The organism is Serratia microhaemolytica (genome assembly GCF_004011885.1).
Classification (GTDB): Bacteria; Pseudomonadota; Gammaproteobacteria; order Enterobacterales; family Enterobacteriaceae; genus Serratia_G; species Serratia_G microhaemolytica.
The window spans coordinates 1-57,671 of sequence record NZ_SBEF01000016.1; the positions used below are offsets into that span (position 1 = coordinate 1).

A 57,671-nucleotide genomic window follows, 5' to 3' on the forward strand; every position below is an offset into this window, starting at 1 on the left:
AACCGACCAAGCTCAGTATAAAACTGAAACGCAAACGAGCGTGGATGAAAACAGATTTTTTAGAACGCATACTTAATGCAGGATTTGGGCGATAGAGTGAATTTTAATCATTCATGCGGTTGCCCTGCGCTCCCATCATCTTAAGCAAGGCGTTTGAGCATCGACTTAACGACACATTTATGGAATGGCTTAATTATTATGAGATATAATTTACCTACTAATGTATGAGGTTGAACAACGGAGATAATAAACACTCGATCACCCTCAATTTTTCTATTCATGTATACCGACAAAAAGACATCAAAATGAGCATCCTCTAAACTAAGAACTAACTCTGCATCACTGATTTGGTGCACACGAAAGAAATCCACTTCTGAACCAGCTTCTAAGCTATTTTGTCGATAAGTTGTGGCTGAACGGGAAAAACCGTTGGTTGGCGCGATGCCAAATTTACATACAAGAATGTCGCGTAACTTGAGTATTATATTGACCCATTTCGGACTTGACGCAGTTAGGTTGAAATAAGCCTCGCTAGCACATTTTAGGGGGTGCGGTGCAACATACTGCGCGAAACAGTCAGCATAGTAAGCTTGAGCGAATCGCGAAGCAAGCGCACTGCACATAGGTGGAGGGGATGCAGTAGGTATACATATCGTTTTACGGTGTGCCTTCCATTTCCTAAATAGCATTATATGATACCTCTACAATCACTAGTTTTTATTTACTTTCAACTTTATCATCCCTTTAAATTAAAAATGAGGGATGTTATTTTGAGAAGCAATTTCGTTCATTCTGATATACGATCAGGAAATCAATGTAACTTGCATTTCCTCGGCAGCCAATAACAACTTTTCATATACAATACTAGGGGGCTCACATTCGGGTCAAGCATCCAAAGTGTGGATTGTGTTGTAAGACTACTCCTTTGACAGAGTGTATCGAATGGCAAAAGTTGATGTGAAGTGCCCATTTTGTAAACAGACGGAATTCGTTAAAAAACACGGTCTGGGAAAAGCCGGCCATCAGCGTTATCAGTGTCAAATGTGCTGCCGAACTTTCCAACTCGATTACGCTTATCGCGCCTGTCACCCGGGTATGAAAGAGCAAATCGTTGACCTTGGTATGAATAACGCAGGTATCCGTGATACCGCACGGGCGTTGCATATCAGTATCAATGCTGTTGTGCGCACGTTAAAAAACTCTCGCCGCGATGTGTAACTGCGCTGCCACTGGACAACCTGCAAATACAGCTCATCTGCGAAGTGGATGAAATGTGGTCATTTGTAGGCAACAAGAAGCAGCAGCGCGGGTTGTGGTATGCATGGGAACCCCGGCTTAAACGCATTATTGCCCATGCTTTTGGTCGTCGAAGCAAAAAGACTTTCCATAACTTATTGAAGTTATTATCGGGTTTTAATGTTGCCTTCTGGTGCACAGATGACTTCAGCGCTTATGACCTGCTGCCGAATGAAAATCACATCACAGGTAAGCTTTATACACAACGAATTGAGCGTGAAAATCTGAATCTTCGCAACCGATTAAAACGGCTAAATCGCAAGACTCTCGGATACTCAAAATCAGTAGGAATGCATGACAAAATTATCGGTACATTCATTGAGCGTGAGTATTACCTGCAATAACCAAATCTACACATTGAATACGTGACCCCAGTTCGGGTGGTAATTTTGATTTTAATTGAAAGACATAGTGCTCTTCTTGGCGGCCATGACCACTCTCTTTGTGCTCGACGATTATCTTCTCTTTCTGTGCGTCAAAGAGTGCCTGAAATTGTGATTGAACAGCTTGATATAGCTTCGGTTGGTGAACCACCACATGCGCCTTCTTCTCGCTGATTTTCTCCAGCGTTTCACGCTGACAATGCAAGGCATCAAGCGTCACAACCTGGAGCATGGAGACGTGATTAGATCACAGACGATTTGCCCGTTCAAGTTTCATTAACAACGTGTGATCCCGCCCTGGCCACTGGGCGGGGGAGAGCAACGGATCCAACGCTAACTGCCACTGGCGCTATTTTCGGTATAGAATGAGCGCCGTTTGTTGCTAACCGTGAATTTAACTAGGCATTTTTATGGCAAAGAGACCTCATTCTGCTCGTTTGAAGCTCGCCAGCACAGGGGCGGTGGGTCAGATCCGTATTATCGGTGGGCAGTGGCGTGGGCGTAAATTGTCCGTTATCAACAGCCAAGGGCTGCGCCCGACAACAGATCGCATTCGTGAGACGCTGTTTAACTGGCTAGCACCTGTGATAGCGGGTGCTCGTTGCTTGGATTGCTTCGCGGGGAGTGGTTCATTGGCGCTTGAGGCGCTATCTCGTTATGCCGAGTACGCAACGTTGCTTGAAGCTGAGCGCTCGGTGGCAGCACAGCTAGAGAAAAATGTGCAGCAGTTGCAAGCTAACGCACAGGTGATCCACACCAATGCATTGAATTGGTTGGCTCAGCCGGGGCAACCGTTTGATGTGGTGTTTCTTGATCCCCCTTTTCGTCAGGGGTTGTTGGCTGAAAGCGTTGCTCTGCTCGAGCAGCAAGGTTGGCTGGCAAGCTCCGCTTGGATTTATGTTGAAACTGAAGCAGAAGGCGTGACTCCGCACGTTCCTGTAGATTGGCAGTTACATCGCGAAAAGATAGCCGGGCAGGTCGCTTATCGCCTTTACCATCGCGTTCAAAAGGAGCGTATTGATTATGCTGATTAATCTTGGTCGTCTACTGATGCTGGGCGTTTGGGGGTTTATGCTCACTAACCTGCTGTTTCCTTTTCCTAAGCCATTGACCTACTTTGTGAATGTGGCACTGTTTTTTATGTTGCTCATGCATGGATTACAGCTATTGTTACTCACGGCAACACAAGCGAAATCAGCCCCGATCAGTGGTTGGCAGAAGGGGAAAATTTTTGTTTTCGGTGTGTTCGAACTGTTAGCGTGGCAGAAAAAGCAGCCGCCAGTGGTTAAGAAATAGCATGTTATACGCAGTGTGACTGCTGTTTTCTGCGAGAGAGTATTTTGGTCTGGCCTGGTAGTTAGCGCATAGGCCAGATGCTGTTACCAACCGCGCATTGTCGAATTGGGTACCACAACCTACACTGATGAAGTGATTCGTTACTGTCGCTTTTCTCGACTCTCGACAATGAGGAAAACATCATGAGTTGGCCATTCCTTGCGGTATTTTTTTCCGGCTGGTTGTTTGTTGATGCCGCCTATCGAGGCCCACACTGGCAACGTTGGGTATTTAAACCACTGACACTGTTACTGCTACTGTTGCTGGCAAGCCAAGCCCCTCGGCTTGGTGTGACCGGGTATTTGATTGTTTTTGGTTTGCTGGCAACCCTGCTTGGCGATCTGTTGTTGCTACTGACACGAGAACGGATACTGTACGCTATCGTCGCCTTTTTTGCGTCGCACTTGCTTTACAGTATCGGTTTTACCAGCCAGATAGGCTTCAGTTTCTATTGGCCACTGCCGCTAACGCTGGCTATCGTCGGTGGGGTATTGCTGGCAGCAATCTGGAGCAAACTGGGTAAACTGCGCTGGCCAATCACCGCCTGGGTGGTGATGACACTGATCATGGTATGGCGTGCAGGTGCGCACTATCTGCTGATCCGCTCAGAGGTTGGTTTTTCACTGCTGATTGGCAGTCTGTTGTTACTGGTTGCTAACAGTGTCTGGTTACTGCACCGTTATCGCTTCAAATTCCGTGCCGCTGATGCGGTAATGGCATTCTGCTACTTCACTGGCCATTTCCTGGTGGTACGTTCACTCTACTTTTAAGTACACAACCGTTATTGCGCCATAAAACCAGAGCGCCCCTGTAGGGGCGCAGCCTGATGCGACCAGAATGGTTAGCGCCCTTTGCGCACCAGGTAGTGATAGGGCAATTGTTCGGTCTGTTGTGCCAACAGGGTGTGATCCATAAAACGGCAGAACCCGGGGATATCACGTACCGTGGCTGGATCATCAGCCAGGATCAGTAGTGTTTGCCCCTCCTCCATATGGCGTACTGCTTTGCGCACCATCATCACTGGTTCGGGGCAGCGTAACCCTTGCGCATCGAGTGTTTGATCTGCCTGGGAAAAAGTATCGTTCATTTTCTCTTCTCTTAACGTGCAAACAGCAGCGCATCTGTGCGCATGGTGCGTTAGTTTACCTGCCTGATGCTGTGGTGCAACAGTGTCTGTTCAATGACCATTGCATTGGTGACATAAACAGGTATTATGCGCCAGCACAGTTGGCACATGGGTTCCCTCACCCCATCACTCAAAAAAGGTTACATCATGTACTCATTTACCGCACAGCAGCGCGTTAGTGCGCTGGTTTGGCTTTCGCTGTTCCATATAGTGATTATCACCGCCAGTAACTATCTGGTACAGATACCGGTTAGTCTGTTTGGTTTTCATACCACTTGGGGCGCTTTCACCTTTCCGTTTATCTTTGTAGCCACCGATTTAACGGTACGTATCTTTGGCGCTGCATTGGCACGCAGGATTATTTTTCTGGTGATGCTCCCAGCGTTACTGATCTCTTATGTGATTTCGACAGTTACTTTTGAGGGGCAGTGGCAGGGTTTTGCTGCTTTGGCGCAGTTTAATCTGTTTGTGGCACGTATCGCGATTGCCAGCTTTATGGCTTATATGCTCGGGCAACTGCTCGATGTACATGTTTTTAATCGGTTGCGCCAGCGGCGATCTTGGTGGGTAGCACCAGCAGCGGCGATGTTCATCGGCAATATCTGCGATACGCTGGCGTTCTTTTTCATTGCGTTTTACCGCAGTAGTGATCCTTTTATGGCGGCAAACTGGGTGGAAATTGCCTTGGTCGACTACAGCTTCAAGCTGGTGGTCTGCATGTTATTTTTCTTGCCGATGTATGGTGTGTTACTGAATTTACTGCTCAAACGTCTGGCGGCTTACCACCCGGAACGGCGTTTGCAGTTAAATTGATCTGCTCAAGTTGTCAGTTCAGTTATGCTGTAGCGCAATTGCGCGATAGGTTCTAGCCCTGTTCAATCGTGATACGCTAGGTTCAGGCGATAACGGGGCGCAAGTCGCCCCCGTTGGTTAGCAGGTAAAGCGGAAGGTCTTCGATTGGCAAGGAGCCAGTGTGCTGAAATCGCCGGGGCTGCTCTGTTGCTTGGTTAGCGGTTGTTCATCCATACCAGTTTCCTGCCAATTGTTGACCGTCCCCTCCGGTACGCTGAGATGTCCACCTATTGGCTGTTGCTCGGATGGGTTATATACCCGAATGATAAACGCCTCAGCATCCTCAGCTTTCTTTAACACACTCAATACTGGGCCATCTTGCGCCATTGACAGCAGACTGAAACTGAGTGGGGTACCGAAGTTAGCCAAATTCAGCTTCATGGCATCAAATGGGATTTTGTTGTAGCAGCGTACCGGGGTGAGATAAGCGCGAGCTTGTTGCATGACTCCAGCCTGATGCGGATCTCCCGCAAAGCTGAACAGGCTAAAGCGGCAGCGTAATTGACCACGCATTTGTGAATCAGGTGTTGGCAGTTTAATGCCAGAGGGGCGACCGGGGCGCAGCAGTAAATCCTCTTTGCCCAGCACTCCCACCGAGCGGAACAGTGTCAGTGCGAAGGTATCGCGACGTTCGCCGATGATCTCAAATTCACGCAGTCCTTCGGTAAATAGGGCTAGGCCGTGACGTCCATCATGCAGTGCTGCAAAGTTGATTAACTGCCACACCGGAATGGGTGCCTCTTTCCACTTTTCCTGCTGCCAGTGGGCCATTGCCGGATCATCGACTGGGCGGGTAATGGTGCCAAACTGGTTATCGGCCAGTACCGTTTTACTGTTAAATGGCGTTGGGATGAGTACTCGTACACGATGATCATCTGCTTGGTTGTTGAGAACCATACTGATATCGATACGGCGGCTGTTGTGCGCCAGCGTGATCTCGCATTGTACGTCCAGATAGCCTTCCGTTTGGTGTTGCGCACGTTGTTGTAGATTGGCTGGCAGTGCCATACGTAATGTCAGCGTCGCACTACTTTGCCAGGCTTCATGGCAGATCTCGCGGGTAACCGCACTTTGAGTGGAGTAGAGTAGCCACTCTTGGCGTGCGGGTGAATAATCGTATTCATCGCCATCATCTGAACCGTCTTCCAGTTGTAACACCTGTTGGTAGTGGCAACCTGTCAGCTTATCTTCAATATCTAGTGTGCCATTGTTATTGATCACAATCCGATAGTATTGGTTTTCCAATAAGTCTGGTGATTGTGCTGCTGGCGGGCTGAGTAGCCCGGGTTGATTGGCGTGAATATGCAGTGTGCTGTATCCCATCGCGGGCAGGTGCTGCAACAACTGAATGTCATACTCCATAAACGGATCATAATTTCCGTAGTGGACGATTTGACGATCAACCAGCCCTGGATCAATTTCCCGTTTGGAGCGAATAAAATAGGCTACCGGCTGTCCCTGTTGATCAGTTAAGGCAAACTGGCTGGTTCGAGCACGAATGGTGGTGTTGATCACTTCTTCACGTTCATAAGGCAATAAGTTGAACAGAGCCAACTTGTCGGCCGCTTGGTCGCTATTATTGCTGTGTTGTACAGGCATGTTGTCTACGATCTTACGCAGATAGAAGCGTACTAGGTTTTCTGCCATATCTTCAGCCAGTACGAAACGTGCCATCACTTCCCGGTGTACCTTATCACTACAGCAACAACCAATACTGTCATGCGCATGATTTTTTAGGATCTCCTTCCACATTTTTTCCAGTAGACCGTGGTGATATTCAAAACCAAGAGACCACGCGATAGCCGCCAGTGGTTCAAGGATGTTGACGATTTTATTCTCAATCTCTGCGTTGGCGATCTTGATGTCCATGCGTGTGGAGGAGATGGTGCGGTGAACGCGCATATATTTGCCATCGTTAAATTCGCCCATCAGGGTGGCCAACCGTTCACGGTGGGCTTCGATGCGTTCAAATACTTGTTCGAAGCGGCTGATCAGAAATTCGCGTTGTGGGTAAATGTCACGCAGTTTTGCTATTACTTGGAAAATGTTCTGTTGCAGCGGCATCTGGTCATGGCCATTGGGCAGCAGGATATCTTGCGTCAATGAGGCGTTTTCCAACACTTCGAAATAACTGTCGAGCCGTTTGCGCAATCCAGCTTCATCTTCAGGTAAGTACTTACCAATTGCGTAGCCAAGTGGTAACACCTGTACTACCACTTCGCTGCCATCGTTGCTCTGCCAGAGAAATTCTGTTTTATCTGTGCCATGGCGTTCTGAGCAGCCACGCCAAAACAAAGCACGGGTGATCCCAAAACCGTTAAAGATATGCGGTAACTGTGCAGACATGCTAAAAGAGTCCGGTAGGTAACCGATCTTCATCGGTTCACCGAAAGCGAGGCAATCACGTAGACCGTACATTAAGTTACGCACAATCGATTCGCCCGCGACGATCATCGTGTCGGTTTGGGTATACCAAGGGCCAATAATCAGTTTGCCGGCAGCAACCAGTGCTTTCACTCGCTGACGATGTTGTGGTTTGATGGCAAAGTAATCTTCAAGTATCGCCGTTTGACCATCGAGCAGATAAAAAGGGTACGCGGTATCGTTTTCCAGCCGAGTCAGGATCTCTTCCATGTTGTTAATTAGCAGAATACGTGATTCCTCAGTGGTGAAATACCACTCACGATCCCAGTGCATATGCGGTGTGATATGAACTCGTGATACAGCTTTCATTTTTGATTCCTGAATAATAGCCTAGAGAGTAGGCGCGGTAATATGTCGCCAATAACGCACTAACTAGTCAGCATGGTTAAACAATATGGTAGTGCCCCTGTTTCATCGCCCGATGCCGCCATGAGATTAGCACCAGTGTCGAGAGCAGCGTGCCGAACAGTGCTGAGCCAAACCAGATAGTTGCAGAGAGCACTGCTCCAAGACCGTTGTCATGTAGCAGGAACAGCGAGAAAATGCCTGCGCCAGGGGTAGAAAGCCCTATGCTGAAACTTCCCACTATTGCACCCGTTGCCATTGAACCTATCAGGAATGAACCGATCACCCGCACCGGATCTTCAATCGCCATCGGTATTGCCCCTTCTGTTATGCCTGCTAATCCCAGCAACCAGGTAGATTTACCGGTTTCAATTTCAAATGGTTGAAATAGCCGTGGTGCCAGTATCGTGGAGAGTGTGACGGTAAATGCTGAAACCATTTTTACTGAGGCAAAGATGGCATAAGGGCCATAGACACCGTTGGCCATGGCACCAAGACAGAAGGCATAAGCCGCTTTATTGACCGGGCCACCAAGATCAAATGAGCACATGAAACCCAGAATGGCACCTAACACGAGGGCATTGGCGCCTGATAGATCATTAAGCCACTGAGTGAGGCCGTTATTGATCCAGGCAACTGGCTGGCCTATCACAAACAGCATCAAACTACCGGCTACCAAGGTGCCTATGACCGGGTAGAGGTAGAAGGTCATAAAGCCATTGAAATTAGCGCTTAACCGCAGATGCAACTTAACCCAGCGCATCAGGTAGCCAGCAATCAGTCCGCCAACGACACCACCCAAAAAACCGGAGCCGATCATGTTGGCGGCCAACCCCGCAGCGAAGCCGGGGCCTAATGCCGGTTTATCGGCCAATGAGTAGGCGGTATAGGCGGCCAGTACTGGCACCATCAAGGTGCCAAGCATTCCACCACCCAGTTTACGGTACATCCATAGCCAGGAGTTTTGCTGTTCAAACAAATGCTGTAGACCAAAAATCTGTGCTAAAAGTACCGCAACTGCCAACACCGTACCGCCAGCAACAATCAATGGCACAGCAAATGAGATACCACTGAGTAGAGCCTGTTTGAGTTCGGTTTTGATGCTGTGCTTCGGTGCGGTGTGAGCACTGTGCTGGATAGGTATGCTACCGCCACCAGCTTGGCCTGCTGCTAGCGCTTGCTCTAGAAGACGTTCAGCATGTTTGATCGGTTCAGCCACTGAAGTTTCAATACGTGGGATCGCGCCAAATCTTTCCACTTCTTTGATCGCCACATCAGCGGCGAAAATACACGCCGTCGCATCATTGAGCTGCTGCGCGGTCAAGCGCCCTTCAATACCATTTGCACCCTGTTTTTCAACATAAACATTAATGCCCAGTTTACGGCCTGCTTTTTCCAGGTATTCCGCAGCCATGTAAGTGTGCGCAATGCCTGCTGGACAAGCGGTGACGCATACCACGGTAGGTTGGGTGTCATCCGGTGTTACCGCAAGCGGGTTGGCCTCTGTCGCGCCACTGCTGAGTAATGCAATCAATTGTTCCGGTGTGGTCGCTTTCAGCACTGCCGCGCGTGTCTGATCATCAACCAGCGCGGTGGTTAATGCAGTCAGCAACTGCATATGGGTGGATCCAGCCTGATCCGCAGGGATCGCCAACAGAAAGATCATGTTGACGTTTTCCGGACCATCAATGCCTTGCCACTCCAGTGGAGTTTCCAGTGTGGCGACGGCAAATGCGGCCTGCTTGACACTCTCACTTTTACCATGTGGCACTGCTAGCCCTTCCCCCAATGCCGTTGGCGCTTGTGCTTCACGGGTAAACACGGCCTCGAGAAAAGCTTGTTTGTCATGGAGTTTATTTTGTGCCGCCAATTGATTTGCTAAAAAATGAATAGCTTGATCGCGTGTTGCGAAGGTGGTTTGCAGGTTTATCAGGCTGGGGTGGGTCAGGCTGCTTAGGTTCATAGCTATCCTCAATGTAACCAGGCCGGTTGGAAAACGGTTTGTCTTTATCACCAAACAGGCCGGGATAATAGCAACCATAACCACACCATTATGTGATTGGTATCAAATAAATTAATTTTTGTATCTAATTTGTATTAATTCATATTTAGCACCAATAGATTTCCTTGCAATCAACATGATGGATCCACTTGGGTGTATTTACTGCAAATTCAGCCAATAACAGATAGAATGCGCGTATCGTTGCCTGTCTATCTGTGGGGGATAGTAAACCATGAGCAAAAAGCCTATCTATCGCCAGATCGCGGATGTTCTGCGTCAACAGATTGTGAGTGGTCAACTGCAACCGGGGGCTGTGTTACCTACTGAGGCACAATTGCGTGAGCAGTATCATGTCAGCCGTGTCACTGTGCGTCAGGCACTGAAGTTACTCAGTGACGAGTCGGTGATTGAAAGCCTGCAGGGCAGTGGTTGGTATGTGAAAGAAAAACCGGTGAATTACGATATTTATCAACTGACCAGTTTTTATGAAAAACTGGCAGATCGCAATGTGGAAACCCACAGCGATGTGCTGGCATTTCAGATCACCGATGCTTCACCTGAAATTGCTGCCGCGTTACGCTTGACTCCAGCGGAAAAGGTCTATTACGTCAAACGGGTACGTTATATCAACCAGAAACCAGTGACGTTGGAAGAGACGTGGATGCCAGTGGCACTGTTTCCTGATCTCAGTTATCAGGTGATGCAAAAATCAAAGTATCACTATATTGAGCAAGTGAAAAAACGGGTGATAGAGCGTAGTGAACAGGAAATTATCCCCGTGATGCCATCCAGTGATGCAGTAAAAGCATTGGGGATTGATCCACATAAACCGATCCTGGAAAAAGTTTCTACCGGTTTTTTAAACGATGGCACTGTATTTGAATTCAGCCGTAATTTCTTTAAAAGTGACGAGTATAAATTCACGCTGGTGGCAAGGCGTAAGCATTAGCTCAAGCACCTCATCAGCATACACGCAGCTAGCACCGAATGCAGTGCTAGCCGGTGGCTAACAGATTTCTGATTGATGCTTAACTTTCACTCCGGATCTTACGTGATGGCAAAGTCGTGCATAGTTCTTCTGGGGTGATCGAGGCAACGATATTGCCTGGTGGTGGCATTTTGGCAATGTGGTGCTTGATTTTACCCATGACGTGCATCTCACACGGTTTGCAGTTAAAACGTAGTGTCAACACCTCGTTGCCATGTACCAATTGCATCGGTGTTGCTTGCCAGCTTTTGATGTTGCCTTTGGCCTGCTTTGGGCACAAGTTAAAGGCAAAACGTAGGCAGTGTTTGGTGATCATCACGGGGACTTCGTCGCGCTGTTGGTGTGCTTCATATGCAGCATCAATAAGTTGTACACCATAGCGTTGGTAAAACTGCCGCGCTTTATGGTTATAAACGTTAGCCAGAAAGCTGAGGTGTGTTTCTGGGTAAACCGGTGGAGGTGAGCAGACCGGTTTTCGGCTGCCGCGTGGGTAAGCGGCCAGGCGAGCAGCATCAAGCTGCTCAATGGTTTCGCGGCGCAGTTGGTTCAATAGGCTGTTGGGTACAAACAGCATCTCCGGTAGGTTGAGTGTGATATTGTGCGCGTAATAGAGCGTCTGTCCCAGCTTTGCTAAGCCTTGCTGTAGGTTATCCGCTGCTTTGTCTGCGTTGGCTGCTGGTTCAAATGCACCGTTGAGTGAGTGTGTTACGCTGACTCCGTCTTCACTGCGGAGGGTGAGTCGCAGTTGCTGTGCTCCGCCGTTCAGTGTGATATCTACACCAATACGGCGCCTGCTGGAGCTTTTCAGTAATGCCTGTTGCCATTGGTGATCAAGATTGCGGTTGAGAACTTGGTACGGGCGCGCTTTGTGTAGATCTGCCGGCATCTCATTCGGCCAGAGTCGATAGCGGTTTTCACCCATTTTTTCTACCGTATTAACCCGAAAACCCACCACTTCACGTTTAATCATTACATTCAGCCCATCACCATTGTGCAGGGGTTCTGTTGCGGTGACGTCCAGATATTTGCTGTCGACCTTGAGCACTTCACCGACCGGTAGGCCGATAAATTTTGGTGAATCAAACGCGCCGATATCCTCTTTGCGGCCGTTGACAAAGTAATCAGTGTTACCACGGTGGAAGGTTTTGTCGGTGGAGGGGATAAAGAAATGCTCGGTACGTCCGGCGGAAGCTCGGGCTAAATCGCCGCGTTGCTCAATGATGGTGTCAAGCATTTGGCGGTAATGTGCAGTGATGTTTTTGACATAACTCATGTCTTTATAGCGCCCTTCAATTTTGAATGAGCGCACACCGGCGTCGATCAGTGCTGCCAGGTTGGCGGTTTGATCATTATCTTTGATCGAGAGCAGATGTTTTTCATACGCGACAACACGCCCTTGGTCATCCTTCAGGGTATATGGCAGTCGGCAGGCTTGTGAGCAGTCGCCCCGGTTAGCACTGCGCCCAGTTTGTGCGTGTGAGATATAACACTGGCCAGAGTAGGCGACACAGAGTGCGCCGTGGATGAAAAACTCAATCACAGCGTCGGTCGCTGCAGCGATTTGCTGGATTTGATTGAGATTCAGCTCACGCGCCAGCACGATTTGGCTAAAACCAACATCAGCAAGAAATTTTGCTTTCTCGACACTGCGAATATCACATTGTGTGCTGGCGTGTAACTCGATTGGTGGCAGATCCAGTTCAAGGATCCCCATATCCTGGACAATCAGCGCATCAACACCGCTGTGATAGAGCTCAGTAATCAGCTTTTGTGCCGGTTCAAGTTCATCGTCATGCAGAATCGTGTTGAGTGTAATGAATACTTTGGCACCATAGCGATGGGCGAATGGCACTAGTTGTGCGATATCGCGCAAGCTGTTACTGGCATTATGGCGTGCACCAAAGCCTGGGCCACCAATATAGATGGCATCGGCACCATGTAAGATGGCTTCACGGGCAATCTCAGTGTCACGGGCAGGGCTAAGCAGTTCAAGATGTGGCTGTTGTAGAGGCATGGTGTTGTCGTTATCTGTGGTGGTCAGCGGGCAAAATAACTGTATTTGGTATCGTTGATCAAGTGGCGATGTTGGATATGGCCATGGCAGAGATCAGAACACCGGCCTGTGACACAGCAATCGTCTGGACTGGCTCAGGGGAGCGGGTTCACCGTGCAGCAGTAAGCTCGCTAAAGAAACACAGTAAAGAAAATGTTTTTTGTTGACTACTTGGCCTATTGCTAACTTTTTGGTTACAATGATGAGCGTAATCGAGCATTAAAAGTGTTATTTCGAGCAATCCGAGGGCGAAATGGAAACGAAAGATTTAATTGTTATTGGTGGTGGCATCAATGGTGCTGGCATTGCGGCAGATGCTGCCGGGCGTGGGCTTTCCGTGTTGCTGTTGGAGGCGAAAGATTTAGCCTGTTCAACTTCTTCTGCCAGCTCAAAGCTGATCCACGGCGGTTTGCGTTATCTGGAGCACTATGAATTTCGCCTAGTACGTGAGGCGCTAGCCGAGCGCGAAGTACTGTTGAAAATGGCCCCTCACATCGCTTTTCCAATGCGTTTCCGTTTGCCGCATCAACCGCATTTGCGCCCAGCGTGGATGATCCGTGCCGGGCTGTTTCTCTATGATCATTTAGGCCAGCGTTCAACATTGCCAGCCAGCCATGGATTGCGCTTTGGTGCAGATTCGGTGTTGAAACCGGAAATTACGCGCGGTTTCGAATATTCTGACTGCTGGGTCGATGATGCGCGTTTGGTGGTGTTAAACGCTCAGGCGGTAGTGGAGCGTGGTGGCGAAGTGCTAACGCGGACAAGGGTCACGGCAGCGCGGCGAGAAAATGGCCTGTGGATAGTGGAAGCGGTCGACATTGATAGCGGTAACACCTTCACGTGGCGTGCTAAAGGATTGGTGAATGCCAGTGGCCCGTGGGTGAAGCAGTTGTTTGATCAGAATCTGAAGCTGAAATCGCCTTATGGTATCCGTCTGATCAAAGGTAGCCATATTGTGGTGCCGCGCGTTCATCAGCAGCCACAGGCCTATATTTTACAGAACGAAGATAAGCGGATTGTGTTTGTTATCCCTTGGCTGGAGCAGTTTTCGATTATTGGCACCACCGATGTGGAGTATCACGGCGATGCGGGTGCAGCGCATATCGATCAACAGGAGATTGACTACCTGTTGAAAGTCTATAACCACCATTTTAAACAGCCGCTGAGCCGTGATGATATCGTCTGGACTTACTCTGGTGTACGTCCGCTGTGTGATGATGAGTCAGACTCGCCACAGGCGATCACGCGTGATTACACCCTCGATCTACAAGATGAACAGGGTCAGGCTCCTCTGCTTTCGGTGTTTGGTGGCAAATTGACCACCTATCGCAAACTGGCGGAACATGCGTTGGATAAACTGGCGGGTTACTATCCAAACTGTGGTGCGGCTTGGACTAAACAGATGGTGCTACCAGGCGGTAACATTGGCGCTGATCGTGCCGCTTATGCCGCTAAGCTTGGGCGGCAATATCCTTGGTTACCAGAGTCATTGGCGCGCCGCTATGCCTATACCTATGGTAGCCATAGCGAGCTGATTTTGGCTGGTGCGCGCGGTGTTGCTGATTTGGGTGAAGAGTTTGGCCACCAGTGCTATGAAGCTGAACTGCGTTATCTGGTAGATAAGGAGTGGGTGGTTGAGTTGGATGATGCTATCTGGCGTAGAACTAAACTTGGCATGTGGTTGACATCCGAACAAAAAATGCGAATTGAAAATTGGCTGGCTGAACATCTGCCGGCAACAACGCTATAACAGCAACCATGCAGCAACGGCCATAACCTGTGCAAGGAGTGTCAAGATGGCAAAGTGGGGCGGTGGCGGCAGTCTGCCACCAAAATCGAATAGTGTGCAGTTGTTGAAAGGGGCGATCGGTGGTTTTTTCGGTATTCTGCTGCTCGGCTACCTGGGCGAAACAACCGGTGATCCGTGGTTGATGGCACCGTTTGGTGCCACCTGTGTACTGCTGTTTACTGTGCCGAGTTCGCCATTGGCACAGCCGCGTAATGTGATTGGTGGTCACCTGACCACTGCGGCGATTGGTCTGTTGGCTTTGTATAGCTTGGGCGATGCGATCTGGGTGATGGCGCTGGCAGTGGCGATATCCATTCTACTGATGCAGTTATTGCGCACCATACATCCACCGGCAGGAGCCAATCCGTTGCTGATCATCTTGGCAGGTAAGCAGGTGGTTGATGTCTCGTTTCTGCTCACCCCAGTGCTGGTTGGCAGTGTGTTGCTGGTAATATTGGCGGCATTGGTCAATAACTGGGGGCGCGAGAGTTGGCCGGTCTACTGGCATGGTATCAGGCGGCAACGGCGAGAAGATGAAGCATAGTCTCATCGGCGAACAGCACTATTTTGGTGTCGTACCCTGGTTGGCGTACTCGTCTGTTGTCTTTACGCTATGTTCTCTGTGTGCTGTCGGTGTCTAAACTGACAGCACTGTGACACCTGTTGGGATCAGCAGGTAATTTCGACTCAGCCGTGGGTCATACTGGTCAGTTACCTCAACTTGCCGGGTTAATGTTTATCGTTCATGTTGGCACCTGTGGCTGTGGCCAAGGTGCATCACGCACTTTTCCCCATCTCGCCATTGATTTTATTGCCGCTTGGCACCATGTTAATTAGCACAGTTTATTTTGTTTAATTCCACAGCCCGATGTGCTGTTGTACGCTACTCAGGATCCCCGTTATGAAAAACCCATTGCTGAACCCGTTTTACCTGCCCCCCTTTTCGGCTATCGAACCGGAGGATATTGTCCCGGCAGTACAGTCAGCACTGGATGATTGCCGTGCCACGGTGGAGCGTGTTGTTGCTCAACCAGGACCATTTAGTTGGCACAATCTCTGCCAGCCATTAGCGGAGAGTGACGATCGTTTAGCGCGTATTTGGTCGCCAGTCAGTCACCTTAATGCCGTGAAAAATAGCGCCGAATTGCGCGCCGCGTATGAGCAGGTGCTGCCATTGTTGGCAGAATATGGCACTTGGGTGGGTCAGCATGAGGGGTTGTACCAGGCTTACCGCAGCTTGAAGCAGGGGGAGGGCTTTGCTCTACTAAGCCAGCCCGAGCGTAAAGCGGTGGAGAATGCACTGCGCGATTTCGAGCTTTCCGGCATTGGTTTGGCAGCGGAAAAGCAGCAGCGCTATGGCGAGATTGTCGCGCGTTTGTCTGAACTCTCTTCCAGCTACAGCAACAACGTCCTTGATGCGACAATGGCTTGGAGCAAGTTGATCACGGATGTCAGTGAGTTAACTGGCCTGCCAGAGAGTGCCTTAGCACAGGCACAGGCGATGGCAGAAAGTCGTGAACTGGAAGGCTGGCTGTTAACACTGGATATGCCAAGTTATCTGCCGGTGATGACTTATGCCGATAATCGTGCTCTGCGTGAAGAGATCTACCGTGCTTATCTGACACGAGCGTCTGATCAGGGGCCAAATGCCGGGCAGTGGGATAACAGTGATGTGATGGCAGAGATATTGGCACTGCGCCATGAATTGGCGCAGTTGCTTGGGTTTGCCAATTATGCCGAGAAATCACTCGCGACTAAAATGGCACAGAGTCCTGACCAAGTGCTTAACTTCCTGCATGATCTGGCTGCTCGTGCGCGTCCACAAGCTGAACAGGAACTGGCACAGTTACAGGCTTTTGCGCAACAGCACTACGGTGTTGAACAACTTGCAGCCTGGGACATCACCTATTACAGCGAAAAACAGAAGCAGCATCTATTTTCGATCAGTGACGAGCAGCTACGGCCCTATTTTCCTGAACCACGGGTATTAAATGGATTGTTTGAAGTGGTCAGACGTGTTTTTGGTGTTAGCGCTAAACAGCGCCACGATGTTGATTGCTGGCACCCCGACGTGCGTTTCTTCGATCTGTTTGCGGCAGATGGTGAGCTGTGTGGCAGTTTTTATCTCGATCTCTACGCACGCGAGCATAAACGCGGCGGAGCCTGGATGGATGAGTGTGTTGGCAAATTGAGCAAGTCGGATGGCTCACAGCAGAAACCCGTCGCCTATCTTACCTGTAACTTTAATCGCCCATTGGGTGACCAACCGGCACTGTTTACCCACGATGAGGTGATCACGCTGTTTCATGAGTTTGGTCACGGTTTGCATCATATGCTGACCCAAATTGATACCGCTGGAGTTTCTGGCATTAATGGCGTCGCTTGGGATGCAGTTGAATTACCCAGCCAATTTCTAGAAAACTGGTGCTGGGAGCCAGAAGCACTGGCGTTTATTTCAGGCCATGTTGATAGTGGTGAACCTCTGCCGCAAGCACTGCTAGAAAAGATGCTGGCAGCGAAAAATTATCAGGCCGCACTGTTTATTCTGCGCCAACTGGAGTTTGGATTATTTGATTTCCGCTTACATGCCGAATACAACCCAGCAAATGGGGCGCAGATCCTAGCGACATTGGCTGAAGTGAAAAAACAGGTTGCTGTGGTGCCTTCGCCTACCTGGGGACGCTTCCCGCACGCATTCAGCCATATTTTTGCTGGTGGTTACGCCGCTGGTTACTACAGCTACCTATGGGCGGAGGTACTTTCAGCCGACGCCTATTCGCGGTTTGAACAGGAAGGGATTTTCAATGCGCAAACCGGCAGCGATTTCCTGCAACACATTCTGTCGCGCGGCGGCTCTGAGGAACCAATGACACTTTTTCAGCGTTTCCGTGGTCGTGAACCTCAGCTTGATGCCATGCTGCGCCATTACGGTATCAAGGGATAAGCTGAGCAGTGAGCATCTTCTTATACTGTGAGCAGCCAGCCGACAGCGATCGTCTGGCTGCGTTAGCACAACGTTGGCAACTGAGCAGTGATCACAATGCCGTGCTGGCACTGGTGTTAACTGCGCACGGCTTGGAGTTGCGCAAACGTGATGAACCGAAACTGGGGGCGATCAGTGTCGATTTTGTCACTGGCGCACTGGCTCACCGTAGGCGTTTTGGCGGTGGGCGAGGTGAGGCGGTAGCCAAAGCGGTCGGAATCAAAGGCGACTATTTGCCGAGTGTTGTCGATGCCACGGCAGGTTTGGGACGTGATGCTTTTGTATTGGCCGCGCTCGGTTGCCGTGTACAGATGCTAGAACGCAATCCAGTAGTTGCTGCGTTACTGGAAGATGGCTTACAGCGTGCCTATCAGGATGCAGAGATCGGGGGGTGGCTACGTGAACGCTTAACGTTACTGCACGCTTCGAGTCTCACTGCGCTGGCCGAGCTCACTCCACGCCCTGAAGTGGTTTACCTTGATCCAATGTATCCACACCGCCAAAAAAGTGCGTTGGTTAAAAAGGAGATGCGGGTATTCCAGCAACTGGTAGGCAGTGATGAGGACGCCGATGGCTTGTTGCAACCGGCGCGCCAGTTGGCAACGCGAAGGGTGGTGGTGAAACGGCCGGATTACGCCCCACCACTGGCTAATATCGCTGCCCATGCGGCGATTAACACTAAAAATCATCGTTTTGATCTCTATCCACCACTGTAATCTGTAGCACTTCACCTGCGGTGTAATACAGGGGTGCAGTGCGCGAGATGCTTACCAATTCAATAGCGGTTGTGGTGCAAATTGCCGCTTACCTGAGGGCTAGAATAACTTTCCATTTGATTTTCTTTGCATTAACTGGTGCGGGAAAGGCATTATCGAAATGAGTGGGAGGTGTGATGAGTAAAAAAATGCCAACGGATTAACGTCGGCATTGGCGATTATCAGTGTGCTCAGTATTGCTAATAGTACAAAGTTACAGCACGCCTTGCGCTAACATGGCATCGGCTACTTTCACAAAGCCCGCAATGTTGGCACCGTGAACATAGTGGGTCTGCTTGTCTTCACCACCATACTGAACGCAAGCTTGGTGGATATCAGCCATAATCTGGCGCAGGCGGATATCTACTTTTTCGGCTCTCCAGTTGATGCGTGCCGCGTTTTGTGCCATCTCTAGGCCGGAAGTCGCTACACCACCTGCATTTGCTGCTTTACCTGGTGCAAACAGCACGCCAGCTTTCAGGAATGCATCCGTTGCACGGATAGTGGTCGGCATGTTGGCACCTTCTGCCACGGCTTTGACGCCGTTGCGGATCAACACTTGGGCTGCTTCAAAATCGAGTTCGTTTTGAGTAGCGCAAGGCAGCGCGATATCAACCGGAACATTCCACGGCTGCTCACCAGGCAGGAAGGTGAGGCCACGCTCACGTGCATAATCGGCAACACGACCGTAGCGCTGATTTTTGATTTCGATCAGATGTGCCAGTTTTTCTGTGGTGAAGCCAGCTTCATCAACCAGTGTGCCACCAGAGTCTGAAACGGTAATCACCTTAGCATCCAACTCTAATGCTTTTTCAATGGTATATTGTGCAACGTTGCCTGAGCCGGAAACCGCAACACGCATACCCTCAAACCCTAGGCCGTGGCGCTGTAGCATCGAGTCAGTGAAATAGACCAAACCATATCCAGTTGCTTCTGGACGGATCAGGCTGCCACCAAACGACAAACCTTTGCCGGTGAAGACGCAGCCCGTCTGATTGGACAATTTTTTCATCATGCCGGCCATAAAGCCGACTTCACGACCACCAACGCCGATATCACCAGCGGGTACGTCGGTGTCTGGGCCAAGATGACGGTATAGCTCGGTCATCAATGATTGGCAGAAGCGCATGATTTCGCCGTGGCTTTTGCCTTTCGGATCAAAATCTGAGCCGCCTTTACCACCACCCATCGGCAGTGTGGTTAAGGCATTTTTGAAGGTTTGTTCAAAACCTAAAAACTTCAGGATCGAGCTGTTAACAGACGGGTGAAAACGCATGCCGCCTTTGTATGGTCCGATAGCTGAGTTGAATTGTACGCGATAGGCGCGATTGACTCTTACCTGGCCCTGATCATCAACCCAACTCACGCGGAACTGGATCACACGTTCAGGTTCAACCAAACGCTCTAATAGCGCTTGTTCGCGATAGTGTGGATTGCGTTCGATGAATGGCCACAGGGAGGTGAAAACTTCTTGCACGGCCTGTAGAAACTCAGGTTGATGTGGGTTATTACGCTGTAACGATTGTAGAAACGATTCTAACGATACCGTTTGTTCCATGGATAGCTCCTGTCTAGCATTTTGGTTTCCCCTATGTGTGCTGAAGCTCATAGTCGGGGAAAAGGTTGGGTCTACTCCGAATATAACATTGAGAGGTGGTTGGTTAACAAGCACTAAATGAGTCAGTGACCTAAAAAATATGCTTCAATAATTCGCGGGTAGAAAAATGATATTGGTGCAGGGCAATTTTGGCGATCGCTCACCCTTCCCATTGATTGAAAATCAAATGGAAAGGGCAAAAAACAGTCGGTACAAAATGGCAGAGAACAGGGTACTAGGCGCTAAATATCGCGCAGGGGATCACTACTCTTCATCGTCGTCATGTAGCGGTACGATCAACATATCCACATGCACAGTATTAATCAACTGACGGGCGGAAGACATCAGTTTGCTCCAGAAATCCTGATGATGCCCACATAATACCAAGTCGATATCATACTTTTTGATCGCATCAATCAGTACCTGTGCCAAATCTCCTCTGCCACTGAGTACTTCACTGACCGGGTAAGCGGCATGTTGCGATAGTTCTGCCAGTGCTTGATGAGTCTCCTCGTTGATCCGTTTTTGCATATCGCCTGGAGTGGCATCAATCAGGCCGATGTACAGGTCGGAGTAGTTTACATCAACGTGGATCAGCGAGATGTCGGCGGAAAAAGCACGCGCCATTGAGACACCTTTCTCAACCAAAACTTTGCTTTCCGGCGATAGATCAACTGCGATCAAGATATGTTTGTAAGCCATAAAAACTCTCTCCATGTATGCCAATTAAGCAGAGTGATCTCCGGCAGACAACGCCACGAGTTGAGGGCAGCAAACACTTAACGCTGTCAAACAGCAGAGATCACCCAGTGAAACCATCAAGTGTAGGCGGTATGCTAACCTAGCACCTGGCTGCAACGACTAAACTTCGCTCGGTGCGTAACTCTGTATATAGTAGCACTGCATTTAGCACACGATATGCCATTGTGATCACAATGCATCACATTGTTTGCTCATTTTGCCACTGCGTTAGGATGATGCTAGGTTTTCAGGGAGGAAATTACAGACGTAAAAAAACCCGCTCTCAGAGCAGGTTTCTTGAATTTGGTCGGCGAGAGAGGATTCGAACCTCCGACCCACTGGTCCCAAACCAGTTGCGCTACCAAGCTGCGCTACTCGCCGATTTGTGTGCTGATACTACCTTATCTGTTGTCGCCTGTAAACAGCAAAAACTGAATTTTGTGGTGCGAAGAGAGGGACTTGAACCCTCACGTCCGTAAGACACTAACACCTGAAGCTAGCGCGTCTACCAATTCCGCCACCTTCGCAAATTCACAAAATTGCTCTTGCTTAGAACGACAATCTTACTACTCGAAACTACTCAAACTTACTTTAAGTTGAGCCGGTCACCCAGCATACTCAGTAAGTGGGGTGGCTAATGGGACTCGAACCCACGACAACTGGAATCACAATCCAGGGCTCTACCAACTGAGCTATAGCCACCATCGATACACTGCTGAAAGTTCTAATTGAGCAACCGGGCAAAACTCTGCTTATGCTCAAGTTAAACTGACAATCCAGCGTTACATCACATTTGGTCACTGCACAACATATTGATGTGTCACTGACTCGATGTCTAGCCGCATTACGTGGTTAAACCACCGTAGCTCCTGCGTACAAACCAATGGCGCGCCCGACAGGATTCGAACCTGAGACCTCTGCCTCCGGAGGGCAGCGCTCTATCCAGCTGAGCTACGGGCGCGTAGCGCCGTTGCGGGTGGGGATACTACGGATTTAACTGGACTCTGTCTAGTGCTTTTTTCAGAATTTTTTCTTTTGGCGATGTTTTGTTCGTCTTTTGCTTGTCAACCGCGCAGGCTGGCGGTTACTAAAGAGATGATGGGCAATTTAACGTTAAGTGAAGAGAAAATCCGCCCCAATCGGGGCGATCAAAATAACCGCTGAACGGCTACGCTTGTGACAACAGCACTAAAGCCTGTTCAGCGACAGGCTGGGGGTTGTGAACCGTGCGAGTGTTTCACAAAAGCCAGTGGCAGCAGACGGTGCTGGTATCCTTTAATCGGTTCATGTTGCTGAACCCGTCGGTAGGCAGCGGGAGTCTGGCCGAACTGCTTTTTAAAGGCACGGGAAAAAGAGGGTTGCGAGTCAAAGTGAAACTGCAACGCGATATCGAGGATTGGGCGCGGAGTCGTCAGTAGAATTTTTGCTGCTTGGGACAGGCGACGTTGACGAATATAACTACCTAACGCATGACCAGTGGTACTGCGGAACATACGCTGCAAATGCCACTTTGAATAGCCTGATTTTGCAGCCACATTATCAAGCTGTAACGGTTGATCCAGATGTGTTTCTATCCAGTCGAGTAAATCATGAATAACACTGTTGCGATCCATTGTTTTGCTCCCCCACAGTAATGGCCAGCATTGCACCATCAACCTAGAACCTATCCCATCAGGGCTATTCACTACTTAATTTAGCTCCTGGAGCACGCTTGCCAGTCAAGCATATTAGCTGCACAAATCGCTTGCTACTGCTTAACAAACTGGTGTGAATCAGCGTTAGCAATTACGCTTTCAGAGATAGGATCTTAGTGTAATAACGCAAGATTGTGCTTTGATAATAAAACTGCAATTGTGATTATACAAGCATTAATTTGGTTAATTAGAAAAAAGGAACGGAGTATAGTAAGCATGTTAGCGCGCAATATTGAGGCTGCTTTCTGCCGTTAATATTGAGATTGCGAGCGCTTTTCTTTTACTAATATGTTGATTTTTTGTAGCCAAACGTTAATGCCATACATATAATCAGCGCCACTTGAACAACTGGCTGATGTCACGACTTTAAAACAGCAGCTAGGTGAAGCTGATACCCGGCATCATTGTTGTGGTAGCGTGGTTCACCGTTGGTAACCTGTTCTGGCAACGATAATAAAATATGTAGAGGCAACCATGACCGTAGAACGTACCCTATCCATCATTAAACCGAACGCAGTGGCAAACAATCAAATTGGGGAAATTTTCGCCCGTTTTGAACGTGCTGGCTTTAAAATCATTGCCACCAAGATGTTGCAGTTAACCCGTGAGCAAGCTGAGGGCTTCTACGCGGAACACAAAGAGCGCCCATTTTTTGCCAGTCTGGTCGATTTTATGATTTCAGGCCCGATTGTGGTGCAGGTGCTGGCGGCGGAGAATGCGGTGCAACGCAATCGCGACATTATGGGGGCTACCAACCCGGACAATGCATTAGCTGGCACGTTGCGTGCTGATTACGCGGAGAGTTTGACCGCCAACGCTGTGCACGGCTCTGACTCTGTTCACTCTGCTGAACGTGAAATTGCTTATTTCTTTGATCAAAGTGAAATCTGTCTGCGCTGATTAACGCTGGCTTGGCCTATCACTAATGTTATAGAGCGGCAGTGTTACCGCCTGCCGCTGTGGCACCCTTCCAGAATCTAATGCCGGCAAAGATGGCAAGCTGGTAGCAAAGTTTGTACAATGCAGCCCCTTAGATAAGTCAACTTATCACTCAACGATAAAATTTCATTCTATTTCAAGCCACAACGTGTAATAACGAGGCACAAAAATCATCATGTCAGATACCATCACTGTTGGGCAGTATACGCCCGAACAACATGCGCAGAGTCTTCAACCGAACAGTGAAGCTCAATCCAGTTCAGTGCAGCCCAGCAGCAAAATCAACTTGCTCGATTTGAACCGCCAGCAACTGCGCGAATTTTTTATTAATATGGGCGAAAAGCCGTTTCGTGCTGATCAGGTGATGAAGTGGATTTACCACTACTGCTGTGATGATTTCGAGCAGATGACCGACATTAATAAAACCTTGCGTAACAAATTACAGAGCGTTGCTGAAATCCGTGCACCGGAAGTGGCGGATGAACAGCGCTCGGTGGATGGCACGATTAAATGGGCGATCCAGGTAGGTGAGCAACAGGTAGAGACTGTTTACATTCCAGAGCCGGATCGGGCGACATTGTGTGTTTCATCACAAGTCGGCTGTGCGTTGGAGTGTAAGTTCTGCTCAACTGCGCAGCAGGGATTTAACCGTAATTTACGTGTCTCTGAAATTATCGGCCAAGTTTGGCGAGCAGCGAAAATCATTGGCGCACAAAAAGTCACCGGTCAGCGTCCGATTACCAATGTGGTAATGATGGGTATGGGCGAACCGTTACTTAATTTGAATAATGTGGTGCCAGCTATGGAGATCATGCTGGACGATTTTGGTTTTGGGCTGTCAAAACGTCGTGTCACCTTATCGACATCCGGTGTAGTTCCGGCGTTAGATAAACTGGGTGATATGATTGATGTGGCGCTGGCCATTTCGCTACACGCGCCGAATGATAAAATTCGTGACGAAATTGTACCGATTAATCGTAAATACAATATTGCGACTTTTTTAGCTGCAGTAGAGCGCTATCTGGCCAAATCGAATGCTAACCAAGGGCGCGTGACAGTGGAATACGTCATGCTGGATCATATCAATGACAGCACTGATGATGCCCATCAATTGGCTGAGGTGTTAAAAAACACACCTTGTAAAATCAATTTGATACCTTGGAATCCGTTCCCGAATGCGCCATATGGACGCAGTTCTAATAGTCGTGTTGATCGTTTCGCAAAAGTGTTAATGCAGTATGGTTTCACCACCATTGTGCGTAAAACACGCGGTGATGATATTGATGCAGCCTGTGGCCAATTAGCCGGTGATGTGATTGACCGAACTAAACGCACGTTGAAAAAACAACAGCTCGGGGAACCTATTTCAGTTAGGACGGTCGGAAACTGAGTGTGTTGTCGTTTATTAATAACGATGCTGCTCGTTGCACATCGGTCAATCAAGAAATATTGGTGATGTGTTGTTGTTAGTCATGTCGTGATGAGAGTGCTAGCGCTGTGATGACAGTGTAGTTTTGATGATGCACTGTTTCTGGTGAATTCGGGTGATATTGGCCTAACATTGTTGCAGTGACTTTGTGATTAGCTTTGCATTTTAACTGGTTAGTTTGTTTTGATTGTGGTTAATGGTATAAAAAGGCGATTAACTCAGCAGAATTGGCGCAGACAATCAGGTAACATCATTCAGGGAAATTTACTGGAAGCATGAAGCTAACAACTTATGAAGCTAAAAACTTGTCGTGTGATATGGGTTATTGCGATGCTGGCTGGTTGTGCCAGCAATCAACCGAGTAACCAACATTCAGCAGCGGCCAGCCAGGCCCGTCTACAACTGGGGCTGGAGTATTTGCGCCAAGGAGAGATGCAGGCCGCTAGCTATAATCTGCAAAAAGCGCTGGAGCGGACACCGCAGGATTATCGCGCGCACCTGGCTATGGCACTTTTTTATCAGAAAGTGGCTAATAATGAGTCTGCGCGTTCACATTATCAGCGGGCACTCAGACTGGCACCGGACAATCCGACCGTACTGAATAATTACGGTGCGTTTCTCTGTAGTTTAGGGCAGTATGTAGCAGCTCAGCGTCAGTTTAGTTCTGCTGCACGGTTGGGCGATAACGGTCAAGTTGCCGACAGTTTGGAAAATGCCGGTTACTGCTCACTTCTGGCAGGTCAGATGCAGAGTGCTCAAACTTTATTGATGCGGGCATTGAAGATTTCCCCGGAAAAAGGGGAAACAATTCTGGCGGAAGCAGAAAAGCAGTTTGGAGAAGGGAAGCACGTCGAGTCGCAGCTTTTGTTAGACAGTTATCAAAATGCGCTGCCGGCCAGTGCCGACAGTTTATGGTTACAGATCCGTTTCGCCGCGTCAGCAGGCCGCCAGGATAGCGTTCAGCATTATGGCAAACAGTTAGCGCGAAGTTTTCCACAATCCAAACAGTACCAGCAGTTCTTAGCTAATGAATACTGAAGAAAATCAAAATAAAATTGTATCAATGACGATAGGTCAACGCCTGCGTCAGGCTCGTGAAGAACAGGGGCTCACCCAACAGGTTGTTGCAGATCGTCTTTATCTCAAGATCTCAACTGTGCGCGATATTGAAGAGGATAACCTGGCGACAGATTTGGCCTCGACTTTTGTGCGTGGTTATGTGCGTGCCTACATTAAACTGCTTAATTTGCCAGAGGGGGAGTTACTGGCATTACTTGATCAACAACAACCGGCTAAGGTAGCCAATGTGGCGAAAATGCAGAGTTTTTCGCTGGAAAAACGCCGTAAAAAGCGTGATGGTTGGCTAATGAGCTTTACCTGGTTGGTGGTATTTGTCGTGGTGGGCTTAACTGGCGCTTGGTGGTGGCAGCACCACAAGGCACAACAGGATGAAATTGCCACGATGGCAGAGCAATCTTCGGTTGAATTGTTTAAAGAAAAAGCATCATCGACGGGTTCATCAGTCAGTCAAGAAGCGAGCAATAGCTTACCCATCGTGCTAGATCAGCAATCGACGGTTTCAACTGCGCCTGTGTCACAGCCTGTGCCGATTCATCCAGTACCATTGACAGGGCAGACACCCGCAATTTTAGCGCCTGAGCAGCCGAGTTCATCGGTAGCGCTCAATCTTTCGGTATCATCTGTTGATACAGCTCCAGTCAGCAATCCAACAGCGCCCCTCCAGACGACAGGCGCTAGCCAGAATGGCACCGCTGATGTCAACAATGCGTTAGTGATGAATTTTTCTGCCGACTGCTGGGTACAGGTGATCGACGCTAGCGGAAAATCGCTGTTTAGTGGCACGCAAAAAGGGGGTTCACAGCTTAACCTGTCGGGTGTTCCACCCTATAAGTTAACATTAGGCGCACCGGCTGCAGTCGAGATCCTGTTCCAGGGTAAACCGGTTGATTTAACACGTTTCGTCAGAACGAATCGTGTCGCACGTTTGAGCGTGCCTGCACAATAATCGCTAAGTTAGGGATCTGTTCCAATCGGCATGATAGGTGCTGCTGGTTTTCACTGGCAGTGCGGAAAAGCCGTGGTGCAGTTGCTACCTACGCCTCGCTGGTGATTTTTTTGCAAAACAGACAGTAAAGCCAGCTGATTGGGAGTAGGTGCGAAATCTAAGGTTGTTAATGTTACCGCTGGGAGAGTAAGCCATGCATAACCAAGCGCCGATTAAGCGCCGCAAATCTAAACGTATCTACGTTGGAAATGTGCCGATTGGCGATGGCGCACCGATTGCCGTGCAGTCGATGACCAATACCCATACCACCGATGTTGAAGCAACGGTTAATCAGATCAAAGCACTGGAGCGAGTGGGCGTTGATATTGTGCGCGTCTCTGTGCCGACAATGGATGCAGCAGAGGCATTTCGGTTGATTAAGCAGCAAGTTAAGGTGCCACTGGTTGCTGATATCCATTTCGATTATCGTATCGCTTTGCAGGTGGCACAGTATGGCGTTGACTGCCTGCGTATCAATCCAGGCAATATCGGCAACGAAACACGCATTCGTGCGGTGGTCGACTGTGCGCGTGACAAGAATATTCCGATCCGTATTGGGGTCAACGGCGGTTCACTAGAGAAAGATCTGCAAGAGAAGTATGGCGAACCGACTCCCGAAGCGTTGCTCGAATCGGCAATGCGTCATGTCGACATTCTCGATCGACTCAATTTCGATCAGTTCAAAGTGAGCGTTAAAGCTTCAGATGTATTTTTGGCGGTCGAATCTTACCGCCTACTGGCAGCACGTATCGACCAGCCCTTGCATTTAGGTATCACCGAAGCGGGTGGCGCTCGCAGTGGAGCGGTGAAATCTGCCATTGGTTTGGGCATGTTGCTTGCTGAGGGGATTGGGGACACGCTGCGTGTCTCACTGGCTGCAGATCCAGTTGAAGAGGTCAAAGTCGGTTTTGATATTCTAAAATCGTTGCGTATTCGTGCGCGCGGGATCAACTTCATCGCTTGCCCGACTTGTTCGCGTCAGGAGTTTGATGTAATTGGCACGGTCAATGCGTTGGAACAGCGGTTAGAAGACATCATCACCCCGATGGACGTCTCAATTATTGGTTGTGTCGTTAACGGCCCAGGTGAAGCGCTGGTATCGACACTGGGTGTCACTGGCGGACATAAGAAAAGCGGTTTTTATCAGGATGGTGTGCGACAGAAAGAGCGTTTCGATAACACGCAGATGATCGAGCTGCTGGAGGCGAAGATCCGTGCTAAAGCAGCGATGCTGGAAGATGCCAATCGTATCTCGGTAAAACAGCAGGATTAGTGATTATTGGCCGTTCAGCAACCACTGGCAGCTATGCTCAGTGACATCAACAACAAGCAGGCCAATACTGCACTAATGACAGGTGAAATCCCCTGCATCTTGCCGCTGCTTGCGTATATAATTGAAATCATTTTCATCTAAAACGAATAGAGAACTGACGTGGCAAAAAACATTCAAGCCATTCGCGGCATGAACGATTGCCTGCCGGAACAGACGGCGCTATGGCAGCGAATTGAAACAACGCTAAAACAAGTACTGGCCAGTTATGGTTACGGTGAAATCCGCACCCCGATTGTCGAACAGACGCCGCTGTTTAAACGCGCCATTGGTGAAGTGACCGATGTTGTCGAAAAAGAGATGTACAGCTTTGAAGACCGTAACGGTGAGAGTCTCACTTTACGTCCGGAAGGCACCGCCGGTTGCGTGCGTGCGGGTATTGAACATGGCTTGTTCCACAATCAGCAACAGCGCGTATGGTACATCGGCCCGATGTTCCGCTATGAGCGGCCCCAGAAAGGGCGCTACCGCCAGTTTCATCAACTGGGTGCTGAAGTATTTGGTTTAGCTGGTCCGGATATTGATGCTGAGTTGATCTTGTTAACCGCGCGCTGGTGGCGAGCGCTTGGCATTGCTGAACATGTTCGGCTGGAGCTGAATTCAATTGGCTCGCTGGCTGCACGCGCTAACTATCGTGAAGCTTTGGTTGCGTTTCTTGAACAGCATAAACAACAGCTTGATGAAGATTGCTTGCGCCGCATGTACAGTAACCCGCTGCGCGTACTCGACTCGAAAAACCCGCAAGTGCAAGCGTTACTGAATCAAGCTCCCTCGCTGGGTGACTACCTTGACGAAGAATCGCAACAGCATTTTGATGGCTTATGCCAACTGCTAACCTTGGCTGGGATCCCGTTTCGAATTAATCACCGCCTAGTGCGCGGTTTGGATTATTATAACCGCACCGTGTTTGAATGGGTGACAGAGAGCCTCGGTGCCCAAGGCACGGTGTGTGCTGGTGGGCGTTATGATGGTTTGGTGGAACAACTGGGCGGTCGAGCGACAACCGCAGTCGGTTTCGCAATGGGATTAGAACGCCTGGTATTGCTGGTACAAGCCGTCAATCCAGCATTTAGTGTTGCCGCCAGACTGGATGTTTACCTGATATCCAGCGGGGCAGGCGCGCAAAATGCCGCTATGCTATTGGCAGAGCAAGTGCGTGATGCTCTGCCTAATGTCAAACTGATGCTTGATTATGGTGGCGGCAGCCTGAAAAAACAGATCACACGTGCAGATAAATCGGGTGCCCGCATTGCCCTGATCCTGGGAGAAAATGAAGTCGCAACGCAGCAGGTAGTAGTTAAAGATCTGGCGCATGGCGAACAGTGCAGTGTGCCGCAACAACAAGTTGCTGAACATTTATCTGCAATATTAGGTTAAGGAGAAGGACGCTGTGGAAATTTATACCACTGAAAATGAACAAGTTGATGCCCTGCGCCGATTCTTTGCAGAAAATGGCAAAGCCTTAGCAGTGGGGACAATCCTCGGTATTGGTGCGCTGTTGGGTTGGCGCTATTGGCAGAACCATCAAACTGCCACCATGATGGCAGCGGCAGAAGCCTACCAGCAAGCCACAGATACCTTGGTTACAGGTAGTACGCAAGGTGTGCAGGCTGTCGAACAGTTTATCCAGAACAACAGCAACAGTTACAGTGCCTTTGCTGCGTTGCGATTGGCGAAACATTCCGCTCAACAGGGTGATTTTGCTCAGGCACAGCAGCAGTTACTTACCGCACAGCAGCAGAGTAAAGAACCAAACCTGCAGGCACTGATTAATCTGCAGTTGGCGCGGGTACAACTACAGCAAAACCAGCTAGATGAAGCACTGAAAACCTTGCAAGCGGTCAAAGGTGAAGGCTGGCAGCCGATGATGCAAGAAGTGCGTGGCGATGTTCTGTTAGCAAAAGGCGATCAACAAGGTGCGCGTGACGCTTACAAAAAGGGCATTGAATTGAGCAATTCTCAGACGCTACAGGCTGTTATGCGTATGAAATTGCAGAACTTATCCGGCTAGGAGGCACCATGCAATTGCGTAACACACTGTTAGTTGGTCTGATCACTCTCACCTTGGCCGGGTGTTCGGTGTTTAGTGGCGAATCGGATGTCGTCACGGCATCACCAGTACCGGAAATTGAGAATCAGTTCATTCCAACCCAAAACTGGAGCACGTCGGTTGGCGATGGGATCGGTAGTTACTACTCCCATTTACGCCCAGCCGCTCAGGATGGTGTAGTCTATGCCGCTGATCGTCATGGCACCGTGAAAGCCTTGTCACTGTTTGACGGCAAACAACAGTGGAAAGCCTCACTGGCTGAAAAAACCGGTTTCCTTTCACGCAACCGTTCTGCGCTGCTCTCTGGTGGCCTGACGGTTTCTGGTACACATATTTATGTTGGCAGTGAAAGGGCGATCGTTTACGCGCTAAACCGCGAAGATGGTCAGCTTGCTTGGCAGACACGAGTGGCGGGTGAGGCGATCTCACGCCCAGTGGTTGTCGATGGTATGGTGTTAATCCATACAACCAACGGCCAGCTACAGGCACTCAATGAAACCGATGGTGCAATTCGTTGGACGGCCAGTCTTGATGTGCCTTCACTCTCGCTGCGTGGTGAATCTGCCCCCGCGACAGCATTTGGTGCTGCGATAGTTGGTGGAGATAATGGGCGGGTCAGTGCGGTACTCCTGCAACAAGGACAGTTGATCTGGCAACAGCGCATTTCACAGCCTGGTGGTGTTAGCGAAATTTCGCGTCTCAATGATGTTGATACCACTCCAGTAGTGGTCGGCAACGTTGTTTATGCGTTGGGATATAATGGCAATCTGGCTGCACTGGATCTGCGCTCTGGCCAAGTGATCTGGAAACGCGATGTCGGTTCGGTCAGTGATTTTATTGTTGATGCGGGTCGTATCTACCTCGTGGATCAGAATGATCGTATTCTGGTGACTGGCACAGAAGGTGGCTCGACTATTTGGAGCCAAGATGATCTATTACACCGTGGATTAACACCGCCAGCGCTCTATCAAGGTTACTTGGTGGTTGGTGACGCCGAGGGCTATTTGCACTGGCTTGATGTGACTGATGGTCGTTTTGTTTCACAACAGCATGTTGACAGTAAAGGCTTCCTTTCAGCGCCAATTGTTGCTGGTGACACATTACTGATCCAAGCCCGTGGTGGTAAAGTTCACGCATTTACTCGTTGAATCTGCTTGTACTGGCAAGCGTAACCGCGAGTACACAAAAACCATTTAACAATGGGAAGTAGTAACAAGGGAAGACGGCTCCTAGTGAGGAGCCGTTTCGCATTTTAGCCGTTGTGTTCTTAGGCACAGCGATGCTCTGATTTATTACGTAGTGAGGTTTCACCCATGATACCTGTCGTCGCGCTGGTCGGGCGCCCGAATGTCGGTAAGTCCACCCTGTTTAACCGTTTAACGCAGACGCGCGACGCGCTGGTAGCGGATTTTCCTGGTTTAACCCGCGATCGAAAGTATGGTCGTGCGCAGATTGAAGGCAATGAATTTATCATCGTTGATACCGGTGGTATCGATGGTACTGAAGATGGTGTCGAAACCCTGATGGCAGGGCAATCGCTACTGGCAATTGAAGAAGCTGACATTGTGCTGTTTATGGTGGATGCACGCGCTGGCTTGATGCCAGCAGACAAAGCGATCGCCCAACATTTGCGCAGCCGGGAAAAGGCCACTTTTTTGGTTGCCAACAAAACCGATGGCCTCGATGCTGATAGCGTCTGCGCCGATTTTTACGCACTTGGGTTGGGTGAAGTCTATCCGATCGCGGCTTCTCATGGCCGTGGTGTAACGCAACTGATCGAACATGTATTAGTGCCGTTTTTACCACCGAAAGCGCCGGTGGTTGAGTTGACTGAAGAAGAAGCCAACGCCGCTTACTGGGCTGAACAGCAGGACGAGTCTGAGCAGGAGATCAGCGAAGAGCCAGAAGAGGAGTTTAACCCGCAGGATCTGCCAATCAAGTTGGCGATTGTCGGGCGGCCAAATGTAGGCAAATCGACACTGACTAATCGTATTCTCGGCGAAGAGCGCGTGGTGGTGTATGACCTGCCAGGCACCACGCGTGACAGCATCTATATCCCGATGGTACGTGATGAACGCGAATACGTATTAATCGACACCGCTGGAGTACGTAAACGCGGCAAAGTGACCGAGACGGTGGAAAAGTTCTCGGTGATTAAAACATTACAGGCGATTGAAGATGCCAATGTGGTATTACTGGTGATTGATGCTCGTGCCGGAATTTCTGATCAGGATCTCTCGCTACTCGGTTTTATTTTGAACAGTGGGCGTTCATTAGTCATAGCGGTAAATAAATGGGACGGCATGACACCGGAAGATCGTGACCATGTCAAAGAGATGCTTGACCTACGGCTCGGCTTTATCGATTTCGCACGGGTCCATTTTATCTCTGCACTACATGGCAGCGGCGTTGGTAATTTGTTTGAATCGGTACTGGAGGCTTATGAGTGTGCGACTCGTCGAGTGAGCACTTCACTACTGACCAAAATTATGCAGATGGCGACGGATGATCATCAGCCACCGCTAGTGCGTGGTCGCCGGGTAAAATTAAAATATGCTCATGCTGGTGGCTACAACCCACCGATTGTGGTGATCCACGGTAATCAGGTCAGTTCGTTGAATGACGCTTATAAGCGTTATCTGATGAACTACTTCCGTCGCTCACTCAATGTGATGGGGACACCGATTCGTATTCAGTTCAAAGAGGGCGAAAACCCATTTGCAGGTAAACGTAATACACTAACGCCAAGCCAAGTTCGTAAACGCAAACGGTTAATGAACCATTTGAAAAAACTAAAGTAACGTTATCAGCACGCCTGCTGGCTGTATAAAACAGTCAGCAGGATGGCTGGAAGGTGAATGCTATTTTTAATTATGCACTAAAATGTGTGATCGAAACTTGCAGCAATCAGCACACCCATAATTAAAATTACCAGTACTGTTACAATTATTAGCCCCACAAAGTATGCCCAGATAGCCCAGGTATTATATCCACCGAGAATGGTAAGATATCTTTTTACTTCCGAGGGGCTAATTTCACCGTAGCGAGAGAGTAAAAGGTCATTACGGAATTTTTGAATATAGAAAAACTTGGCAATTAAACCGCATACTATTGATCCAAATAGGCCAAGCATATTCCAAATACCAGTACCCACAAACCCTACAGTTAATACGATGATGCCGATCAGATATAATTTTCGATAGAAAAAGTAGAAAGGACCACCAAAAAAAGCCCACCAACTCCAAGACAAGGAAAAATTAAGATGCCCATTGACATCAAATTTTTTATACGCGCGTTCAAAGAGATCGACTTTTTCTGGTTTCTGTAAATGTGCCTCCAGCAGGTCACGCAATTCATCACTATTATTTGATAATCCATCTAATTTATTGTTCATGTACTTCCCCGTTATTTATATTACTACGTTATGTATTACACGCACCACTCCTTGCTTATCTGATTCTAATTTAACTATCAGATTGCTGTAAATATATTTTTATTAAATGGGGAGATATTGCTATTCGTCAGGCTAGTGTCACCTATTTTTCACCATCACTAAATGGATTGTGGTTATTATCTTCTGGTTTTCTGGAAAGGCGAGTGCCCTTCCAGAGTGGCTTCACTGTAAAACAGCACTACGCTTTATTTTGCCGTTGGCTGTTTGTGCGCCGTGGTTTGCCTGTGCTGTGTGGTTGTTGTGCGGGTTGTGCTCTGTTTTTTCTGCTGCGTTCAGTGGTGTTAACACGCTGCCGTCCGTTGATGATCGGCTCAGCCTTGATGCTGGGATCGGGTTCATAACCTGGCAGAGCGATGCGCGGGATCTGTTTTTGCAGTAGTCGCTCAATATCACGTAGCAGTTTGTGCTCATCAACACAGACCAGTGACAGCGCTTCACCGGTACATTCGGCACGCCCGGTGCGACCAATACGGTGGACATAATCTTCTGGTACATTGGGTAACTCAAAGTTGACCACATGCGGCAGTTGATCAATATCCAGACCACGAGCAGCTATATCGGTCGCGACCAGCACGCGAATGCTGCCGGCTTTAAAATCGGCCAGTGCTCGTGTGCGTGCTCCTTGGCTTTTGTTGCCATGGATCGCGGCAGCGCTAATGCCGTCTTTATTTAACTGTTCGGCCAGATGATTGGCACCGTGTTTGGTGCGTGTGAATACCAGCACCTGTTGCCAGTTTCCGACGCCAATCATCTGCGACAACAGTTCACGCTTGCGCTTTTTATCAACCAGATGAACATGTTGTGTCACTTGCTCAGAGGCAGTATTGCGTCGCGCCACTTCCACAGAAGCTGGATCGTGCAGCAGTTTGTTGGCCAACTGTTTGATCTCATCGGAAAACGTTGCTGAGAACAGCAAGTTTTGGCGTTTTACTGGTAGTTTGGCGATCACACGGCGAATATCATGGATAAAGCCCATATCCAACATACGATCTGCTTCATCCAGTACCAGAATTTCCACTTTTGACAGATCAACCGCATTCTGCTGTGCCAGATCGAGCAAGCGGCCAGGGGTGGCGACCAAAATATCGACTCCCCCACGCAGCTTCATCATCTGCGGGTTGATGCTAACACCGCCAAAGACCACCAGTGAACGCAGTGGCAAATATTGGCTGTAAGCCAGCACGTTTTCACCAATCTGCGCCGCCAGCTCGCGGGTTGGGCTTAAGATCAGTGCGCGCACCGGGCGTCGTCCTTTACTCGGCGGTTGTTGCTGACTGAGTCGTTGTAGTAGCGGCAGAGTAAAGCCAGCGGTTTTACCGGTGCCAGTCTGGGCACTGGCCATCAGATCACGACCGGCGAGAACGACAGGGATCGCCTGGCGTTGGATAGGTGTTGGTTCACGATAGCCCTGCTCGGCAACAGCACGCAGGATCTCACTAGCTAAACCAAGTGTTTCAAATGACATAATAGAGAACAGCTCCAAACCCCCCCAGCCTTAATAATATTCGGTGCAGTTTTCTAGGGGAGTGATTAAATCGGGTATCAGGAAGGGCTAGCGCTTTATGAGCAGAAGATCTTCAGCATGACCTCGCGGGATTGGCACAAACTGCAGTGCATAGGCGAGTGAGTGTAGCAGAGATTGGCTAACAACTGCCAATTTTGCTGTTTGCTGGTTGCAGTACGGTACAAGCGGGGGTAGGGTGAGGGGTGATTAGCCACGACTGCTGCGCTGTGCGGTGATGTTTGTAACACCGTATTCTGCCAAATGCAGCGGAATCAATACTCTCATATTCTGACCATACTTCGAATTGTGTGAGTGTTGGCTGCGTCCAGTTATTCGGCTTTACGCTAGTCTATCAGTTAAAAACATGCATCAGTTTGTCCAGAGGAATAAGATGAACGGAAAGAAAAGCGTGCTTTTTCTGCTGATAGTGGCTGTTATTGCCGCTATTACCTATCGTTTTTGGCACTATCCAGCACAGCAGGCAGCATTAACGCTGTACGGTAATGTCGATATCCGCAGCGTTAACCTGGCCTTTCGTGTACCGGGCCGTTTGATTGAATTAACTGTCGATGAAGGTGACCAGGTGCAGCCGGGGCAGTTGCTGGCACGGCTGGATGATGAACCTTATCGTCATGCGCAGCAACAGGCTGTGGCAAACGTTGCCGCAGCCACAGCACAATTGGCGCTGCTGCAAGCCGGTTATCGCACAGAGGAGATCGCCCAGGCACGAGCTCAGGTAGAGCAACTGCTCGCTGCGTTTAATTATGCGGATAGCTTTTTCAACCGTCAGCAGCAGCTATCGGCGCATAGGGCGGTCTCTGCTAATGAGCTGGAGGATGCGCGAACACTGCGCAATCAGGCTCAGGCCACGCTACAGGCAGCCAAAGAGCGGTTAGCACAATTTGTCGCCGGTAATCGTCCTGAACAGATCGCAGTGGGGAAAGCCAACCTAGCTCAGGCACAAGCTGCGCTGGCGCAAGCTGAACTGCAACTGCAAGATACCCGTTTGTTAGCCAGCTCTGCAGGGATTGTGCTCACCCGTGCAGTCGAACCAGGCACGCAGCTCTCTGTTGCAAATACCGTATTCACCTTGTCACTGCCACAGCCGGTGTGGGTGCGAGCTTACGTTGCTCAACGCGATCTTGATCAGGCAGTGCCTGGACGCCAAGTGGAAATTTACCGTGATGGCCGCCCAGATCAGCCCTATCAGGGCAGAATTGGTTTTGTCTCACCAAGCGCTGAGTTCACACCAAAAAGTGTCGAAACTCAGGATTTACGCAGCGATTTGGTGTTTCGTCTGCGTATTGTTGTTACCGATGCCGATGATGGATTGCGCCAAGGAATGCCGGTGACGATCCGTTTTACCCAGCCTGATAATAGCAGCCAGCGTTAAGGGATAGCATGGCACTGACCATTGAGCTTAATGCACTGGAAAAGCGTTTTGCCAACCAACAGCAACCGGCTGTAGCCTGCCTAACCGCCACACTGCGTAGCGGTGGTATTACTGGGCTGGTCGGCCCCGATGGTGCTGGGAAAACCACGCTACTACGTATGTTGGCAGGTTTGCTCACCCCGAGTAGCGGTCAACTGAGTGTTGCCGGTCTTGATCCACAACGTGATCACCAGCGGCTGCGTACTATCCTCGGCTATATGCCACAGAAATTTGGTCTGTATGAAGATTTGAGTGTGATGGAAAATCTCAATCTATATGCTGACCTACGCTCAGTGATGGGTAGTGAACGGCAGCAGATATTACAGCAGTTACTCGCTTTTACTGATCTTGGGCGTTTCACGCAGCGCCTTGCTGGCAAACTTTCCGGGGGTATGAAACAGAAACTCGGCCTTGCCTGTAGCCTGCTTGGGCAGCCGCAGATCCTGCTGCTGGATGAGCCTGGTGTTGGGGTAGATCCGATTTCACGTCGTGAGTTATGGCAGATGGTTCATCAGTTGGCTAACGACGGTATGTTGATCCTCTGGAGCACCGCCTATCTGGATGAGGCGGAACAGTGTCGAGAGGTGCTGTTGATGAATCAAGGGCAGTTGCTGTTCAGTGGTGCGCCAGCGACACTCACTGAACGAATGGCGGAGCGCACGCTGCTGATTGAACCGTCAACACTTAGCCCACGGCAATGGCTACCACGAGTACTCAGCTTGGAGGGGGTTAGTGATGCGGTATTGCAGGGTAAATATCTGCGCCTGATCCTGCGTGCTGGTGCCGATGCCAAACGGGTACTGCAGCAGTTGGCGATACCTGAAATAGTACCACTCACCACTGAGGCACGTTTTGAGGATGCTTTTATCGATCTGCTTGGCGGCCAGATTGGCAGTGAGTCTGCATTGGCAAAGGTGATCCCGATGGTTACTGCCAGTGACAGCGCAGCGGTGATTGAGGCCGAGCAATTGACCAAAAAGTTTGGCGATTTTGTTGCTACTGATCAGGTTAGTTTTGCGGTACAGCGTGGCGAGATTTTCGGCCTGTTAGGGCCAAATGGTGCTGGTAAATCAACCACCTTTAAGATGATGTGTGGCTTGCTGCAGCCAACCACTGGCAATGCAAAGGTATTGGGGCTCGATTTGCAGCATAGTTCAGGCCGGGCGCGCCAGCATCTTGGCTATATGGCGCAAAAATTTTCGCTTTATGGCAACTTGAGCGTGGCACAAAATCTGAAGTTTTTTTCGGGAGTTTATGGTCTCAGTGGCCGAGTGCAGCGTGAACGCATCAACCAGATGTGCCAAGTATTTCATTTCGGCCCGCTCCTGAATCAAGCAACGGAAACTCTGCCGCTCGGCTTCAAGCAGCGGCTTGCCTTGGCCTGTGCCTTGATGCATCAACCAGAGATCTTGTTTCTTGACGAGCCAACATCAGGTGTTGATCCGCTGACGCGACGCGAGTTTTGGCTGCATATCAATGGCATGGTAGAGAGAGGTGTGACCGTGATGGTGACCACCCATTTTATGGATGAGGCCGAGTATTGCGACCGTATCGGGCTGGTCTATCGCGGCAAAATTATTGCTAGTGGAACGCCGGACGATCTCAAGCAGCAGGCGGCTAGCACACACAACCCTGCACCCTCCATGGAGCAGACTTTTATTGAACTGGTACAGCGTTACGATCTGGAGAGCACAGATGAGTGATGCAGGCGGTTTTTCCTGGCGTCGGTTACGGGCGCTGTGTATCAAAGAGACACGACAGATCCTGCGTGATCCCTCTAGTGGCCTGATTGCATTTGTGATCCCGCTGATATTGCTGTTTATCTTTGGCTATGGCATTAATCTTGATAGCAGCAAATTGCGCTTAGGAATTGTCATTGAACAGCCAAGCCGTGAAGGGCTAGAGTTGCTGCACAGTTTTACTGGGTCACCCTATGTTGCCGCCACTGTCAGCCAGCAGCGTGAAGCGTTGCTGCCGTTACTGCAGGCTGGTAGCTTACGTGGTCTCCTGGTGATCCCGAGTGATTTTGCGGCACGCATGGCGCGCCCGGGTGATCAGGCCGTGTTGCAGATCATCACGGATGGTAGTGAGCCGAATACAGCGAGTTTTATACAGGGCTATACCCGACAGATCTGGCAGTTGTGGCAGCAGCAGCACGCGCGTGATCAGGGACGTGAGCAGCGACAGTTAATTGAACTGGAATTGCGTTACTGGTTTAACTCGGCGGTAATTAGCCGTCATTTTATCATTCCTGGCGCAATCAGCATCATTATGACGGTGATTGGTGCGATCCTGACCTCGCTGGTGATGGCGCGTGAGTGGGAGCGCGGTACCATGGAGGCACTGCTGTCGACTCCAATCAGCCGTACCGAACTGCTACTGTCGAAACTGCTGCCCTATTACCTGTTGGGGATCGGCGCGATGGCGCTCTGTATGCTGGTGGCATTGGTAGCGCTTCAGGTGCCTTATCGCGGTTCATGGTTACTACTGTGGCTGGTCAGTTCGCTCTATCTCGCCTGTACACTCGGCATTGGGTTATTGATCTCAACCCTCACCCGCAACCAATTCAATGCGGCAATGGTGGCGCTGAATGTCGCTTTTCTGCCAGCGGTTATGCTGTCGGGCTATATTTTTCAAATCAGTAGTATGCCAACGGTGGTGCGAGCGATTAGCCAGTTTATCCCTGCACGCTACTTTGTCAGTGCGTTACAAACGCTATTTCTGGCCGGTAACATTGTTAGCGTATTGATCACCAATCTGCTGTTTCTATCTGCCTCAGCACTGATTTTTCTCGGCTTTACTGCACTAAAAACCCAGCGCCGACTGGATTGAGGGAGCAACCATGTTTCACCGTCTGAGTACATTGATCATTAAAGAGCTGCAAACGCTACTCCGCAACCGTCAAACACGCACTATTTTGATTATGCCGGTGGTGCTGCAAGTACTGCTATTCCCGTTTGCTGCGACACTGGAAGTAACCAATGCGACAATTGCGATTTATAACCAGGATAGTGGCAGCCATGCACACGAATTGACTCAGCGCTTCGCCAAGGCCAGCGCCTTCTCGCATCTTCTGCTGCTATCGAGTGCCGCACAGATCAAACCGACGATTGATAACCAACGGGCACTGTTGGTGATCCAGTTTCCGATTGACTTTTCGCGTCGTATTGAGCGAGGGGAAACGGCATCGTTACAGGTGATCCTCGATGGGCGTAACTCTAACAGCGCTCAGATTGCCGCTAATTACCTGCAACAGATAGTTTTCGATTATCAGAAGCAACTTATTGGTAGTAAAGAAAAAAACAACAACAGCCAGTTAGTGGTGCGTCACTGGTATAACCCGAATTTGGATTATAAATGGTTTGTTGTACCCTCCTTAATTGCGTTGATCACCTCTATTGGTGTGATGATTGTCACTTCGCTCTCTGTCGCCCGTGAGCGCGAGCAGGGGACACTGGAGCAATTGTTAGTGTCGCCACTAACAACCTGGCAGATCTTTATCGGCAAAGCAGTTCCGGCATTGATTGTCGCCACCTTTCAGGCATCGATTGTGCTAGTGATTGGTATTTTTGGTTTCCAAATCCCGTTCGCTGGCTCGCTGTGGCTATTTTACGCCACCATGCTGGTCTATGGTTGCTCGCTGATCGGTGTTGGATTGCTGATTTCAGCGATATGTACCACACAACAACAAGCATTGATTGGCGTTTTTGTCTTTATCATGCCAGCTATTCTGCTCTCTGGTTACGTGGCGCCGGTGGAGAATATGCCGCTCTGGTTACAACAAATCACTTGGCTTAATCCGATCCGCCATTTCACTGAGATTAGCAAACAGATTTATCTAAAAGATGCCGCGATTGCTATTGTTTGGCACAACCTGTGGCCACTGCTGGTCATCACATTTGCTACCAGCAGTGCGGCTTATATTATCTTTCGGCGTAAGGTTGCTTGAGCAGCATACTGGTCAGGTCAATTGATCTGCGATGTGACACACTTCAGTTGCCTGCTAGCACAACGTAAAGCTGGTTGACAGTGACGCAGATCACATAGCAGAATGCGCCGGCATTAATGCTATTTTTTAATTTTAAATTCTGTTTTTTCTGTTTCACTTGGGAAATATATGTCAAAAAAACTATTTGCTGAATTTTTCGGCACCTTTTGGTTAGTGTTTGGTGGTTGTGGTAGCGCAGTGCTGGCGGCAGCGTTTCCACAGTTAGGGATTGGTTTTGTCGGTGTCTCTCTCGCTTTTGGTCTTACCGTGGTGACAATGGCTTATGCGGTTGGTCACATTTCTGGCGGTCATTTTAACCCTGCAGTTACCCTCGGACTCCTTGCTGGTGGACGCATCTCTGCCAAAACGGTGTTGCCTTACATCGTGGCACAACTGGCTGGTGGTATTGCTGCGGCGGCGGTGCTGTACTGCGTCGCCAGTGGTAAAGCCGGTTTTGATGTCACAGCCAGCGGATTTGCGGCAAACGGCTACGCTGAACATTCGCCCGGTGGTTTTTCACTGCAAGCTGCTATCGTTATCGAGCTGGTATTGACCGCATTCTTCCTGCTGGTGATCCACGGAGCGACTGATAAGCGTGCGCCAGCTGGATTTGCGCCACTGGCAATTGGTCTGGCATTAACCCTGATCCATCTGATCAGCATTCCGGTGACCAATACATCTGTTAACCCGGCACGTAGCCTCGCGGTAGCACTGTTCCAAGGTACTTGGGCATTGCAACAACTGTGGCTGTTCCTGCTGGTACCGGTGATTGGTGCGGTAATTGGTGGTTTGGTCTACCGTTATCTGCTTGAGCAGAAGCAGTAACTGAGTGGGTTGGCAACGGTGCGATGATTGATAGTAATATTGTTATCAATCAATTATCGCTGCTGTCAGTGATCAACGCTTGCGAGCGGTGCTATTGTACCGCTCAATACTCGTGGGATGCGGGTAAAAAAAAGCCAGCATAAGCTGGCTAAACAGATACTGGAAGCAATATGAGCAATGTCGTACTGAACGACGCCTGGTTACAGGGAGCCAGACGTCTGCTAGTCAGTTAATAGTAATCATTATCATTTAATAATGCAATCTGTTTTCGTCATATCACTTTAGATAAACAAATGCTTTGGTCACTCTGCGTACTCCGCTAACTTGACTGGCCACTTGAGCGGCGGTCTGCCCCTCTTTTTCTGTCACCAATCCCAATAGAAAAACTTCTCCATTTTCAGTGATCACCTTGATATTGGTTGACTGCACATTCTCCGTGGTGAGCAGTTGAGAACGCACTTTGGCGGTGATCCAAGCGTCGGAAGAGGCGGTACTGAAAGTGACTGGCGTTCCTAAACGCAGCTCGTTGTGTACTTCTGCCACTCCCTCAACCGCTTTGCTGATTTCGCTGGCGCGCTGGATCAGCGCACTGCTAGGAGCTTGGCCAGTCAGCAGCACATTGCTCTGGTAGGCGGTGGTGATCACTCGCGCCTGCTCTTTAAGCTGTAGATCGCGCGCCAACGCAGTAGCAACACGTGCTTCTAGGGTGCTGTCATCAATTTGTCGTCCCATAGTGCGTGGATCGGTTGCTGTTTTAGCAACAACAGCGGCACCGCCAGCCACCAATCCTGCGACACAGCCCTGTAGCAATAGGCTGCCTGCCAAAATAGCCAGTGAGGCTTTTAGCTTCATTCTTATCAGCTCCTTAGTGATCCTGATGAGGAAATAGAGTGTGATCAATCAGATCACATAAACAGTTCACCGTCAGCATGTGCATCTCTTCGATACGTGCGCAACGGTGAGAAGGGGTGCGTATTTCCACATCCTGTGGGCCAAGTAGGCCAGCCAGTTCACCGCCATCATGGCCGGTCAACGCGACAATGGTCATATCGCGTGTGACGGCAGCTTCGACCGCTTTGACAATATCGCGACTGTTACCACGGGTTGAGATTGCTAACAGCACATCACCAGCTTGCCCGAGTGCACGCACCTGTTTGGCGTAGATCTCCTCATGCAGGCGATCATTACCAATCGCGGTCAGTACCACGTTGTCGGCATTCAGCGCAATGGCTGGCAGGCTTGGGCGTTCAGTCTCGAAGCGATTGAGCATACAAGCGGCAAATTGCTGTGCGTTGGCCGCTGATGCACCATTGCCGCAGCAAAGCACTTTATTGCCATTTAACAGTGACTGTACCAGCACCATTGCTGCGCGAGAGATGGCATCGGGCAATGCCTCGGCTGCAGCAATCTGGGTTTGAATACTTTCGGTAAAACAGGCTTTGATTCTCTCTAGCACGTTAGCTTAATCCATTGGCAGTATGATTAAACACACTGTTTTAATTGGTTAAAAAACTGGTGAGTCTGCATTGAAGGCATTCGGTATCCATTCTAACAGGCCGCCAGTAATCGCTAAAACATCAAAACGGCAAGATGATGTGTCAAAACTGGCACCACGCCTTGCCAGCCATACCGCCGCCGTGTGTAGTAACCGCTGCTGTTTCTGGTAGGTGACGCTACTGGCGGCATCACCAAAGCTGGCGCTGCGCCGGTAGCGTACTTCAACAAATACCCACGTGTGACCGTCACGCATGATCAAGTCGATTTCACCACCACGCACACTGACATTAGCGGCGCTGAAGGTGAGGCCAGCCTGTTCCAGATACTGGCGAGCCAGATTTTCGTAGCTTGCCCCCTTGGAACGTTGGCTCATAGCACACTGACAATGCTACCTTGGCGATACTGTAGCCAAGTAAGTTTACGGTTGATAACGCAATGCGGTGCGGCAGTAAGCAGACCGGTCGCGCCACTTAACTGGAAGCCAGGCAATTGGCGCAGTTGGTCGAAATGGTTGGCCAACTTCCAAGCATCGATACCCATGGCATACAGCCGCACCAGCGAATAGTCATTATTAAACTGACGGCTTGCCTGCTGCTGTAACGCTGGATCGGCACCGGCCAGCAGTGGAATTTCGCTAAACTGTAATCCCTCCATTTCCAAGCGGAAATCGGCACCGCTGCTTGCCTGATAACTGCGTGAACTGGCAAACAGCGCCGGTTTGGTACCGGAGGTGGTATTCATATCAATCATCGGTTTGATCAGGGTAAGTTGATCCTGATTGGCGACAATATAAACGGCATCAATCAGCGGTGCGGCTAACTCAGCGGTTATTGCGCTAGTGACTAGCGGTGTGGGGTTGAGCACCGGTGTGCCGGTCATGTTGATACCACGGCTGATCATTTGGCGCAATTCTTGTGCCGAACCGATGTTCTGCTGCAATACGGTCTGCCCACCCAACTGTTGCCATTGGTGGTTGAACGCTCTGGCGATGCGTTGGCCAAATTCACCCTGTGGCAGTAACAGCAAGGGTTGTCGTTTCTGCTGTTGCCAAATGTGGCGTGCGGCATCACGCGCTTCATCTTCTGGCGACAGCGCAAAGTAGCAGATATTGCCTTGATCGCGCGGCTGCTCTAACTGATTGAGAGCCAATATATTGAGCGATGTTTTCAGGCTTGCCAGTTGCTCAACATCCGTTTTCAGCAACGGGCCGACCAGCAGTGTAGCACCATCACGTTGGGCTTGGGCGACCAGTGTTGCCAGCGGTTGGCTGGTGGTATCGTAAACTCTTACCGAACCAGCATGCGTTGGTGTACGGGTTGTGTTGTGATTGATGCTGGTATTGAGTGTCGCACCGCCTACCAGTGCGGGTGCAAACTGCGCGATCAACTCATCCAGATTTATCTGCTCTGCTGCTGGTTCACTACGGCTTGTCAGGCTATTGTTGACCGGTACACTGGCAGTGGCCGCTTCAGTACTGGTTGGGTTAGTTGTGGCGGGCTGTGTTAACCCCATCTGCGCCGCGACAAATCCCTGCTCGATAGCGTCGGAAAATATCTTCGCTTGGCCATTCAGTGGTAGCAATAGCGCAATTTTGGCACTGGAGGTATCGCTACCATAAAGCAGTAACTCGAGTCCAGCCGGCAGTTTTCTACTGGCTGGATTGTCTGGATAACGAATACGCCATTCGTCGAGTGCGGCGGATAACTGCACAGTGTCATACTGATTTTCGCGGTAGATACGCAACAAATCCAGCCAGCCCAGCAGCACATTTTCATTGGCATAAATAGCCATGCTACTCAACTGCCCGGGGGTTAAACCCAGCAGAGTCTGCCAAGTTTTGTCCAAGTTATATTGGTGTGCTTTACCGCTTAAGAGAGTCTCCTGACCAATATAGGCACGCAGTAATGGCAGTGAGGCAGAGTCTTGGTTAGCGCTGATCAGCACCTGATAAAAACGCTTGAGTTGATTGTGTGCCAACAGACTGCGGTCAATCCGTTCAGCTGATTTGATTGCCGCTGGCGTTTCGCCGCTGACAAGTTGTAACTCGGCGAGTAGTAGCTGACGCTCTTGTTGCTGGATGGCGCTCATATAACCGGGCAGGTTATTGAGCAGCGAATTGGCCTGGTTGAGCTGACCTTCACGAATTAATGCGCGGATCGCGAGCAGTTGCCAGTCTGTCTTGTGTTCTGCGCTACTCTGCTGCCAGCGTTGCAGATAATAGTCAGAACGGGCAGCGGCTTCATTCTGGATATTGGGGGGTTGATATTGTGGCGCACTCCCCTGACAGCCAGCCAACAGTAACGCAATCAGCATGACGGGCATTAATCGCCCTATTTTAAGCGGGGAGAAGGTTGAGGAAAGCATACCGAGTCCAGTGATATTTTTACAAAGATGCCTAATCTTAAATCGGTGATGCTGATGAAACAACTAAAGTATCAATTAACACTGGATTAACTGAAATACTGCGAGAGAAATAGCAACAATTGTCGCCTACATGCAACTCGAATTATTTAGAGTATAGTGACCAGCGATACCGTGAACCGCCCTTATCACCGTAGGGGAAAACCAGGAGAATGAACCATGTTCCAACATGTTGATGCCTATGCCGGTGACCCGATTTTGTCACTGATGGAGACATTCAAAGCCGATCCTAGAGCCAGTAAGGTAAACTTGAGCATCGGGCTTTACTATAATGAACAAGGCATTATCCCGCAGTTGCACGCTGTGGGTGCTGCTAAAACGGTATTAAACCGTGCTGCACAGAGTGGTTCACTCTATCTGCCAATGGAAGGGCTTGCAGCTTACCGCAGCGCGATTCAGTCACTGCTGTTTGGTGCAGAGCACCCAATGCTACAGCAGGGGCGAGTGGTGACAATTCAGACTGTCGGTGGTTCTGGTGCATTGAAAGTCGGAGCCGATTTTCTACAGAGCTATTTCCCCAACTCACAGGTTTGGGTCAGTGATCCGACTTGGGAAAATCATGTTGCTATCTTTGCTGGTGCCGGTTTTAAGGTAAACAGTTACCCCTATTTTGATAGCGAAAAACGCGGCGTTAACTTCAGCGCGATGTTGAACAGCTTGCAGCAGTTACCGCCACAGAGCATTGTGTTGCTGCACCCTTGCTGCCACAACCCAACCGGTTCTGATTTGACCACAGCACAGTGGGATCAGGTGATCAAGATTTTGACGGAGCGCGAATTGATCCCGTTTCTTGATATCGCTTACCAAGGTTTTGGTGTCGGCATGGAGCAGGATGCCTATGCCATTCGAGCGGTTGCAGCGGCTGGCTTACCCTGTTTGGTCAGCAACTCATTTTCCAAGATCTTCTCACTGTATGGTGAGCGTGTCGGTGGGCTTTCGGTGGTGTGCGAGAGCGCTGCTACGGCTGAGCGGGTGCTTGGACAGTTAAAAGCGACGGTGCGTCGTAATTACTCCAGCCCACCCAATTTTGGTGCCCAGTTGGTCGCCACTGTACTGAATGATACACAACTGAAAGCGGCCTGGTTGGCGGAAGTTGAGGAGATGCGCAGCCGCATCCTGCATATGCGCCAAGTACTGGTTGCTAGCCTGAAAAGCACACTGCCAGATCGTAACTTCGACTACCTGCTCGAGCAGCGTGGCATGTTCAGTTATACCGGTTTCACAGCGGCTCAGGTGGATCGCCTGCGGGAAGAGTTTGCTGTCTACCTGATCCACACTGGTCGTATGTGTGTGGCAGGGCTGAATCAGCATAATGTGCAACAGGTGGCGGCCGCGTTTGCCGCTGTGCAGTAAAACACAGCGCCAGGTTGTGGAGTATTTATCACGCGCCACCAAGCACCTCAGTATCAGCAGGCAGTGTTGCCACGCCTGCTGAACGGGGACTAATCAACCAGCGGGCTCAATGCCTGTAACAGCGGATCGAGATGCTGGTTGACCTGCTGATAAACCTGCTGATTAAGTTGGTTATAGAAATGGTGATGTTCCATGTTTGGCAGAAAGCGATCACCGATCCGCACCAGCTTTTCTGCCGCCTGCTCATAATCGTTAAACACCTGCATCGCCATACCGGCATTGATTGCACAACCCACCGCTGCTGAACCCTTCATCTCATTACGACAAGCGGGAATACCAAACACATCGGCAAAGATCTGCATGAACAGATCACTGTTGGCTCCGCCACCAGAGATGATCAGACTCTTGAATGGGGTGTTCAACTCCTTTGCCATCTTATCCATATGGTTCTTCATGGTGAAGGCGATCCCTTCCAGCACCGAGCGATACATATGCGCACGGGTATGGCGACCATCAAAGCCGATCATCGCACCTTTCCGGAACTCCGCTTCTGAAGGGGGCGCCCAATCATGCACCGTGATCAGCCCCTCACAACCTGCAGGCACACGCTCGGCTTCCTGGTTGAGTAGCTCTTCGATACTGATACCCGCATCATGTGCCTCCGAGACTGCGGCAGCACCAAACTGATCACGAAACCAGCTAATCGTCCACATACCACGCCGAACCCCCATACACTCATAGAGATAACGCCCGGGGATCGAAGCCTGGAATGGCCAGAAGTGCTGGGCATCTTTTACATTGGCGTGGCCATGCACCATCGCGCCGATATAGGTACCCAACGAGATCAACGCCACCCCTTCCGACAGCGAACCTGCTCCCAGCGCTTCGACCGCTTTGTCGTGCGCCGTTGCTACAACCGGCATACCGGCAGGAATACCGAGCTGCTGGCCGACTTGTGCTGTGATATGGCCGAGGATCTCTCCGGGCTTCACCAAATCAAATACTTGATCTCGGGTCAGATTACAGCTTTGCCAAAGCGCGACATCATCACTCCAGTCAAGGCGATCATTATCCATCGGCCACCAACCGATATAGTTGGCACAGGTGTCTTTGAATTCGCCAGTCAGACGATGGGTGATGTAACCCGAGGTTGTGGTGACATATTTCACCCCACGATAGGCATCGATATATTCGTAGGGTTTATTCAGCCGCTTATCCATCCAGTTGATCACTGGATACGCCAACTCACCATTCTCTTTCAGCAACACCCGGCAGCAACGCACAATACAGATACCCATTGCCAAAATATCGCGCGCACTGCCTCCACGGTCAGAAAAGCGTTGCATCACCCGACGAAAGGCGACCTTCAACGCATCCCAGAGATCATCATCCGGATGTTCAGCCAGCAGAGGTGCGGGAATATCCATCTTGCGTAACTGCTGTTTTCCCTCACAGATAGCGTTGCCATCGAGATCGAAAATCACCACTTTTGCGCTTTGAGTGCCGACATCTACACCCATTAAGTATTTGTTTTTCATCTGGTCACCATAATTTCAAAGAATCATCTGTTGGCCGTTTGGGCGACGTGCTCTTGTTTTTCGGCATGTTTAATATTGTTAAATAACAAGAAGGTAAACAGCAGCACCAGACCGGTGGCGATCAAACCCATCAGCCACATATTGTGGTAGGCCTGCTCTGCTGGCAGGCTGTCTTGCCAGTGACCGATGATTGGATAGACAAAAACATCAGGCAGAAAGCCGATCACCGAACAGATACCGACGGTGGTGCCAAGGATATACTTGGGCGTCCTTGCTTCGCCGATACAGGCAAAATAGAGGCCGCGTGAGGCATAACAGGTGAAAGCCAACATCAAGATCAAGCCGATACCGACCGCCACGGAGAGTGGCTTCTGATTGGTGATCAACAACACCGTCAGGCTGATCACGCTGACCACCGCCAGCAGTTGGATCACCCGTGTTGGTGACTTCAGCCGAGTGTAGGTGGTGATCACCCCGCCGAGCGGGCCGCAAATAGCACGGAATATCTTATTGATCACAATACCCATATAACTGGCAGCCACCAGCGTCATGCCATACATTTCGGTCAGGTAGCTGGTTGAGTAGCTGAGGATGGCATAGATGGTATAAACGCCGAGAATAATCATGCTGCAATACCAAGTGGTGCTGATCTTCAGTACCAAAAAGATATCCTTAATATCGAACTTATGCTGCTCTTCATCTTGGTTGCTGGTGCTGGTAAAGCCATCACTCACCACAAACCAGCACAGCACACCTAACAGGATATAAACCCCGCTGTAGATCAGGATCACCGTCTTAAGACTGTTGGGATCTTCAGGTGCAAAGCGTGAAAACACCCACATGGTGAACACGGCCAGCGCCATCACCCCCACACCACGTAGCCCTTCCATCCAGCCCATGATTTTACCCTGTTCACTATGGTCACCGAGCAGTGAAGCGGCTTTGATCGACACCGACCACAGCATCAAAATAGTGGTGATCGCAAACACAACCTGAATCAGCACCATCACCCAGAATGGTGGATAGGTTGACATTAACACCCCCAATAAGCCGGTGACGATCATGGCACTGCTCATCATCTTTTTGTGTGAGAACTTATCGGCAATCACGCCACTCGGGGCATAGAGAACAATTGCAGCAATACCGAACGTACTCATAATAAAACCAATTTCGGTATTGCTAAAGCCCATGAATTTAGCCATTGGAATTTGATAAATGTAGCGCAGGTAGGCCAGATCGAAACTTACACCGCCGCTGATACTGATGATTGCCAGCGTCAACCAACGGTTATAACGATGTTTTTCCATGGTAAGGTTCCGTGTAAATATACCGCTTGTTTTTCATCTTGCCAGTACTGACAGTATGAAAAATAGCTTGGGTATAGATGATTAAACAAAAAAAGAGAAAAGTAGTCTTCCCGCAGTGCAGGAAGTTACTTTTCTCTTCGTCTCTTTCAGTAACTGGGCTATTAAATAGCATAGCGTGATGAAATTCATCTGTGAGAAATGTCACAAAACCAAATGCTGCAAAAAAAATAGCGGCTAACAAGTCAGTGATTAAAATGAGACATTCATCACAGAATGATGGATAGCGGCTGTGCTAATTTTTTTCCCCAGTTACTAGAGATAATGAGAAAAGTAACTTCTCTGCCGAATGCGGGGAAGATTGCTTTTCTCTTTTTTTTTGCGTTTTTTCCAGACCAAGGGGCACATCATGTCACTGAGCGCGTTAAATGAGTTCTCGTTAGATTTCTTCTCACTGAAAGGCAAAACAGCAATTGTCACCGGCGGCAACAGTGGTCTGGGGCAAGCATTTGCTGTGGCGTTGGCGAAAGCGGGCGCTAATTTATTTATCCCCAGTTTTATTGTCGACAAAGGGGAAACCCGCGAGCTGATTGAGCAGCAAGGGGTGAAAGTGGCGTTTATGCAAGTCGATATCACACAAAAAGGGGCACCGGCAAAAGTGATTGCGCAGTGCCTGGAGCACTTCGGCGCAGTTGATATTCTGGTGAATAACGCCGGTATCTGCAAATTGAACAAGGTGCTGGATTTTGGTCGTGAAGATTGGGACCCAATGATCGACATTAACCTGACTGCGGCATTTGAGCTGAGTTACGAAGCTGCCAAAGTCATGATCCCAAGAAAACAGGGCAAAATAATCAATATCTGCTCACTGTTCTCCTATTTAGGTGGGCAGTGGTCACCGGCATATTCTGCCACCAAACACGCGCTTGCTGGCTTTACCAAAGCCTATTGCGACGAATTAGGGCAATACAATATTCAGGTTAATGGCATTGCTCCGGGCTATTATGCGACCGATATCACGGTAGAAACGCGTAAAAATCCAGAAACCAACCAGCGTGTTTTGGATCATATTCCGGCTAACCGTTGGGGTGAAACACAGGATCTGATGGGAGCAATGGTATTTTTGGCCAGCCGCGCCTCTGATTATGTCAATGGACACCTATTAGTGGTCGATGGTGGTTATTTAGTGCGTTAACCGCAGCGTTGTCCAATTAGGCTAAAAATTTGGTTAAAAATTAAAATGAGGTTGTTATGTCTTTGTCGCGTGAAGAGATTGTCGCTAAATTAAAACAGATCGTCGGTGCCGAGCGCGTGATTACCGATGAGAAAGTATTACAGAAAAATAGCGTAGACCGTTTTCGGAAATATGCCGATATTCACGGTGTATTTACTCAGCCACTGCCAGCCGCTGTGGTCAAATTAGCCAACAGCGAACAGGTTGCTGCCGTGCTGTCGTTTATGAACCAGCATGGCATTACTGGGGTACCGCGCACCGGTTCTTCCGCTACTGAAGGCGGCCTAGAAACGGTGATTGAAAACTCAGTGGTGCTTGATGGTTCCGAGATGAACAACATCATCAAAATCGACATTGAGAACATGCAGGCGACGGCACAGTGTGGTGTACCGCTGGAAGTGCTGGAAAACCAACTGCGCGCCAAAGGCTACACTACTGGGCACTCGCCACAGTCTAAGCCACTGGCACAAATGGGCGGCTTGGTGGCAACGCGCAGTATTGGCCAGTTCTCCACCCTGTACGGTGCGATTGAAGACATGGTGGTCGGCTTGGAAGCCGTGTTTCCAAACGGCACCATTTCACGGATAAAAAATGTGCCGCGCCGTGCTGCTGGCCCAGATATCCGCCATGTGATCATTGGCAATGAAGGCGCACTCTGCTTCATTACTGAAGTTACAGTAAAAATCTTCAAATACATGCCGGAAAATAACCTGTTTTACGGTTACATACTGGAAAATATGCAGACGGGCTTCAACATCCTGCGTGAAGTGATGGTTGAAGGTTATCGTCCATCAATTGCGCGCCTGTACGATGCCGAAGATGGTTCACAGCACTTTACCCATTTTGCCGACGGCAAATGTGTACTGATCTTTATGGCCGAAGGGGCAAAAGCGATCGCCCAAGCGACCGGCGCCGGTATCGAGCAGATTGTGCAGCGCTATCCAGAGTGCCAACAGGTTGACAGCAAACTGATCGAAACCTGGTTCAACAACCTGAACTGGGGGCCGGACAAAGTTGCTGCCGAGCGTGTGCAGATTATGAAAACTAAAAATATGGGGTTTACTACTGAAGTATCTGGTGACTGGAGCACAATCAACGCTATTTACCAGAATGTGATCCAACGCATTAGAACAGAGTTTCCTCATGCAGACGATATCACTATGCTGGGCGGACACTCCTCGCACAGCTACATCAACGGCACCAACATGTACTTCGTTTACGATTACAACGTGGTCGACTGCAAGCCGGAAGAGGAGATCGACAAATACCATAACCCGCTCAACAAGATCATTGTTGAAGAGACCATTAGGCTAGGGGGATCGATGGTGCACCACCACGGCATCGGCAAGCACCGGGTGCACTGGACCAAAGATGAGCATGGCAGTGCGTATTACATCCTGAAAGGATTGAAGCAGGTATTTGATCCAAATGGGATTATGAATACCGGAACTATCTATCCGATAGAAGAGTAGCACTTTCGCCAAGGCCCGGTTTCCGGGCCTTGTGCGTTTAAGCGCACTGCCGATTGCTGAACATCACACAGATGGAGCAGCAGCAATGATCAGCAATCAATCACACTACCCAGCTTAAGTCGGTTCATATCCCCCTGGAATCAAAGTAATAAATGGAGCAGATAATGAACACAACACCCCCTCAGCAAGTGCATATGGATGACATTCCACTCAACACCTTTCACATTAAAATCGCCGGCTTGACCTTTGGTGCTCACCTGACCGACGGCTACGTGCTTGGGGTGATCGGTTTTGCACTGACACAATTAAAAACAGAGATGGCATTAACCCCATTCTGGCAAGGAATGATAGGCAGCTCGGCACTGATTGGCCTGTTTCTCGGTAGCTTACTGTTGGGCTGGATCTCGGATTACGTTGGCCGACAGAAAATTTTCACCTTCAGCTTTGTGATCATCACCTTGGCATCGGCGCTGCAATTTTTTGCCGACACCCCCGAACAGCTATTCTGGTTACGGGTACTGGTTGGCATCGGCTTGGGCGGCGATTATGCCGTCGGGCACACCATGCTGGCCGAATTCTCACCGCGCAAACAGCGCGGCATCCTGCTCGGCTCCTTCAGTGTGATCTGGACATTCGGCTATGTCGCTGCTGGCTTTGTCAGCCACTATATGCTGGCCGATTTCGGCTGTGATGCCTGGCGTTGGTTACTGGCTTCGAGTGCGATCCCGGCGCTACTGATTATGCTACTGCGTATCGGCACCCCAGAATCACCGCGCTGGTTGATGCGCAAAGGGCGCATCTCCGAAGCTTATCAAGTGGTACGCCGCCACTTTGGGCCGCATGTGGTATTGAACGATGAAATCCCAGTTAATACTGCTCGCCACCTCTACACCCTATTTTCAGCACGTTATTGGCGACGCACCGCATTCAACAGCCTGTTTTTCGTCTGCCTCGTGATCCCCTATTTTGCCATTTACACTTTCTTGCCCTCGATTTTGAACACGCTAAAACTGGATCAAAATTTTGCTACCGATCTGCTACTGAATGGCCTACTGGTGCTAGGTGCGCTGCTTGGCATTGCCTGCACCCAATGGCTACCACGCCGCCGCTTTCTGATTGGGGCCTTTTGGTTACTGGCGTTCAGCTTGGGCACACTGGCCTTTGTGCCGAGTGGTGAGCTGCTGATGCTGCTACTGTTTGCACTATTTACGCTAACCATCTCGGCAGTGAGCAATCTAGTGGGTGTATTTCCGGCTGAGAGTTTCCCAACTGATATCCGTTCACTCGGTGTGGGTTTTGCCACCGCCATGAGCCGCCTTGGTTCAGCGATAGGCACCGGTTTGCTGCCGCTGGCGTTGGTGAATCTTGGTTTGCAGAACACCATGCTGATCCTCACCGCTGTGTTGGTATTCGGCGCACTGGTATCGATGTTGTGGGCGCCAGAGACCAAAGGTCTGACACTGGTCAACGCCTCGGTGGTGAAAGCAGGCTCAAAGGAAAGCTAAGCTATGAAGCTGTTACTGGCGTTAAAGATAAGTCCTGATTTGGCGATGCTGTCCGCTGCCGACTGGCAGCCAGATCACCAGCAGCAGATTGATACTCGCCACGTGCGGCGTTTGTTGACCGGCTACGATGAAAGCGCCGCAGAGCTGGTGTTAATGCTGCGCGATCAAATGGCACTGGATCTAACGGCATTAACAATCGCTGATCGCACCGCTGAACCGGCCTTGAAACAGCTATTGGCGCTAGAGTATCAACAAGCGGTACGCATTGAGCCACCACCAGAGTGGGATCTACGCCTTAACCCAGCCACCATCGCAGCACTGATTGCAGCTTACCAACAGCGCGACGCCCAGAGCGTGATCGTGCTGGGTGCCCAAAGCCTGGAAGGGCAGAATGGCCAAACGGCCTTTATGCTGGCTGAACGCTTGCAGTGGCCCTGCCTACGCGGTGTATGCCAGCTTGCAGTGGCGACTGAACCGGGGGCGCTACAGGTTACCTGCCAAACTGAACAGGGGCTAGAGTGCCTAACCGTGCTACCGCCGCTGGTGCTGGTGGTGGCGAATGCTGCCGCTGCCAGCGCATTGCGTGTGCCGACACTGAAACAGAAACTGAACGCGGCGGCACGGCAGATCGAACGGTTAACGCCAGACGACTTCGGCATTAGTACACCGCTGCCAGCCGATGTGCAGCTCTGTAGCTTACAACCTAATGCACAGCCGCGAGCTGGCCTCATCCTGGCCGGGCAGAACCTCGAACAGCAGGTAGAACAGCTTTATCAACACTACTTGGCGGAGCGCGGGTAATGAGCAAAATCGCGATTATTCTGGATGCGGATGCGCACCAGTTTTCACAGCACGCTAGTCAAATTGCACAGTTTCTGCAACGTAGTGAGCTGCATCACGCGCAAGTAGAACTGTGGTTATTCAGTCAAAGCGAACCGCTGCAAGTGCCAACATTCGCCGACCAGTTTTCGGCCCGACAATCCTCGACTCCACAATCCTCGACTCCACAACACGCTGTTCTGCAACTCTCAGCCCTGCGCTGGTTAAAAGCCGCCAATGTCAGCGAAGCGCGCCTGGCGCTACTGACAGAGTTACAACAACAGGTTGCTGCTTCGCTACTGCTGTTTGCTGGTGAAGCCGGTAGCGAGTGGGCGACACGTCTGGCATACCGTTGTGGCGGCTCTGCATGTTGTGAGGTGACACAAGCGGCACTCAGCGCGACCGAGTGTTTGGTCAGTAAAGCGGTTTATAGCAACCATCTCAAGGCACAACTGCGCATGGCGGCAGCCCCTTGGTGCTTGAGTGTTGCACGCACTGCCAGCCAGCCACTGGCACTGGAGGCAACACCGCTAGCGGCACAGCCTGTTACTGCCAACCAGACACCCGCGACGCACTGGCTATTGCACCGTCAGCAGCAGCCGATCAGCGAGCCACCCGCATTACTGACAGCACGTCGCGTCTTGGTGGTTGGCCAAGGTGCAGCCAGTGCGCAGAATGTTGCTTACTTACAGCAAGTGGCAACGGCATTATCGGCAGAATTTGCTGCCAGCCGCCCGGTAGTGATGAATGGCTGGTGTGAGATGGATCGCCTGGTTGGCATGTCCGGCGCAATCATCGCACCAGAGATCTGCATTGCCGCCGGGGTTTCTGGTGCGCCGGCATTTGCCATCGGCATTCGCCACAGCAAACTGATTATCGCCATCAATCACGACCCACAAGCGGCGATCTTTGCTCAGGCTGATGTTGGCATTGTTGGCGAGATGAACCCAGTGCTAGCGGCACTGGTGGCCAAACTTCAGCCAAAGCGAAATATCACCCCATAACCTGCGTTGGGGTAGCGCCAGCGACTGAGCGTCTCTGCGTCGCAGAGCAAACGGCAAGCGCCACACTCCAGACAGCCCTGCCACTCAAAATGCAGGCTGCCATCAGGTTGGAACTGATACAGCCCAGCAGGGCACGCTGTCGCTAAACGCCGCAGCATCGCGTGCTCGGCGGCTGTTGCCAGAATGATATGTTGATGCTCAGGCTCAAACTGATAAATGTTATGGCTCAGATCCGGATAATTCATAAATTGCGCATCCCATTAAAGGTATCTTTCACCAGTTGTTTCAGACCAATCTGCCGCGCATGGCGCCATAACAGTTGATACAGCGCGCTCGGTGGCTGTTGATCACCACAGAACATCTCATTCAGCACCTTGGCGGCCAATTGCGGATAACGGTTAAACCAGTGTGGTGATCGCAGCATGATCTGCGGCAGACGGCGATAGCGCTGCATCACCGCCCAGAGTGTGCTCTGTTGTAAACGTTGCGGATAGTCAGCCAGCGGCCGACCGGCAATCACGGTTTCTGCCGCTGCCTGCGCGGACAACATCGCCAGATCCATGCCGCGCACCGTATAACCACGGTTGACACAAAAGCGTGCGCAGTCACCCAACAGCAGGTAACCGTTGCCAACCAGCTTAGGCACACTGGCCAGCCCACCTTCAGGCAGCAGATGAGCACTGTATTCACACAGCTCGCTCTGTTTGATGAGTGGCCGAATAGTCGGATGCTGCTTAAACTGTTGCAGCATCTGCGGCAGAGCAACACGGCTATCAGCCAACTCAGAGAGATGACAGACCACCCCGAGCGATAGGCTCTGGCGATTGGTATACAAAAAACCACCGCCGATCTTGCCCTGTGTCGCTGCACCGGCGAACAGCCAAGCACAGCCCTGATTGCCCTCGAGTGAGAAACGCTCCTCTAACCGTTCAGGCGCCAGCGCTAACACCTCTTTCACCCCGATCGCCATAGTATTGGCTGCCGGTTTTGGTTGCAGCCCGGCCTGTTCCGTCAGCAAGCTATTCGCCCCCTCAGCCACCATGACACAATCGGCCAACAGCGCTTCACCAGCAACCTGCACGCCGACAACACGACCCTGTTGCAACAACAGTTGATCAACCTGCACGCCGGTTAAGCAGTGTGCCCCGGCAGCTTGCGCCTGCGCCATCAACCAAGCATCAAACCGGGCGCGCAGCAGACTATAAGAGACCGGGGTAGGGTGACGATAGTCGAGGGTAACAGCGCTATCGCTGCTCAGAAGTGAGAGTTTTTCCTGGCTGATCTGCCGCTCCAGCGGTGCGCTAGCGGCAAACTCGGGCACCATGTGTGCCAAAGCATGGGTATACAAACGGCCACCGCTGACATTTTTACTGCCAGCCTCGCTACCGCGCTCCAGCAACAAGGTGTTGATACCTGCACGCGCCAGTAACAGCGCGGCGCTACAGCCTGCCACCCCGGCACCAACAATGATCACTGCAAAACGGCTCTCTGTCATCGCATCGCTCCCATCAGCAAACCGATCACCACCGTAGCACGTTCTCAACCTGATTCATTGATACCACACAGTGTGTTGTTGGTTATGGGTAAATTTGGTCTAACCTAAACACCAAAAGGATGTTGTCTGTGCATTCATTTTCATTTTGGCGCGTACAGGGCCAAAATCGATAAACCAGTGCTTAAACAAGGCGCGCGCCATCGCCTCCAGCGTTTGGTTTTGTTTGCGGTTGAGTTCGATTTTGTCGTCCAGCGTGCCGAGGATGTGGGCAATAGCGCGTTGTTCTTTGATGGGGGGAACCCCTATACATAAGGATTCGATCATTCCCTTGGTAAGCGCGTTTCTTGTCGCTCCTGCTGAAGCAAGAGCTAATAAATGGTTCTGCATCACAGGACTGACGAACACATACCGCAAAAAACGTGCATCCAACTCATCTGACTGAGTACGGATAATTGCAACATGTTGATTTACACGCGCAGGCAAGATATTTGGGATGACGTGCGATGTTGGCGAACAGCGCCCCCAGCCGTGTGGACTGGGGGCAGGAGATTACTCAAACAGATTCTGGTGCAGTGTCTGTACCACTTTTTCTGCATCTTGACCAGGCACCAAGAAGCAGAGATTGAAGCTGCTGGCACCGTAACAGATCA

At 50.1% G+C, this 57,671-nt stretch carries 49 protein-coding genes, 4 tRNA genes and 2 pseudogenes (1 of these 55 running past the window's edge); 30 read left to right on the forward strand and 25 right to left on the reverse strand.

All coding sequences use genetic code 11. From position 1 onward, the window contains the following. Positions 1-140: 140 nt before the first annotated feature. On the reverse strand, positions 141-689 hold the full coding sequence (locus EOJ37_RS15050; RefSeq protein ID WP_127959227.1) for a DUF2867 domain-containing protein: 549 nt from the start codon (positions 687-689) through the stop codon (positions 141-143). Positions 690-942: 253 nt separating this feature from the next. Between EOJ37_RS15050 and EOJ37_RS07040 the strand changes: the two genes are divergently transcribed. Continuing rightward, positions 943-1,640 (forward strand): IS1 family transposase gene (locus EOJ37_RS07040; protein ID WP_127959228.1). Its coding sequence is split into 2 segments (ribosomal slippage): positions 943-1,192 and positions 1,192-1,640, totalling 699 coding nucleotides; the frame shifts between segments, so codons are not numbered across the junction. Here EOJ37_RS07040 and EOJ37_RS07045 read toward each other — a convergent pair. Beyond that, positions 1,621-1,902: pseudogene (locus tag EOJ37_RS07045) on the reverse strand (ISAs1 family transposase); the annotation flags it as partial. The gene EOJ37_RS07040 and the pseudogene EOJ37_RS07045 overlap by 20 nt on opposite strands. Before the next feature lie 187 nt (positions 1,903-2,089). On the opposite strand from EOJ37_RS07045, the gene rsmD reads away from it, so the two are divergent. The 3 genes from rsmD (at position 2,090) to EOJ37_RS07060 (ending at position 3,784) form a co-directional block, all read left to right on the forward strand. Further along, complete coding sequence (gene rsmD / locus EOJ37_RS07050) at positions 2,090-2,713, forward strand: 16S rRNA (guanine(966)-N(2))-methyltransferase (protein ID WP_127959229.1); 624 nt, start codon at positions 2,090-2,092, stop codon at positions 2,711-2,713. Continuing rightward, on the forward strand, positions 2,703-2,975 hold the full coding sequence (locus EOJ37_RS07055) for a DUF1145 family protein (protein WP_127959230.1): 273 nt from the start codon (positions 2,703-2,705) through the stop codon (positions 2,973-2,975). Before rsmD ends, EOJ37_RS07055 begins: the two co-directional genes overlap by 11 nt. Positions 2,976-3,157: 182 nt before the next feature. Next, positions 3,158-3,784 (forward strand): lysoplasmalogenase, encoded by a 627-nt coding sequence (locus EOJ37_RS07060; protein ID WP_127959231.1) that lies wholly within the window; start codon positions 3,158-3,160, stop codon positions 3,782-3,784. Between the two features lie 71 nt (positions 3,785-3,855). Here EOJ37_RS07060 and tusA read toward each other — a convergent pair whose 3' ends face one another. Continuing rightward, on the reverse strand, positions 3,856-4,101 hold the full coding sequence (gene tusA / locus EOJ37_RS07065; RefSeq protein ID WP_127959232.1) for a sulfurtransferase TusA: 246 nt from the start codon (positions 4,099-4,101) through the stop codon (positions 3,856-3,858). 186 nt (positions 4,102-4,287) lie between these two features. On the opposite strand from tusA, the gene EOJ37_RS07070 reads away from it, so the two are divergent. Continuing rightward, entirely contained in the window at positions 4,288-4,953 is a 666-nt protein-coding gene (locus tag EOJ37_RS07070; RefSeq protein WP_127959233.1) for a 7-cyano-7-deazaguanine/7-aminomethyl-7-deazaguanine transporter, read from the forward strand. 117 nt (positions 4,954-5,070) lie between these two features. Here the strand turns inward: EOJ37_RS07070 and mngB are convergent, their stop codons facing one another. Next, positions 5,071-7,725, reverse strand: coding sequence for a mannosylglycerate hydrolase (gene mngB / locus EOJ37_RS07075; protein ID WP_127959234.1), 2,655 nt, complete (start codon positions 7,723-7,725; stop codon positions 5,071-5,073). A 76-nt stretch (positions 7,726-7,801) separates the two neighbouring features. Beyond that, positions 7,802-9,724 (reverse strand): PTS 2-O-a-mannosyl-D-glycerate transporter subunit IIABC, encoded by a 1,923-nt coding sequence (mngA, locus tag EOJ37_RS07080; RefSeq protein WP_127959235.1) that lies wholly within the window; start codon positions 9,722-9,724, stop codon positions 7,802-7,804. 271 nt (positions 9,725-9,995) lie between these two features. Between mngA and EOJ37_RS07085 the strand changes: the two genes are divergently transcribed. Beyond that, the gene (locus EOJ37_RS07085) at positions 9,996-10,712 is read left to right on the forward strand and encodes a GntR family transcriptional regulator (RefSeq protein WP_127959236.1); all 717 of its coding nucleotides are present in this window, start codon (positions 9,996-9,998) and stop codon (positions 10,710-10,712) included. A gap of 79 nt (positions 10,713-10,791) precedes the next feature. On the opposite strand, the gene EOJ37_RS07090 is transcribed toward EOJ37_RS07085, so the two are convergent. After that, positions 10,792-12,765, reverse strand: a complete 1,974-nt coding sequence (locus EOJ37_RS07090; RefSeq protein ID WP_127959237.1) for a peptidase U32 family protein — start codon at positions 12,763-12,765, stop codon at positions 10,792-10,794. Between the two features lie 292 nt (positions 12,766-13,057). Here EOJ37_RS07090 and glpD point away from each other — a divergent pair, with 292 nt between their 5' ends. The 4 genes from glpD (at position 13,058) to rsmJ (ending at position 18,292) form a co-directional block, all read left to right on the forward strand. After that, a complete protein-coding gene (glpD, locus tag EOJ37_RS07095) occupies positions 13,058-14,554 on the forward strand; it encodes a glycerol-3-phosphate dehydrogenase (RefSeq protein WP_127959238.1) in 1,497 nt (498 codons plus the stop codon). 46 nt (positions 14,555-14,600) lie between these two features. Further along, complete coding sequence (locus tag EOJ37_RS07100; RefSeq protein ID WP_127959239.1) at positions 14,601-15,137, forward strand: HPP family protein; 537 nt, start codon at positions 14,601-14,603, stop codon at positions 15,135-15,137. Positions 15,138-15,494: 357 nt separating this feature from the next. Beyond that, positions 15,495-17,537, forward strand: coding sequence for an oligopeptidase A (gene prlC, locus EOJ37_RS07105; RefSeq protein ID WP_127959240.1), 2,043 nt, complete (start codon positions 15,495-15,497; stop codon positions 17,535-17,537). Positions 17,538-17,545: 8 nt separating this feature from the next. Continuing rightward, on the forward strand, positions 17,546-18,292 hold the full coding sequence (rsmJ, locus tag EOJ37_RS07110; protein ID WP_127959241.1) for a 16S rRNA (guanine(1516)-N(2))-methyltransferase RsmJ: 747 nt from the start codon (positions 17,546-17,548) through the stop codon (positions 18,290-18,292). 253 nt (positions 18,293-18,545) lie between these two features. Here the strand turns inward: rsmJ and gdhA are convergent, their stop codons facing one another. The 7 genes from gdhA to EOJ37_RS07145 form a co-directional block, all read right to left on the reverse strand. Beyond that, positions 18,546-19,889: an NADP-specific glutamate dehydrogenase gene (gene gdhA, locus EOJ37_RS07115; protein ID WP_127959242.1), complete on the reverse strand. Its 1,344-nt coding sequence runs from the start codon at positions 19,887-19,889 to the stop codon at positions 18,546-18,548. 303 nt (positions 19,890-20,192) lie between these two features. Further along, the gene (gene uspA / locus EOJ37_RS07120) at positions 20,193-20,630 is read right to left on the reverse strand and encodes a universal stress protein UspA (RefSeq protein ID WP_127959243.1); all 438 of its coding nucleotides are present in this window, start codon (positions 20,628-20,630) and stop codon (positions 20,193-20,195) included. A gap of 343 nt (positions 20,631-20,973) precedes the next feature. After that, positions 20,974-21,050: transfer RNA gene (locus EOJ37_RS07125), tRNA-Pro, on the reverse strand. Positions 21,051-21,110: 60 nt separating this feature from the next. After that, positions 21,111-21,196 (reverse strand) — tRNA-Leu (locus tag EOJ37_RS07130). Between the two features lie 99 nt (positions 21,197-21,295). Beyond that, positions 21,296-21,371 (reverse strand) — tRNA-His (locus EOJ37_RS07135). Positions 21,372-21,553: 182 nt separating this feature from the next. Further along, positions 21,554-21,630 (reverse strand) — tRNA-Arg (locus EOJ37_RS07140). 238 nt (positions 21,631-21,868) lie between these two features. After that, positions 21,869-22,282, reverse strand: a complete 414-nt coding sequence (locus tag EOJ37_RS07145; RefSeq protein WP_127959244.1) for a helix-turn-helix domain-containing protein — start codon at positions 22,280-22,282, stop codon at positions 21,869-21,871. 555 nt (positions 22,283-22,837) lie between these two features. Here EOJ37_RS07145 and ndk point away from each other — a divergent pair. The 9 genes from ndk to der all read left to right on the forward strand — a co-directional run bounded on the left by ndk (position 22,838) and on the right by der (position 32,977). Beyond that, positions 22,838-23,263 (forward strand): nucleoside-diphosphate kinase, encoded by a 426-nt coding sequence (gene ndk, locus EOJ37_RS07150; RefSeq protein WP_127959245.1) that lies wholly within the window; start codon positions 22,838-22,840, stop codon positions 23,261-23,263. A gap of 214 nt (positions 23,264-23,477) precedes the next feature. Next, positions 23,478-24,692, forward strand: coding sequence for a dual-specificity RNA methyltransferase RlmN (rlmN, locus tag EOJ37_RS07155; RefSeq protein ID WP_127959246.1), 1,215 nt, complete (start codon positions 23,478-23,480; stop codon positions 24,690-24,692). Positions 24,693-25,022: 330 nt separating this feature from the next. Beyond that, positions 25,023-25,769 (forward strand): type IV pilus biogenesis/stability protein PilW, encoded by a 747-nt coding sequence (pilW, locus tag EOJ37_RS07160; protein WP_127959247.1) that lies wholly within the window; start codon positions 25,023-25,025, stop codon positions 25,767-25,769. Next, positions 25,759-26,757 carry a cytoskeleton protein RodZ gene (gene rodZ, locus EOJ37_RS07165; protein ID WP_127959248.1) on the forward strand — a complete coding sequence of 333 codons (999 nt, stop codon included), beginning with the start codon at positions 25,759-25,761 and terminating at the stop codon, positions 26,755-26,757. Before pilW ends, rodZ begins: the two co-directional genes overlap by 11 nt. 193 nt (positions 26,758-26,950) lie before the next feature. Continuing rightward, the gene (ispG, locus tag EOJ37_RS07170; protein WP_127959249.1) at positions 26,951-28,069 is read left to right on the forward strand and encodes a flavodoxin-dependent (E)-4-hydroxy-3-methylbut-2-enyl-diphosphate synthase; all 1,119 of its coding nucleotides are present in this window, start codon (positions 26,951-26,953) and stop codon (positions 28,067-28,069) included. 159 nt (positions 28,070-28,228) lie between these two features. Further along, the gene (gene hisS, locus EOJ37_RS07175) at positions 28,229-29,503 is read left to right on the forward strand and encodes a histidine--tRNA ligase (protein WP_127959250.1); all 1,275 of its coding nucleotides are present in this window, start codon (positions 28,229-28,231) and stop codon (positions 29,501-29,503) included. Between the two features lie 13 nt (positions 29,504-29,516). Further along, positions 29,517-30,137, forward strand: coding sequence for a YfgM family protein (locus tag EOJ37_RS07180; RefSeq protein WP_127959251.1), 621 nt, complete (start codon positions 29,517-29,519; stop codon positions 30,135-30,137). 8 nt (positions 30,138-30,145) lie between these two features. Then, positions 30,146-31,324, forward strand: coding sequence for an outer membrane protein assembly factor BamB (gene bamB / locus EOJ37_RS07185; protein ID WP_127959252.1), 1,179 nt, complete (start codon positions 30,146-30,148; stop codon positions 31,322-31,324). A 165-nt stretch (positions 31,325-31,489) separates the two neighbouring features. Next, a complete protein-coding gene (der, locus tag EOJ37_RS07190; protein WP_127959253.1) occupies positions 31,490-32,977 on the forward strand; it encodes a ribosome biogenesis GTPase Der in 1,488 nt (495 codons plus the stop codon). A 77-nt stretch (positions 32,978-33,054) separates the two neighbouring features. On the opposite strand, the gene EOJ37_RS07195 is transcribed toward der, so the two are convergent. Beyond that, positions 33,055-33,570, reverse strand: coding sequence for a DUF2628 domain-containing protein (locus EOJ37_RS07195; RefSeq protein WP_127959254.1), 516 nt, complete (start codon positions 33,568-33,570; stop codon positions 33,055-33,057). A 238-nt stretch (positions 33,571-33,808) separates the two neighbouring features. After that, a complete protein-coding gene (gene rhlE / locus EOJ37_RS07200; protein WP_127959255.1) occupies positions 33,809-35,095 on the reverse strand; it encodes an ATP-dependent RNA helicase RhlE in 1,287 nt (428 codons plus the stop codon). Positions 35,096-35,525: 430 nt separating this feature from the next. Between rhlE and hlyD the strand changes: the two genes are divergently transcribed. From hlyD to aqpZ, 5 genes are all read left to right on the forward strand, one after another. Further along, positions 35,526-36,527: a secretion protein HlyD gene (hlyD, locus tag EOJ37_RS07205; RefSeq protein ID WP_127959256.1), complete on the forward strand. Its 1,002-nt coding sequence runs from the start codon at positions 35,526-35,528 to the stop codon at positions 36,525-36,527. 8 nt (positions 36,528-36,535) lie between these two features. After that, complete coding sequence (locus EOJ37_RS07210; RefSeq protein WP_127959257.1) at positions 36,536-38,269, forward strand: ATP-binding cassette domain-containing protein; 1,734 nt, start codon at positions 36,536-36,538, stop codon at positions 38,267-38,269. After that, positions 38,262-39,398 (forward strand): ABC transporter permease, encoded by a 1,137-nt coding sequence (locus tag EOJ37_RS07215; RefSeq protein ID WP_127959258.1) that lies wholly within the window; start codon positions 38,262-38,264, stop codon positions 39,396-39,398. Before EOJ37_RS07210 ends, EOJ37_RS07215 begins: the two co-directional genes overlap by 8 nt. A 10-nt stretch (positions 39,399-39,408) precedes the next feature. Continuing rightward, entirely contained in the window at positions 39,409-40,515 is a 1,107-nt protein-coding gene (locus EOJ37_RS07220; protein WP_127959259.1) for an ABC transporter permease, read from the forward strand. Positions 40,516-40,683: 168 nt separating this feature from the next. Then, the gene (gene aqpZ, locus EOJ37_RS07225) at positions 40,684-41,379 is read left to right on the forward strand and encodes an aquaporin Z (protein ID WP_127959260.1); all 696 of its coding nucleotides are present in this window, start codon (positions 40,684-40,686) and stop codon (positions 41,377-41,379) included. A 276-nt stretch (positions 41,380-41,655) separates the two neighbouring features. Here the strand turns inward: aqpZ and dolP are convergent, their stop codons facing one another. Genes dolP through EOJ37_RS07245 form a run of 4 tightly spaced genes read right to left on the reverse strand, consistent with a single transcriptional unit; the run spans position 41,656 to position 45,240 of the window. After that, entirely contained in the window at positions 41,656-42,231 is a 576-nt protein-coding gene (gene dolP / locus EOJ37_RS07230; RefSeq protein WP_127959261.1) for a division/outer membrane stress-associated lipid-binding lipoprotein, read from the reverse strand. 13 nt (positions 42,232-42,244) lie between these two features. Further along, positions 42,245-42,835, reverse strand: a complete 591-nt coding sequence (gene diaA, locus EOJ37_RS07235) for a DnaA initiator-associating protein DiaA (RefSeq protein ID WP_127959262.1) — start codon at positions 42,833-42,835, stop codon at positions 42,245-42,247. 48 nt (positions 42,836-42,883) lie between these two features. After that, complete coding sequence (locus EOJ37_RS07240) at positions 42,884-43,249, reverse strand: YraN family protein (RefSeq protein WP_127959263.1); 366 nt, start codon at positions 43,247-43,249, stop codon at positions 42,884-42,886. Continuing rightward, entirely contained in the window at positions 43,246-45,240 is a 1,995-nt protein-coding gene (locus tag EOJ37_RS07245) for a penicillin-binding protein activator (RefSeq protein WP_127959264.1), read from the reverse strand. Before EOJ37_RS07245 ends, EOJ37_RS07240 begins: the two co-directional genes overlap by 4 nt. Positions 45,241-45,456: 216 nt before the next feature. On the opposite strand from EOJ37_RS07245, the gene EOJ37_RS07250 reads away from it, so the two are divergent. Further along, a complete protein-coding gene (locus EOJ37_RS07250) occupies positions 45,457-46,650 on the forward strand; it encodes an amino acid aminotransferase (protein ID WP_127959265.1) in 1,194 nt (397 codons plus the stop codon). An 89-nt stretch (positions 46,651-46,739) separates the two neighbouring features. Here EOJ37_RS07250 and EOJ37_RS07255 read toward each other — a convergent pair whose 3' ends face one another. Together EOJ37_RS07255 and EOJ37_RS07260 are read right to left on the reverse strand one after the other, a co-directional pair. Continuing rightward, positions 46,740-48,188, reverse strand: a complete 1,449-nt coding sequence (locus tag EOJ37_RS07255) for an FGGY-family carbohydrate kinase (RefSeq protein WP_127959266.1) — start codon at positions 48,186-48,188, stop codon at positions 46,740-46,742. A gap of 23 nt (positions 48,189-48,211) precedes the next feature. Beyond that, the gene (locus EOJ37_RS07260) at positions 48,212-49,495 is read right to left on the reverse strand and encodes an MFS transporter (RefSeq protein ID WP_127959267.1); all 1,284 of its coding nucleotides are present in this window, start codon (positions 49,493-49,495) and stop codon (positions 48,212-48,214) included. Positions 49,496-49,901: 406 nt separating this feature from the next. Here EOJ37_RS07260 and EOJ37_RS07265 point away from each other — a divergent pair, with 406 nt between their 5' ends. From EOJ37_RS07265 to EOJ37_RS07285, 5 genes are all read left to right on the forward strand, one after another. Then, entirely contained in the window at positions 49,902-50,687 is a 786-nt protein-coding gene (locus EOJ37_RS07265) for an SDR family oxidoreductase (protein ID WP_127959268.1), read from the forward strand. Positions 50,688-50,743: 56 nt separating this feature from the next. Further along, positions 50,744-52,198, forward strand: coding sequence for an FAD-binding oxidoreductase (locus EOJ37_RS07270; protein ID WP_127959269.1), 1,455 nt, complete (start codon positions 50,744-50,746; stop codon positions 52,196-52,198). Positions 52,199-52,362: 164 nt separating this feature from the next. Continuing rightward, positions 52,363-53,703, forward strand: coding sequence for an MFS transporter (locus EOJ37_RS07275; protein ID WP_127959270.1), 1,341 nt, complete (start codon positions 52,363-52,365; stop codon positions 53,701-53,703). Between the two features lie 3 nt (positions 53,704-53,706). Then, positions 53,707-54,504, forward strand: coding sequence for an electron transfer flavoprotein subunit beta/FixA family protein (locus tag EOJ37_RS07280; RefSeq protein WP_127959271.1), 798 nt, complete (start codon positions 53,707-53,709; stop codon positions 54,502-54,504). Further along, positions 54,504-55,526, forward strand: a complete 1,023-nt coding sequence (locus EOJ37_RS07285; protein ID WP_127959272.1) for an electron transfer flavoprotein subunit alpha/FixB family protein — start codon at positions 54,504-54,506, stop codon at positions 55,524-55,526. Before EOJ37_RS07280 ends, EOJ37_RS07285 begins: the two co-directional genes overlap by 1 nt. Here the strand turns inward: EOJ37_RS07285 and EOJ37_RS07290 are convergent. From EOJ37_RS07290 to lysC, 4 genes and pseudogenes are all read right to left on the reverse strand, one after another. Then, positions 55,499-55,771 carry a ferredoxin family protein gene (locus EOJ37_RS07290; protein WP_127959273.1) on the reverse strand — a complete coding sequence of 91 codons (273 nt, stop codon included), beginning with the start codon at positions 55,769-55,771 and terminating at the stop codon, positions 55,499-55,501. The genes EOJ37_RS07285 and EOJ37_RS07290 overlap by 28 nt on opposite strands. Then, positions 55,768-57,021: an FAD-dependent oxidoreductase gene (locus EOJ37_RS07295; RefSeq protein ID WP_127959274.1), complete on the reverse strand. Its 1,254-nt coding sequence runs from the start codon at positions 57,019-57,021 to the stop codon at positions 55,768-55,770. The genes EOJ37_RS07290 and EOJ37_RS07295 overlap by 4 nt, the downstream gene beginning before the upstream one ends. A 99-nt stretch (positions 57,022-57,120) precedes the next feature. Continuing rightward, positions 57,121-57,519 (reverse strand): annotated as a pseudogene (locus tag EOJ37_RS07300) (restriction endonuclease subunit S); the annotation flags it as partial. Between the two features lie 51 nt (positions 57,520-57,570). Further along, positions 57,571-57,671: the 3' portion of a lysine-sensitive aspartokinase 3 gene (gene lysC / locus EOJ37_RS07305; RefSeq protein WP_127959276.1), read on the reverse strand. The gene runs 1,267 nt beyond the window's last position; the window shows 101 of its 1,368 coding nt (coding positions 1,268-1,368); its start codon lies off the right edge, out of view; its stop codon occupies positions 57,571-57,573.

Bases quoted from the DNA above. Each gene is read 5' to 3' on its own strand.
- ndk (WP_127959245.1), top strand. From the start codon at position 22,838: ATGACCGTAGAACGTACCCTATCCATCATTAAACCGAACGCAGTGGCA.
- EOJ37_RS07285 (WP_127959272.1), top strand. From the start codon at position 54,504: ATGAGCAAAATCGCGATTATTCTGGATGCGGATGCGCACCAGTTTTCA.
- EOJ37_RS07070 (WP_127959233.1), top strand. From the start codon at position 4,288: ATGTACTCATTTACCGCACAGCAGCGCGTTAGTGCGCTGGTTTGGCTT.
- dolP (WP_127959261.1), bottom strand. From the start codon at position 42,231: ATGAAGCTAAAAGCCTCACTGGCTATTTTGGCAGGCAGCCTATTGCTA.
- mngA (WP_127959235.1), bottom strand. From the start codon at position 9,724: ATGAACCTAAGCAGCCTGACCCACCCCAGCCTGATAAACCTGCAAACC.
- EOJ37_RS07265 (WP_127959268.1), top strand. From the start codon at position 49,902: ATGTCACTGAGCGCGTTAAATGAGTTCTCGTTAGATTTCTTCTCACTG.
- EOJ37_RS07250 (WP_127959265.1), top strand. From the start codon at position 45,457: ATGTTCCAACATGTTGATGCCTATGCCGGTGACCCGATTTTGTCACTG.
- EOJ37_RS07060 (WP_127959231.1), top strand. From the start codon at position 3,158: ATGAGTTGGCCATTCCTTGCGGTATTTTTTTCCGGCTGGTTGTTTGTT.
- tusA (WP_127959232.1), bottom strand. From the start codon at position 4,101: ATGAACGATACTTTTTCCCAGGCAGATCAAACACTCGATGCGCAAGGG.
- EOJ37_RS07295 (WP_127959274.1), bottom strand. From the start codon at position 57,021: ATGACAGAGAGCCGTTTTGCAGTGATCATTGTTGGTGCCGGGGTGGCA.
- EOJ37_RS07220 (WP_127959259.1), top strand. From the start codon at position 39,409: ATGTTTCACCGTCTGAGTACATTGATCATTAAAGAGCTGCAAACGCTA.
- der (WP_127959253.1), top strand. From the start codon at position 31,490: ATGATACCTGTCGTCGCGCTGGTCGGGCGCCCGAATGTCGGTAAGTCC.
- pilW (WP_127959247.1), top strand. From the start codon at position 25,023: ATGAAGCTAAAAACTTGTCGTGTGATATGGGTTATTGCGATGCTGGCT.
- ispG (WP_127959249.1), top strand. From the start codon at position 26,951: ATGCATAACCAAGCGCCGATTAAGCGCCGCAAATCTAAACGTATCTAC.
- EOJ37_RS07085 (WP_127959236.1), top strand. From the start codon at position 9,996: ATGAGCAAAAAGCCTATCTATCGCCAGATCGCGGATGTTCTGCGTCAA.
- hlyD (WP_127959256.1), top strand. From the start codon at position 35,526: ATGAACGGAAAGAAAAGCGTGCTTTTTCTGCTGATAGTGGCTGTTATT.
- rodZ (WP_127959248.1), top strand. From the start codon at position 25,759: ATGAATACTGAAGAAAATCAAAATAAAATTGTATCAATGACGATAGGT.
- aqpZ (WP_127959260.1), top strand. From the start codon at position 40,684: ATGTCAAAAAAACTATTTGCTGAATTTTTCGGCACCTTTTGGTTAGTG.
- EOJ37_RS07245 (WP_127959264.1), bottom strand. From the start codon at position 45,240: ATGCTTTCCTCAACCTTCTCCCCGCTTAAAATAGGGCGATTAATGCCC.
- rhlE (WP_127959255.1), bottom strand. From the start codon at position 35,095: ATGTCATTTGAAACACTTGGTTTAGCTAGTGAGATCCTGCGTGCTGTT.
- EOJ37_RS07090 (WP_127959237.1), bottom strand. From the start codon at position 12,765: ATGCCTCTACAACAGCCACATCTTGAACTGCTTAGCCCTGCCCGTGAC.
- EOJ37_RS07195 (WP_127959254.1), bottom strand. From the start codon at position 33,570: ATGAACAATAAATTAGATGGATTATCAAATAATAGTGATGAATTGCGT.
- EOJ37_RS15050 (WP_127959227.1), bottom strand. From the start codon at position 689: ATGCTATTTAGGAAATGGAAGGCACACCGTAAAACGATATGTATACCT.
- bamB (WP_127959252.1), top strand. From the start codon at position 30,146: ATGCAATTGCGTAACACACTGTTAGTTGGTCTGATCACTCTCACCTTG.
- EOJ37_RS07145 (WP_127959244.1), bottom strand. From the start codon at position 22,282: ATGGATCGCAACAGTGTTATTCATGATTTACTCGACTGGATAGAAACA.
- glpD (WP_127959238.1), top strand. From the start codon at position 13,058: ATGGAAACGAAAGATTTAATTGTTATTGGTGGTGGCATCAATGGTGCT.
- EOJ37_RS07290 (WP_127959273.1), bottom strand. From the start codon at position 55,771: ATGAATTATCCGGATCTGAGCCATAACATTTATCAGTTTGAGCCTGAG.
- EOJ37_RS07215 (WP_127959258.1), top strand. From the start codon at position 38,262: ATGAGTGATGCAGGCGGTTTTTCCTGGCGTCGGTTACGGGCGCTGTGT.
- mngB (WP_127959234.1), bottom strand. From the start codon at position 7,725: ATGAAAGCTGTATCACGAGTTCATATCACACCGCATATGCACTGGGAT.
- EOJ37_RS07255 (WP_127959266.1), bottom strand. From the start codon at position 48,188: ATGAAAAACAAATACTTAATGGGTGTAGATGTCGGCACTCAAAGCGCA.
- EOJ37_RS07270 (WP_127959269.1), top strand. From the start codon at position 50,744: ATGTCTTTGTCGCGTGAAGAGATTGTCGCTAAATTAAAACAGATCGTC.
- EOJ37_RS07240 (WP_127959263.1), bottom strand. From the start codon at position 43,249: ATGAGCCAACGTTCCAAGGGGGCAAGCTACGAAAATCTGGCTCGCCAG.
- uspA (WP_127959243.1), bottom strand. From the start codon at position 20,630: ATGGCTTACAAACATATCTTGATCGCAGTTGATCTATCGCCGGAAAGC.
- gdhA (WP_127959242.1), bottom strand. From the start codon at position 19,889: ATGGAACAAACGGTATCGTTAGAATCGTTTCTACAATCGTTACAGCGT.
- EOJ37_RS07100 (WP_127959239.1), top strand. From the start codon at position 14,601: ATGGCAAAGTGGGGCGGTGGCGGCAGTCTGCCACCAAAATCGAATAGT.
- EOJ37_RS07280 (WP_127959271.1), top strand. From the start codon at position 53,707: ATGAAGCTGTTACTGGCGTTAAAGATAAGTCCTGATTTGGCGATGCTG.
- EOJ37_RS07260 (WP_127959267.1), bottom strand. From the start codon at position 49,495: ATGGAAAAACATCGTTATAACCGTTGGTTGACGCTGGCAATCATCAGT.
- rlmN (WP_127959246.1), top strand. From the start codon at position 23,478: ATGTCAGATACCATCACTGTTGGGCAGTATACGCCCGAACAACATGCG.
- EOJ37_RS07210 (WP_127959257.1), top strand. From the start codon at position 36,536: ATGGCACTGACCATTGAGCTTAATGCACTGGAAAAGCGTTTTGCCAAC.
- EOJ37_RS07275 (WP_127959270.1), top strand. From the start codon at position 52,363: ATGAACACAACACCCCCTCAGCAAGTGCATATGGATGACATTCCACTC.
- prlC (WP_127959240.1), top strand. From the start codon at position 15,495: ATGAAAAACCCATTGCTGAACCCGTTTTACCTGCCCCCCTTTTCGGCT.
- EOJ37_RS07055 (WP_127959230.1), top strand. From the start codon at position 2,703: ATGCTGATTAATCTTGGTCGTCTACTGATGCTGGGCGTTTGGGGGTTT.
- rsmD (WP_127959229.1), top strand. From the start codon at position 2,090: ATGGCAAAGAGACCTCATTCTGCTCGTTTGAAGCTCGCCAGCACAGGG.